The sequence below is a fragment of the Endozoicomonas sp. 8E genome (assembly GCF_032883915.1).
Lineage (GTDB): Bacteria > Pseudomonadota > Gammaproteobacteria > Pseudomonadales > Endozoicomonadaceae > Endozoicomonas_A.
Genome location: NZ_CP120717.1, coordinates 403,528 through 461,198 on the forward strand (window position 1 = coordinate 403,528; position 57,671 = coordinate 461,198).

The window sequence follows — 57,671 nt, forward strand, 5'->3', positions numbered from 1 at the left end:
GCGTCGCACCCAGTGCCAGGGAGCCATAACTCAGATGTTTGGGAACACTGAAAATGGCATCCTCAGCGATAGAAAAAATGGTGGGAATCACTGCAAAGCCCATAGCCAGTCCCACTACCAGCGCATTACGTTGATCGTAAGGAATACCCAGCTCAGAGGTCAGCCAGTTTCTCAGGTCGCCATTAAAGAAGGTCGCTTCAATGCTACCGTTCAGATTCATCGCAATGGCACCACTGATCAGTACCACAGGAATCAGCAGAGCTGCTTGCCAGCCGTCCGGGATGGAGTGACGGATTTTGCCGGGCATGGAGTCCCAGGCAAAAGCAAAGAGCAATATGCCTATTGGAACAATCAACAAGAGTGCAAATATTCCTGCCAGACTGTTTTCGATCAGGGGTGCCAGCCAGAGACCGGCCAGAAAACCCAGAATGACCGTGGGCAGAGCTTCCATCAATTCAATGACAGGCTTTACTTTACGACGCATGGCTGGCGCCATGAAGTAAGCCGTATAGATGGCTCCGGCTATTGCCAGAGGTGTAGCCAGCAACATGGCGTAAAAGGCGGCCTTAAGAGTGCCGAAGGCCAGAGGGGTCAGGCTCAGCTTTGGTTCAAAGTCATTATTCGATGCAGACGATTGCCAGATATATTCAGGCTTCTCGTAGCCCTCATACCAGACTTTACCCCAGAGAGCCGACAAGGATACCTCAGGATGTTCATTTTCAACACGCCAGAATTCGGTAGAGCCATTGCCAGTCACCAGCATATAGTTGCTACGGGGGGCAATAACCAGTTGCTCAACAGGGCCGTCGGTCAGCTTCTCAGTCAGCAAGGTTCTGTTGGCTGTGGTGTAGAAGATGCCAACATTACCCTTGTCATCAGCTGCCAGAAAGCCCTTGCGGCGATGCTCAGGCACTATCTGCATAATAGGTTCACCGGCCAGCTCGAACTCGCGAATTCTTTGCAGGTGCCACTGGTTTTGTTCATCTCTGACCATGAACCACTGGGTGACCATGCCGGTGTCATCGCCTATCAGCAGAGAAGCCCCACCCAGCAGGAATGTCATGGTCGTTACTCTGGCCGAGTCGGCAGTCAGGTCAGTCTCTGACACGATGTGAGACTGATTAATGTTGCTGATATCGATCAGTGTCAGGCCGTCAGCACCGGATTGAACAAAAAGCCAGTGTTGATCCGGAGCAATCAGTACATCGTGAACAGGCCCATCGACTTCAGGCAGAGTGACACTCTCTTCTTCCAGCGTGACCTCTTCCGTCAGGAAGTTTTCTTCCTTGCTAAAAGCGGTCATATGCAGGCGCTTGTCACCATAACCGGTGAGCAACAGCTGATCTTCACTATCACTGATACTCAGGTGTGAAACAGCCTCATTACCTGTTACCAGATTAATCGCTTCCTCACCGTATGGGTAGGTGACCCTGGGCGTAATCAGTCTTTTGTCATCAGGCCAGGTAATTTGATAGCCGTGCTTGAAAATAATGACCTGACCATTGCTCAGACCCGCAGCCAGCAGGTTGCTATCAGATGGATCATTGCTAATTGTGGTAACTGAGGTCCCGGCAGGAAGGGGCAGGGAATAGCGATATTTCTGCTCTCCGGTTCGGGTGGATGCAAAAGTCAGGGCGCCGTCGGCCGTGATGGAAAAAGCCAGTTCAGCCTGTTCTTCCATACTCTGATAGAGAGGGCGCTGCTCCCCCGTGATCGTCTGTGTCCAGGTACTGCTTTGTTCAATTTCTGCACTTTTGAATAAAGGTCCAACTTCGTAAAGAAGATAGATGAAGATCAGCAGAATGGCGGCAATAACACCAAGGCCACCCACGGCCACACCCCACCGGGTCAGGTGATCTTTGAGAAAGCGAAGTGACTGATGACGTTTATGAGCCGGGGTGTTGTAATCGACACCAGGGCTGTCTTCTATTATTGGTTGGTACATGGCACTGGTCGCAGAGATTATTGAGCGTACCTTAAAAGGTCTGTGTTACAGAAATATGACAGAATTGAAAAAATGAGAGGCAAGCCGCAGCTCTCAGCATCTTGAAACAGTGTCCCCGGTAATGAGCGATCGATAGCCGTGACCGGAAAAGCTGACTGAAAAACACCGCAGCCAAACCGTTCCCTATTTAGTCAAGTGCGCACTCACTATGAGCTACAATGTGGCTCCAACTGAAGAAAAGCGAAAACTTTTGTGCGACTAAAATCGTTTTCTTTCATAGGTACACTCCTGATCTCTCTGGCAGCCATTGGATTTGCTGCTGACAACTCTCGGGGACTTCTGCTCGTCGTCGTAAATGGGACGTCTGATCATGAGGCTTATCTGATATCCGATTTTGTCTGCTTTGTGCCTGAAGGCGCTCTGCTCTTGCCCTCACCAGTAAGGTCAACTGATGACATTAAAGGCTCATTTCTCCAGCAGCCCGTTTTCTTCCTGTCATCTCTGTGGCAGTGGCTAATGTCTTCGGAGATTGTTCCTGAGATAAGAGAGAAAAATAGCACAGGTTTTGCACTGCCAGAATGGCCCACATCAACACCTGAATCCACCTTGCGATTATCGGGAGGCGGATTTCCACCTGACCCACCAACACCTCCTCCATTTATGCCGGGCCTTCCTGATAAGGGATTGTTTAATAGGCCTGACTGGCAGCTTGACTGCCTGTCAGCTCTGTTGAGGATCGGGCAGCGTCTGAAACAATGGCTTTGTGATGGATATCACAGCACTTGCGGACCATTCGTCAGTGACACAGATTTATCTGCGGCTTTGGCAGGGATTACACAGAAGAGGGCGTTCAATAGGTCGTTATTCAGTCAGGTGCCCTTAGATGCCCCGGAACTGCTTGCTCAACTATCGGGGAAAGGTTTGTCTGGCCATGGGCAGGTGCATCAGCCAGAAACAGTTTTGTTGTATCCCGTTTTTATGCTGCCTCAATCCGATTCGAATGACTTTGAAGAAGCGCAGGGGGTTGAATATGTTGGGGAAACTTGCAGAGCGTGCCGGAATAACTTTGAAGAATCTGACGATGTGGTGAAAACGTCATGTTTGCATTTGTTCCATATGGACTGCCTGAAACGGTGGCTAACAAAAGAAGTTAACCTGAAAGGCAACCATTTCTGTCCATATTGTCGGCAGGATCAGAGTGCTCTGGGTGACTTTCTGATCCAGAAAGGAATGCAAGAGGTGGCTCATATTGTAACGGAAATGCTTTTAGAGAGAGGGATCTGGCCTGAAAATGACAGGTATATCTATGAAGGGCTGATTCGTGCAGGAGCCAGCAATGATCCGGCCATCGCTGAGCAGATACGGGCCCTCTGGCCATTAGTTAATTTTTACTCTGTGCGGCATCGGGTGTCCCAAGTGCAGTCAGGGAGAGCGACCTGGCCTGACAATGATGGGCATATCTTTTTAGAGTTGAGAATGGCAGAAGGTATCAATGATCCGGACATTGCTGAGCAGGTGCGGGCACTTTGGCCGTCAGTTTGTTTGTACTCCTTGCAACATCTGATGTCACAAATAGAAGCAGGGAGAAGGGCCTGGCCTGACGATGAGCGTGATATCGCTCTGAGGTTGAGAATGGCACAAGATAGCAATGTTCCGGCCATTGTTAAGCAGGCACGGGCACTTAAGCCGACAATTTTTCTTTACTCTGTGCAGCAACTGGTTTCACAAATGCAGGCAGGAAAAGGGGTCTGGCCAGACGATGACCGTGGTGTCTTCGAAATGCTGAATGTTGCCTTATTTGGTACTGATGACCATTTCTTAGTAAGCCTGAGTGTTGGGTTAAATGTTGGGTTATATGGTACTGATGGGACCATCGCTGAAGCATGGAGGGATGGTGATAACGTAGCCACTTTTGAGCAGGCAAGTGCACTTTATCCATTGGTGAATTTGTACTCTGCGCAGCATCTGATGTCACAAGTGCAGGCTGGAAAAAGGAGTTGGCCTGGAGTTCAGAGTGATCTCCTGGGGTCGTTGTGGAGATTAGTAAATAGCCCTGATCCGGCCATTGCTGAGCAGGCACGGGCTATTTATCCATTAGCTAATTTGTACGCTTTACAATATCAGGTGTCACAAATGCGGGCAGGGAGAGAGACTTGGCCCGATGATGACTGGCATATCCATGAAAAGTTGAGGATTGCAAAAGCTAGCAATGATCTGGCTATTGCTGAGCAGGCAGAAGCACTTGAGCCATTGGTTAATTTTTACTCTGTCAGGAATCTGTTGTCACTGAGGCAGGCTTGGGGAGATATCTGGCCTAATGACGACAGTGATATCTATACAAGGTTGAGAAGTGCACAAGGAAGCGATGATCCGGCCATTGCTGAGCAGGCACGGGCACTTGAGCCAGCCGTTAATTTTTACTCCGTGCAGAAACTGGTGTCACGAATGCAGAAAGGATTAAGGACCAGCTGGCCTGAAGATGATAATAATGTCTATGTAAGATTGAGTAGTGCAGGAAAAAGCACTGATCCGACCATTGCTCACCAAGCGCGGGCACTTAAACCATTAGTTGATCATTATAAGATTCAGTCGTCAGGGAATTGATTCCAGGCTGCTTTTTCAGCGAGAACTCTCTGCTTCAATATCTTAGGCAGGTGTGCCCGCACTATGAGCTACACTCAGGCTCCGACTGAAAAAAAGCGAAAGTTTGTGTGCGACTTAAAACCGTTTTCTTTCATAAGTACGTTCTTGTTCTTTCTGGCAGCCAGTGGATTTGCTGCTGACGACAACTCTCAAGGACTTCTGCTCGTCGTAAATGGGACGGCTGATCATGAGGCTGATCTGATATCCGATTTTGTCTGCTTTGTGCCTGAAGGCGCTCTGCTCTTGCCCTCACCAGTAAGGTCAACTGATGACATTAAAGGCTCATTTCTCCAGCAGCCCGTTTTCTTCCTGTTATCTCTGTGGCAATGGCTAATGTCTTCCGAGATTGTTCCTGAGATAAGAGAGAAAAATAGCACAGGTTTTGCACTGCCAGAATGGCCCACATCAACACCTGAATCCACCTTGCGATTATCAGGAGGCGGATTTCCACCCGACCCACCGCCTCCACCATTTATGCTGGGTATTCCTGGTAAGGGATTGTTTAATACGCCTGATTGGCAGCTTGACTACTTGTCAGCTCTGTTGAGGATCGGGCAGTGGTTGAAACAATGGTTTTATAATGGATATCGCAGCACTACCGGTCAATCCGGACAATTCGTCAGTGACACAGATTTATCTGCGGCTTTGGCAGGGATTACACAGAAGAGGGCGTTCAACAGTTCGTTATTCAGTCAGGTGCCCTTAGATGCCTCGGAACTGCTTGCTCAACTATCGGGGAAAGGTTTGTCTGGCCATGGGCAGGTGCATCAGCCAGAAACAGTTTTGTTGTATCCCGTTTTTATGCTGCCTCAATCTGATTCGAATGACTTTGAAGAAGCGCAGGGGGTTGAATATGTCGGAGAAACTTGCAGAGCATGCCGGAATAACTTTGAAGAATCTGACGACGTGGTGAAAACGTCATGTTTGCATTTGTTCCATATGGACTGCCTGAAACGGTGGCTAACAAAAGAAGTTAACCTGAAAGGAAACCATTTCTGTCCATATTGTCGGCAGGATCAGAGTGCTCTGGGTGACTTTCTGATCCAGAAAGGAATGCAAGAGGTGGCTCATATTGTGACGGAAATGCTTTTAGAAAGAGGGACCTGGCCTGACAATGATGAGCATATTTTTTTAGAGTTGAGAATGGCAGAAGGTATCGATGATTTGGACATTGCTGAGCAGGTGCGGGCACTTTCGCCGTTAGTTTGTTTATTCTCCCTGCAACATCTGATGTCACAAATAGGAGCAGGCAGAAGGACCTGGCCTGACGATGACCTTGTTATCTTTCTACGGTTGAGAATGGCACTGGACAGCAATGATCCGGCCATTGTTGAGCAGGCACGGGCACTTAAACCGGCAATTTTTCTGTATTGCGTGCAGCATCTGGTGTCACAAATGCAGGCAGGAACAGGGGTCTGGCCTGAAGATGAAGATAGTGTCTTCGAAATGCTGAATGTTGCCTTATCTGGTACTGATGACCATTTCTTCCTAAAGGCGAATGTTGCGTTATATGGTTCTAATGGAACCATTCGTGAGGCATTTAGGGGATATGGCAATAATGTAGCCATTGCTGAGCAGGCAAGTGCACTTTATCCATTGGTGAGTTTGTACTCTGCGCAGCATCTGATGTCACAAGTGCAGGCTGGGAAAAGGAGTTGGCCTGGAGACCCGAGTGATCTCCTGGGGTCGTTGTGGAGATTAGTAAATAACCCTGACCCGGCCATTGCTGAGCAGGCACGGGCCATTTATCCATTAGCTAATTTGTACGCCATTCAGCATCAGGTGTCACAAATGCGGGCAGGGAGAGAGACCTGGCCTGAAAATGACGGGTATATCCATGAAAGGTTGAGTATTGCAAGAGCTAGCAATGAGCTGGCTGTTGCTGAGCAGGCAGAAGCACTTGAGCCATTGGTTGATTTTTACTCTGTCAGGAATCTGTTGTCACTGAGGCAGGCTTGGGGAGATATCTGGCCTAATGACGACAGTGATATCTATACAAGGTTGAGAAGTGCAAAAGGAAGCGATGATCCGGCCATTGCTGAGCAGGCACGGGCACTTGAGCCAGCCGTTAATTTTTACTCCGTGCAGAACCTGGTGTCACGAATGCAGAAAGGATTAAGGACCAGCTGGCCTGAAGATGATAATAATGTCTATTTAAGGTTGAGTAGCGCAGGAAAATGCACAGATCCGACCATCGCTCAGCAGGCGCGGGCACTTAAACCATTCGTTGATCATCATAAGAGTAAGTCGTCAGGGAATTGATTCCAGGCTGCTTTTTCAGCGAGGCCTCTCTGCTTCAATATTCAGGCAGGTGTGCCCGCACTATGAGCTACACTCAGGCTCCGACTGAAAAAAAGCGAAAGTTTGTGTGCGACTTAAAACCGTTTTCATTCATATGTACACTCCTGATCTTTCTGGCGGCCATTGGAGTCGCTCTTGGGGTGCCAATAGCTGAAGGTTCATTTATCTGTTATTTCCTGAATCGCGATCTTGGTATTCCCGCAACGGAACAAGGAAGCTTTGTGTGTATCAGCCCTGAATGGCAAGTAGACAGAACCGCCAGTGAGGAGAGAGAGAAAAATAGCACAGGCTTTGCATTACCAGAATGGCCCACATCAACACCTGAATCCGCCTTGCGATTATCAGGAGGCGGATTTCCACCTGACCCACCAACCCCCCCTCTATTTGTACCGGGCATTTCCGGCAAGGGATTGTTTAATAGGCCCGACTGGCAGTTTGACTACCTGTCAGTTCTGTTCAGGATCAGTCAGTGGCTGAGACAGTCGCTTTATAATGGATATCCCACCACTTCCGGTCAATCCGGACCATTCGTCAGTGACAAAGATTTATCTGCAGCTTTGGCAGCTATTACACAGAAGAGGGCATTTAACAGGTCGTTACTCAGTCAGGTGCCGTTAGATGCCTCGGAACTGCTTGCTGAACTATCGGGGAAAGGTTTGTCTGGTCATGAGCAGATGCATCAGCCAGAAACCGTTATGTTGTATCCCGTATTTATGTTGCCTCGATCTGATTCGAATGACTTTGAAGAAGCGCAGGGGGTTGAATATGTTGGGGAAACTTGCAGCGTATGCCTGCTTAATTTAGAACAATCTGACGACGTGATGAAAACGTCATGTTTGCATTTGTTCCATCTGGAATGCCTGAAACGCTGGCTGACAGGAGAAGTTAACACGGAAGGGAATCGTTTCTGCCCATATTGTCGGCATGACCAGAGCGCTTTGGGTGATTTTCTGACATGGAAAGAGATCCGGAAAGGACTGCAAGAGGTGATTCATACTGTGATGGGAATGCTGCTAGGTAGAGGGACCTGGCCTGAAGATGACTATAGTATCTTCGTAAGGTTGAATGCTGCGCTATTTTGTAATAATTCAGCCATTGCAGAGCAGGCACGGGCAATTTATCCATTAGTAAAATTGTACTCTGCGCAGCGTCTGGTGTTGCAAGTGCGGGCAGGGAAAAGAACCTGGCCCGGAGATGAGGGTTTTATCCATCTAGGGTCGTTGAGAGTGCTGGTAGACAACCCTGATCCGGCCATTGCAAGGCAGGCGCGGGCAATTTATCCATTAGCTAATTTGTACGCTGTACAGTATCAGGTATCTCAAGTGCAGGCAGGGGATGAGGCCTGGAGTGACAGTTATATCCATACATGGTTGGGTATTGCAAGGGATTGTAATGATCTGGTCATTGCTGAGCAGGCAGAAGCACTTGAGCCATTGGTTAATTATTACTCTGTGCGGCATCTGTTGGCACAAGTGCAGGCGGGGAGTGAGACCTGGCCTGATGATGACAGATATATCTATACAAGGTTGAGTAGTGCACAGCGAAGCAATGATCGGGACCTTGCTGAGCGGGCACGAGCCATTGAGCCAACCGTTCATTTATTCTCTGTGCAGCATCTGGTATTACAAATGCAGACAGGAACAAGAACCTGCTGGCCTGAAGATGACAATAATGTCTATGTAAGGTTGAGCAATGCAGAAGATAGCGGTGATCCGACCATTGCTCAGCAGGCACGGGCACTCAGGCCATTAGTTGATCAATATAAGAGCAACTCGCCAGAGAATTGATTCCAGCCTGCGTTTTCAGGGATATTTCTTCACTTTATAGTTATTTGGCCTGCTAATTCTCTATTTGCGCGAAAAATAAACCAATTAACTACAATCTGGTAATGCCGCTATTGTCCATGCTTCACTATAGATAGCCGCTGGCCGTTATAACGATAAAATACAATTTGGAATTAATATGAACGCAGTGATTCTGGCGGTTGCCGTCATGCTCGCGTTGAGCTTGTTGCGCGTTAATGTGGTTCTGGCACTGTTTGTGGGGGCTCTGGCCGGGGGAATGATCGGTGGTCTGGATATCTTCCAGACTCTGGAGGCATTCTCCAGAGGTTTGGGCGGTGGCGTAGGCATTGCTATCAGTTACGCCATGCTGGGTGCTTTTGCTGTGGCCATTGCCCGCTCTGGCATACCTGAGTGGATGGCTGGAAAGATCATCCGCAAAGTAAAGAGCAGCAGCAACTCGCACAATAATGTGAAGCTAAAATACAGCCTGTTCCTGGCGCTTGTGTTGATGGCTTTTGCTTCCCAGAACCTGATACCTATCCACATAGCCTTTATTCCCATACTGATTCCTCCTTTGTTATCGGTATTCAGTGCTATGGCGATTGATCGTCGTCAGGTGGTCTGTCTTCTTACCTTTGGCCTTACCGCGACTTATATGATTTTTCCTGTAGGCTTTGGCAGTGTGTATCTGAATCAGATTCTTGGTGGCAATCTTCAGGAGAATGGGCTGGATATTGAGCTGAGCCAGATGCCGCTGGCGATGGCGATTCCCGTTTTGGGTATGTTCATGGGGTTATTGCTGGCCGTTTTTTTCAGTTACCGAAAGTCCAGAACCTATCGCGTAGAAGAGACCATCTTGATTCATGAACAAGATGTTCAGTTAAGCAAGCCTGCCATTATTACCTCTGTCATAGCCATTGTTCTGGTGCTGGTGAGTCAGTTGATAACCGGGTCCATGGTTCTCGCTGCTGCACTGGGCTTTATTACTATGGTCATTGGGGGAGTCGTCTGCTGGCGGGAAGCGGATGAGGTATTCAATGAGGGCCTGCGCATGATGGCAGCTTTTGGCTTCATCATGATCTCGGCCGCAGGTTTTGCGGAAGTGCTCCGTTCAACAGGAGATATTCCAGAGCTGGTGAGTCAGGTGCAGATGTTTGTGGGAGGCAGTCAGGCCCTTGCGGCCATTCTTATGCTTCTGGTCGGATTGCTGATCACTATGGGTATTGGTTCTTCGTTCTCTACGGTTCCGATTATTGCCACTCTTTATGTGCCACTGGGCATGGAACTTGGTTTTACGCCACTGGCGATAGCCTGTCTTGTGGGAGTGGCAGGAGCATTAGGTGATGCAGGCTCTCCGGTTTCAGAATCTACCATTGGTCCCACTGCTGGTTTGAATGTGGATGGTCAGCACGACCACATCCGGGATTCGGTGATTCCCACCTTTTTACACTTTAATATTCCGATGATTATTTTTGGCTGGATTGCCGCCATGATACTTTGAGTGCCCTCAATAAAAACGGGGCCAGATGGCCCCGTGTGGATCACTCATGAATCTGTGATTACAGATCGAGTTCAGACAAATACTTTTCAACCACCTTGGCAGGCAGAGGGATGTAACCGTCTTTAACGACGACTTCCTGACCCTGCTGAGACAGTACCATCTTCAGAAATTCACCTTCCAGAGGAGACAACTTCTTGTTGGGCTGCTTGTTAACGTAAACGTACAGGAAACGAGACAGTGGATAAGAGTTGTTGACAGCGTTAGCAGGCGTTGCCTCAACGAATGACTGACCGGCTTTCTTGGCCAGAGGTACAGTACGTACGCTGGAAGTCTGGTAGCCGATACCGGAGTAGCCGATGCCGTTTACAGAAGCGCTGACAGACTGAACCACAGAGGCAGAACCAGGCTGTTCGTTGACGTTGTTACGGAAATCACCTTTACACAGGGCTTTCTTCTTGAAGTAACCGTAGGTGCCGGATACAGAGTTACGGCCGTATAACTGGATTGAGCGGTTTTTCCAGGCTCCGTCCAGACCGGCAGCACCCCAGGTGCTGATGTCTTTGTTGCCACCACACTTGCGAGTGGAGGAGAAAATAGCGTCCACTTGAGCCATGGTCAGACCCTTGATTGGGTTGTCCTTGTTGACGAAAACAGCCAGAGCGTCAATGGCGACCGGAACAGCAGTGGGCTTGTAGCCATGCTTCTTCTCAAAAGCTTCCAGTTCCTTGTCTTTCATCTTGCGGCTCATGGGGCCGATGTTGGACGTTCCTTCGGTCAGAGCGGGCGGAGCAGTAGAAGAACCGGCAGCCTGAATCTGTACGTTCACATTAGGATATTCACGCTTGAAATCTTCTGCCCACAGGGTCATCAGGTTAGCCAGAGTGTCAGAGCCGACACTGGACAGGTTGCCTGATACACCACTGGCTTTTTTATAAGTCGGGATCTCAGCGTCAATCTGACTGGCAGAGACGGCCTGGATTCCGGTCGCAAGGGCAATTGTTGTTATTAGAGCTTTAAGCTTCATTCGTATCTCTCCTAAAGGGATTTTTCAGCCTCTCTTATACAGCTACAGGCATTTGTCTACTGGCAAGAACTATAAGATGAAAATGTGACAGTTATATGAACGACAGTGAGAGCTTTATATTCGCAATAGGCATAATGTAAAATCATCGACTTTAACTCCCACTTGATTGTAGATTACTGACGAAATGCCAAGACAGGGTATAAACGTCTTCGAGTTGTTGATATCGAGTGGGCGTAATACCTCGTACTCTGAGGATTGGTATAAGCTCGGCTTACAAAGCATGCCTTCTGTGCTATTTTGCGTCCGCCGAGTGTTTTTAGCTATTACGCCACCTGAGAAGAGAAGTAAAATACCTTCAGGTGGAAAAGCTTCACGATCAGGAAGATCCTGAGCGCAAGAAACAACCTGATGCTCTGTTTGATATATAAGGATTTTCAGAGTCAGTTGCGCCAAAAAATAAAAACATTAAATGCTAGAGAGCAATATGGAATTGGATAATGATCTTGCTCCCGGACCTCAGGGAGAACTGACACTGAAAGTGCTGGCGGACTACCAATCCGTTAATACGACAGGCGATGTCTTTGGTGGCTGGGTGGCCATGCAGATCGACCAGGCTGGCGCAATCATGGCCAGAAAGATTGCCACAGGACGTGTTGTCACCGTCAGTATCGGCAGTATGAGTTTTATGCGCTCAGTTAAAATGGGCGATATTCTTGCGCTGTTCACCCGGGTGACAGAGGTCGGCAAAACGTCGATTCGAGTGGTCGTGGAAGCCTGGGTTGAAGATAAACATGGTCGCGCCAAGCTCACTGAAACCAATATGGTTTTTGTAGCCATTGATACACAGGGCAGAACGTCTCGAATCCAGAGTGCCAAAAGCCCTTAGGACTTGAGGCAGTTTCAGTCTTGGGTCCAAAGAGCCAGCTTTTCTGATAAGCAGGCAAGTGAAACAGGTTTGTCCAGAAAATCGTCCATACCGGCAGACTTACAGGCAAGCTGATCCGATTCCGAGGTGTTGGCTGTGAAGGCAATAACAGGTATTCCGGCATAGTGTTGACCGGAGGCTCTGATTTTTTCAGTGGCTTCCAGACCATCCATGATGGGCATCATACAATCCATGAGAATCAGGTCGAAGGCCTCTGAAGTTTCAAGAGTGTCCAGTGCTTCCTGACCATTCTCGGCCACCTTGCAGGTGCAGCCCAACTTTTCCAGTAGCTTTTTGACCACCATCTGGTTTACCTGGCTATCTTCCACCACCAGAATATGGAGGTTGTAGGTTTCCCTGACTGACACTGGCTTTCCTTTGCCTGTGGCCTGATTTCTCTACAGTCAATATCTGAAGAAGTGCCGGGTTCTTTAGGATCAAATGCAGGATGTTGCCAGACTAAAGCGGTCACTAATAGCCAATTCCAGCTGGTCCCCCTGTTTCAGAGGACCAACACCGGCCGGAGTGCCTGTGAGGACAATATCACCGGGTTCCAGCGTGAAATGACGGCTTATGTAGCTGATCAGCCCCGGAATCGAGGTCAGCATATGGGCTGAAGTGTCTTCCTGACGTGTTTGGCCATTGATTTTGAGGCTGAAGTGAATGTTATCAAGATCGGGCAGGTGTTCTTTGGCAATAAACCCTGAAACGGGGCAGCTGCCGTCAAAGGCTTTAGCCACTTCCCATGGCAGTCCTTTTTCTTTTAGTCGGGACTGAACATCCCGGAGTGTCAGATCCAGTGCCAGCCCTATTGCCTTAATGGCATCAATGCTCTCATTCTCGCTGGCGTTCTGGAGTCGGGTGTCCATCAGAATGGCTATTTCTGTTTCGTGGTGAACTTCACCGCGATCGACGGGAATGACAAAGGGCATTTCCAGAGCGGCCAGTGATGTTGAAGGTTTGATAAACAACACGGGATCGTCGGGCAGCGGATTGTTCAGCTCCCGAATGTGCTCGGCATAATTTCGGCCGACACACACCACTTTGCCGGTCGGCAGATCAATGCGGTCGCCACTTAGCCAGTGATGCCTGTACTTCATAAGGCGTCCTTCTTGCTTGTTTGTTCTTGTATTTTTATTTTGCTCATGGCCTGGCACATCGCTAGTATTTATCAGCCGGGTACGACTGCTGAAGCTATCATTCACAGTACAAAGATTGTGTTTTCCAGATTAACCTGATCACAGGAGCACGTCATGTCTGAAGAACTCCACCTGAATATCCAGAATCTGCATGACCTGCTTGAAGGACAGCCTGTGGACGAATGTACTGCAGGGGCTCTCAAGCAAATTACCGATGAGCTGCAGCTGGCTCTGGCCCAGGCTGAGGGCGATATTCCTCTGCAGGACTACAACGAACAGCTCGAGCAGGAAGCGATCAAGTTTTCCGAACAACATCCTGCATTGTCTCAGGCCATCAGGCAGATTCTGACTACGTTATCAAGCATAGGTGTCTAAAACAGAAAACACATAATAACTCCTCTGCACCCGAGGTTTAAGCTCTGTAGTGGTGATTGGACAAGGAATATAGGATTCATACACTCAGGGTAAGGGTTTTTCTCTTTTTTATGCTATTATCCTCACCCCGGACGGTTCTGAAACCAGATGATTCCGGTTGTATTCAGCCATTGACAGTATTTCACGCTCAATTTGGCTGAAGTACTTTTCAAGGTAGATTAAAAGACATCCGAGCTATTGTTATGCCCTCTATTTCCCTGGACAAGAGTAAGATTCGATTCCTTCTTCTGGAGGGGGTTCACCAGTCTGCTGTGGAAGTGCTTGAAGCTTCCGGCTACACCAATATTGATTATGTTTCCAAGTCCTTACCAGACGATGAGCTGAAGCGACGGATCTCCGAAGCGCACTTTGTAGGCATTCGATCCCGAACCCAGCTGAGTGAAGACGTCTTTGCTACAGCCCAGAAGCTGATCGCTGTCGGTTGTTTCTGCATCGGTACCAACCAGGTTGAGCTGGATGCTGCTACGTCACGGGGAATCCCGGTCTTTAATGCACCCTATTCCAACACTCGCTCTGTTGCTGAGCTGGTTCTGGCTGAGGCCATTCTTCTGTTGCGGGGTGTGCCTGAAAAGAATGCTGTTGCTCACCGGGGTGGCTGGCAGAAGAGTGCGGTCAATTCCTATGAAATTCGCGGCAAAAAGCTGGGTATTATTGGTTATGGCAGTATCGGAAGCCAGCTGAGTGTTTTGGCTGAATCTATGGGTATGGACGTTTATTACTACGATGTGGTGACCAAGCTCTCCATCGGTAATGCCACTCAGGTCGGCAGTCTCAATGATCTGTTGTCCATGTCTGATGTTGTCAGCTTGCACGTTCCTGAAACACCCGCCACTCAATGGATGTTTGGCGAAGAGCAGTTTGCGGCTATGAAAGAAGGCAGTATTCTGATCAATGCTTCTCGCGGAACTGTTGTAGACATTCAATCCCTGGCTTCGGCGATTGAAACGGGCAAGTTGCTGGGTGCTGCAATTGATGTTTTCCCTGAAGAACCACGCTCTAACAGTGATGAGTTTGTCAGCCCTCTGCGTGGACTGGATAACGTGATTTTGACACCTCACGTGGGTGGCAGTACCCAGGAAGCGCAGGAAAATATCGGTCGTGAAGTCTCCGAGAAGTTTGTTATGTACAGTGATAATGGTACAACGTTGTCGTCTGTTAACTTCCCTGAAGTTTCATTGCCTGGACATCCGGACAAGCACCGTATCCTGCATATTCACAAGAATATCCCCGGAGTTCTGGTAGCTATCAACAAGGTTTTCTCCCAGAACAATATCAACATCAGCGGTCAGTTCCTGCAAACCAATGAATCCGTGGGTTATGTGGTCATTGACGTAGATGCCGATCACAGTGAGATTGCGCTGGAGAAACTGAAAGAAATCGACGGCACCATTCGTTGCCGGGTTCTTTACTGAGTTTGATGCAGGCCGGGCCGCTGGCCCGGTTTACAGGGTCAGTCATCGTCAACTCTCATGCAATCCAGATCGCCTTCCCAGTTAAGCTTTCCTCGATATTGTCTGATCAATTCTTGCCTGCTCAGCTCGATCAAGAGCCTGAGCCCTTTTTCAATAACCTCACGTTTCGTTTTTAACCCGGTTATTTCAGGGGCATCACGCATGAGCGTTTCGTCAATGACCGTATGGATTCTCATAACAGCGTCTCGTATAGAGCACATATTGAGTTGATTCTCTGGATATGCTTTAGCAAAATCGTCGTAAACCCTCGCCCAATCGAGGGTGTCGCAAAAGCCCGACAACTCGTTACCATGCTCTGAGGTCGTCATTCCCGCGAAGGCGAGAATCCAGCGCCAACGGTGGATCTCTGCCTTCTCGGGGATGACAAGGCCAGGGGGGCACCGGGCAGTATGGTTCTGGTGGTGAGTCAGTGTGGATTCCCGCTTTCGCGGGAATGACGAGAATGAAGCCGGGAATGACGGGAGTCAACTCGTTCCCTCGCTGGAGAGGGTTTTGCGACACCCGCCTTCGCGGGAATGACGAGAATGAAGAGTTTTGCGACATCCTCGACAAGGCGGGGAGTGTCACACTGTAAATCAGAAGTCGGGAGAGTATTTCTTAATTGCTTTGAAGTCTTCTGAAAATGTCGATAAACAGCTTCCTATGGAAACAATTGATCCCGTCAGTTTCTTGTAATGTGTCTTACACTCAACAGGGACATGCAGTATCTTTAGCTGTTTTGGGTCTCCAACCTACTCAGAACAATATACAGGCTTTTGGAGAAGCGCTGTTTTGACGAAACTCTCTCATCTCTGGACTGATTTCAGAACGGATCCTCTTGGGGCTATTCGTGACTGGCAGAATGCCAGAACTACCTGGCTGATCATGCTGCTGACGGCTGTTTTTCTGGAGTCTGTAGCCCTTTATTTTCAGTACGTCATGTATCTGGACCCCTGTGAACTTTGTGTTTATCAGCGTCTGGCTGTATTGCTGATCGGCCTTTCAGCTCTGGTCATGCTGGTGGCGCCACGAAACAAACTGGCAAGATGTCTCGGATACATCATCTGGATTGCCGGTGCCGCCTATGGGTTGGATGCTTCGATCAAAATGCTGGGCTACTACACATCTGCAGACCTGTTCATGACCTGCAAGGCTCTGCCTACCTTCCCATTTGATCTGCCGCTTTATGATTGGTGGCCTCAAATGTTCCTGCCGTCCGGTTTCTGCGGGCAGGATGGCTGGGTATTCCTGGGAATGAATATGGCTCACTGGATGACGTTTATCTTTGGCCTCTATATTCTGGCCTACATGCTTTGTTTGATCAGTCTGTTCAGGAAATCAAAATAATCGAGTAAGCACACCTTCGGGCGCCCTGGAGTATATGTTCCAGGCGCTCAACCCTTGCTATCCCCTCAAAAAGTTCTGCAAACACTTCTAATTCTGACTGGCAGAACCCCTGACAGGCCTTGGCTGCTGAGCAGATCGGGCAATGGTTTTCATAGAAGATAAACCCGATATCGGTGGCTTCGTAATCTGCCATGTATCCTTCCCTGGAGCGGACCTTCGCCAGCGCTTTTATTTTGCCTTCCAGATCTTTATGGCTATCGAGTGCCTCATGGTATTGCCGGGCTGTTTCTTTCGAGCGATGTTCTATCAGTTCATCCAAGCCCTGTTCACCAAATACATTCTTGATGGAAATCAGCATGTCTACCGTAAGCTGATCATGACGATCAGGAAAGTGTGACTGCGACTTTTCCGTCAGCTGCCAGAGCTTCTTGGGGCGACCGACCCCTTTACTAACTTCCTCACTGGATACCAGGCCTTCTTTCTCCATTCTTTCGAGATGTTGTCTGGCACCCATGCTGGTGATGTCGAGTGTCTTGCCCAGTTCCACGGCAGTTTTTGCGCCTTCCTTCTTCAGGAGCTGGAGGATTTTGTTTTGGGCTTTTTCACTTTTCATGGCCTCAGTATATGAGGGGGGACTTAGTTAGTAAATAAAAAACTTTACAAATTAAAACCATTGCCATAGCCTTAATATGTAAATAAAAAACTTTACATATCTGGAGAAGGTTATGAACGCCTATCTTGAACATGCCAATATCACCGTCCCCTCAATTGATGAAGCCACTCGTATTTTGGGGGCGGCTTTTCCTGATTTTCGGATAAGAGGCGGAGGAGAGTTCCGTGGCCGTCGCTGGGTACATTTTGGCAATGACACAACTTATATGGCCCTGAATGAATACCCTGAAGGTAAAGCGAGTAAACCAGACTACAGTCACTTTGGCGTTAACCATATTGGCTTTGTGGTTGAACAGCTTGACGAGCTGGATCAAAGACTCAAGGAAGAAGGTTATAAATTGATTCCGGACTTTCAGGAGGAAGGCGATTTCCGCAGACGTCATTACTATTGCGACAGTAATGGCATGGAGTGGGAGTTTATTGAGTATGCAACCGAAGACGTATCAAAAAGAAATCATTACTAAATTAAAACTAAAGTACTAAAATAATAAACCCTGTGCCGTTTATTATTCTGCTTCACTGAGGATTACCTTCGTTTATTTTGGTTGCCGGTGCTTCTAACTTAAACGGGTAAGCCTCCGTATTGAAGAAGGCAGTGTCAGATTCTGTCTATCTCCAGCTAACTGGCCGTTTTGAGCTTCGTTTGTCTTTTATTGCCCTTTTTGCTCAAGCCAGTTCTCAACCCGTAGCCCTTTTACACGCTCAAACTCTCTTACATTATTGGTTACAGCAATCAACCCTTCACTGCGTGCATGAGCGGCTATATGCGCATCATTAACACCTATCACCAATCCCTCTCTTTCAAGGTTTGCACGTATATCGCCGTAATGAGCAGATGCCTTCGGGGTATATTCCAGGACCTCCAGCCTGCTGACAAAGCTCTCGACGTTATCCCTGTTTTTTTTCGGATTGGCGCTTTTTTCTACACCGTGAAGTAACTCTGACAATGTGATGGAGCTTATAGCAATCTGTCCATCGTAAGCATTGAAAACAGATTGCAGTTCCGCTGGCCTGCGTTTTATCACGTAAATCGAGATATCAGTGTCAAGTAAGAACTTCAACATCAGAATTCCTCTCGATCTCTCTGATCCTGGGAGGCTCGTTCTGACATAAAATCATCGGTTACGCCATCCGCAGGGTCTGCATTAAAGAATGAATCCCAGGTCTTTCCCAGAGGAGAGAGAATTCGATCATTGCCACGAACCCTGACGCTGACTTTTTTGACGTCATCAGGAAATCGGGTTTCTGCGGGGAGTCGAACAGCCTGTGTCCGGTTGTTAACAAAGACAGTGCCTTGAGCCATCGTTGCCACCTTTGGGTTGATGATATACGCAAAATTTTTATATCAGTGACTATATGGCAAGTTTTAAAACTTTGGGACTGACAGAAAAACTGACTTCAGGCTGACTGAGCATTCAGTTTGCTGGTCAACCAGCTGAGGTAATCATCGATGGTTTCGTCCAGCTCATTGGGTAAGTGGTGTCGGGCATCTTCAAGATAATAGACACTGGGCTGGGTATAGAGCTTCTCAAGGACAGCAATATTGTGTTTGGCATCGACCGTACGGTCGAATGTACCCTGCAGGATGAGTGGGCTGACTGGTGATTTTATTTTGCTGGACTCAATGCGCCTGATCCAGCGATCCATCGCCAGCACCCATTGTATAGGTAGAATGGTGGCGGACAGAGGATCGTTATGGGACAGCTCCAGAAACGATTTTTTTCTGGAATTCCGGGTGTAAGTTCGGGGTAACTGGGTAATGAACAGTTTCGCCAGTTGCAGCTGTAATCGTCCCAGTGTCCACTTCCAGGGCCTGACCAGGGGAGCGGATAAAATGACCTGTTGGAAGGGACTGGCCTTGCCATGAGCCTCCCGGTTGATCAGGCAGTCTGTCAAGATCGCACACCCTGTACTCTGGCCAAAAGCATGCCAGGGTTTGGGCAGGTGACCTTCACAATGTGTCAGTATGTCTTCGAGAATCAGGGTGTAGACAGAAAAATCCGGGATAGTGGCGGGCTTGCCGCTGGAGAGCCCGTGACCGGGCAGGTCATAGGCCAGAACATTGAAATCCTGTTCCAGCAGGAAGCGGATGATTCGGGCGAAGAGTCCAACATGGTCGTAGTAACCATGAAGAAGAAAAAAAGTGCCTCTGGCATCGGACTTCTCAAACAGATGGCAGGCCACCTTGTAGTTGCAGCTGTCGATTGACCCAATAGAGTGACGAACATCCGTTGATCCGGTTTCAAAATTGATACCATAGAAATCAAGGTATGCTTTGATGTCCGGATTCTGGCCAGCGATCGAACCCCGGGCTCCCAGAGGAAACACCAGAGGCTTGATCTGTTCCTTAAGGTTTTCAGGATTCAGCATAGGGTGCTCTGTTCCTAAGTTGGGCTCAAGGCTATCGTTAATCCTGAACGGGTTGCACCTTTCTTCAGGCTTTTTCAAGATCCTCGAGCCTGACTTCCATTTCCTTCTCGGAAACGACTTCGCAGACGGTCTCGCCTTGTGTATTTCGCTGCATTTTGATGTATTGCACCAGAATCATACCCCGGGCAGAACCGACGTTATTTATAAACGTCATCTCCAGTTTTTGATAGAGAGGGTGGTTCATGATGACCTTGTCACCCTTGTTGAAGCTGACCGCTCTGTCTGAGCCCGTGCCTTCGGTTTCTGCATGATTATTGAGCGTTTCGACAATTAACCGGATATCCTTAATGACTTCATGACCATTGGGGATCGGCTTTGGCAGCAGGGCTTGCGTGTCCTGCTCCTGACTTTTGCTCAGACGACCATCTTTATGGAGCTGACGGGTGATCCGGTTAAAAGAGACGATCTCGCTGACGCCACGGGTGGAACGTATCTTGTGGAAACGATCCAGATCCTTGAGGTCCAGGTAAAGAAATACATAGCCGGGAAAGAGAATTTCTTCCTTCAAAAGGCCCCTGATTCGAACCTTAACTATCGGGCAGTATGCATCAAATCCCTGGGTTTCGAGGTTTTCCTGAGCTCTCTGCTCTTGGCGAGGTCTGGTTTTAAGCAGGTACCATCCCTCTTGCAAGCACTCTTGATTCTGCATACATATTCCCTGAATGCTTTCTGCTGTGTAGAACGAAAGTGCAAATAACCTGATGCGCGAAGCCATTACAGTGACTTCTAGCAGCCACACTCCAACTGTCACATCAGTAACGGCTATTGAACTGATTGCACTTCGATCTGAGCAGCCACATCTCAATGTCTATTAAAAGTGCCTCATTATAATTCCCATGGTCGAACTATGCACCGCTTAACATCCACAATGCTGTATTTAACCAGACGATAACCAATACGGCTTTGGGGAAGCGTGACTCGTGTTTGTGGAGAGACACTGCGGGACTGAGCGTGCGGCTTGAACCTTCTCTTTCAACAGGTGCTCTCTTGTAACCATTGGCGGCAATAAACTCTTGAGTTTCATCGGACAGCAGGAAATCCACCAGAGTTCTGGCGGCAGCTTCATGCTCTGTGGCCTTGAGAATGACCAGTTCCTGAAGCAATGGCGTGTATAGTCTTTGCGGGACCAGTGTTACACCTACAGGTAAGTCAATTTTATTGCCATTGCTGTCTGTTTTTGTTACCAGGGAAGCAGCCACAAAACCTGCACGGGTAGAATCTTTTATAAGCTTCCATACTGTTTTGACAAAGCGACGGATAACCAATTTATTCTGGTCTTTGAGCGTTTGATAAAGACCATATTTCTCAAGGACTGATTTAGCTGCATGCCCGTATGGGGCATAAACCGGCTCTGCGATGTAGATGGCTGGTGGGTTGGTTTCTCTGATGTAGGTTTTTATATCGTCAGGTTCTACCACGACATTCTGGCCGTGCCAGAATGCCAACAACCCCTGTGCATAAATCTTTCTGGAATTTTCTAAAACCTTACCCTGTTGCTCCAGTTCTGCCGTATTTATGTTGTCAGCAGATAGAAACAGATCAATCTTCTCAGAGTCATCACTGACCAGCGTCTTCAGGCCCCCTGAAGATCCATAAAAAGTTAGCTCCAGGGTATGCCCGAACCGTGACTGGAACTGATCTTTCAAGATCTCCAAAACATGATAAAAATTCGATGCGACAGCCACCCTGATGGTATCAGCGTTTGATGGGGGGCTGATAGAAAGCAGGCACCCAACAATGAAAGCGTGAATAGGTAAGCCAGAAATAGCTTTGTATTCAAAGGAAGTTTTAAGGTATTTAACAAAGCAGAAATAAAACAAGATTTTTCTCCACAACTCGTTGAGCGAGCTACAGAGCTTAGTTCAGATTCTGGAAAAAGCAGTCAGAAGGTGTCTGACTGCCTAAAATTCAGAGAGCATTATTTACTGACAGGCTTCTTCCAGCATTGCCACAGCCGGGAGCTTCTTGCCTTCTACAAACTCCAGGAAGGCACCGCCGCCCGTAGAAATATAGGATACCCGGTCTTTAATTCCGTACTTGTCGATTGCGGCCAGAGTATCACCGCCACCGGCGATAGAGAAAGCGTCAGACTCAGCTATGGCCAGAGACATGGAACGGGTGCCTTCACCAAACTGGTCAAATTCAAAGACACCCACAGGGCCGTTCCAAAGAATGGTTTTAGAGGACTTCAGAACTTCATTGAACAGTTTCTGTGTTTGGGGGCCTACGTCAAAGATCATGTCGTCGTCTTCTACTTCTGATACCCGTTTAACGACAGCGGTTTCATTTTCATCAAATTTCTTACCGCAGATCACATCTACGGGCATAGGTACATTAACCTTTTCCATCAGTGCCCTGGCATTAGGGATCAGATCTTCTTCGTAAAGGGATTTACCGACATTGTGACCGGCAGCGGCGAGAAAGGTGTTGGCGATACCGCCACCCACGATCAGCTGGTCGCAGACGTCAGACAGGGATTCCAGTACCGTCAGTTTGGTGGAAACTTTGGAGCCACCCACGATGGCACACATAGGGCGCTCAGGATTTCCCAGGGCTTTACCCAGAGCATCCAGTTCACCCGCCAGCAGAGGGCCTGCACAGGCAATTTCAGCAAACTTACCCACGCCGTGAGTGGATGCCTGAGCACGGTGTGCGGTACCGAATGCATCCATTACATAGACATCGCACAGGGCTGCCATTTTTTTAGACAGTGCTTCGTCATCGTTCTTTTCACCCCTGTTGAAACGAACGTTCTCAAGAATGACCAGTTCACCCTCGGCAACGTCAAAACCACCGTCGACCCAGTCTTTGATCAGGCGAGCCTCTTTGCCCAGCAGGTTGCCAATGTAATCTGCAACAGGCTTCAGGGAGAACTGTTCGTCGTACTCACCTTCTGTCGGGCGGCCCAGATGAGAAGTCACCATGACTTTGGCACCGGATTCCATAGCGCGCTGAATGGTGGGCAGAGAAGCAAGGATTCGTGCATCGCTGGTGACTTTGCCATCTTTGACCGGAACGTTGAGGTCTTCGCGGATCAGGACTCGTTTGCCAGCCAGATCCAGGTCGGTCATTTTCAATACGTTCATCAGGGTCTCTCCCTATGCACGGGGTCAATGAAGATCGACTGCTGTCTGGATGAGACAACAGTACTGAAGGGTAGAATTGGCATGGACAATAGCACAAAAATATGGCGCCCGGTACGGGCCTTTAGCCTGACATGAACTAAATCAACGGGGTTTTCAGGAGTTAACGCGGGACAATAAAAATTCCATTGGAGAATCGACGCTCAACAGAGTCGGAAGGAAGGCATAACAGAATTGGACAGAATGTTTGATCAGTTGCTGAACCGGCATTTATACAAAACTGAAAGGGCTGCACAAAGCAGCCCTTTTATTAGAGGGCTGTATCGATTACAGACCTGCTGCAGCTCTCAGGGCGTCAGCCTTGTCAGTGCGCTCCCAGGAAAATTCTTCCTCTTCACGACCAAAGTGACCGTATGCCGCAGTAGCCTGATAAATTGGACGCTTCAGGTCCAGCATGTCGATCAGTCCTTTAGGACGCAGATCGAAGTGTTCACGAACCAGCTCTTCAATTTTGGTATCAGCAATCTTGCCAGTACCGAAAGTATCAATAGAGATAGACGTGGGCTCCGCAACACCTATCGCATAAGACACCTGGATCTCGCACTTGTCAGCCAGGCCAGCAGCCACAACGTTCTTGGCCACGTAACGACCTGCATAAGCAGCAGAACGGTCAACCTTTGAAGGGTCCTTGCCAGAGAAGGCACCGCCACCGTGACGAGCCATACCACCATAGGTGTCTACAATGATTTTGCGCCCTGTCAGACCACAATCACCTACCGGGCCTCCAATCACGAAAATACCGGTTGGATTAATGTGATAACGGGTCTCTTCATGGAGCCATTGCGCAGGCAGAACCGGCTTGATGACTTTTTCCAGAATTTCTTTCTGCAGCTCTTCCTGAGAGATGTCAGGATGGTGCTGTGTCGACAGCACCACAGCGTCGACACTCTGTACTTTGCCTTCGCTGTCGTAACGCATGGTGACCTGGCTCTTGGCATCCGGGCGCAACCAGGGCAGAGTCCCGTTTTTACGCAGCTCGGCCTGACGCTTAACCAACTCGTGAGAGTAGTAGACAGGAGCAGGCATCAGTACCGGGGTTTCATTGGTCGCGTAACCAAACATCAGACCCTGGTCACCCGCACCCTGCTCGTGCTCATCTGTTTCATCAACACCGACAGCGATGTCCGGAGACTGTTTGCCAATCGCATTCAGAACGGCCACACAATCACCGTCAAAGCCAAGGTCACCATGGTTATAACCAATGTCGGTGACCACTTTGCGAACCAGTTCTTCGATATCAACATAAGTGTCGGTACGCACTTCACCCGCTACAATCACCATGCCGGTTTTTACCATGGTTTCAACCGCGACACGGGCTTCCGGATCATCCTTGAGGATGGCGTCCAGAATAGCGTCGGAAATCTGGTCGGCAATCTTGTCCGGATGACCTTCGGAAACCGACTCGGAAGTGAATAGCGTGTAATCTGCCATAGTCGTCTTTCGCCTCTTGAAACTATTCAGTCCAGGGTTCAAAAAACCGCCTGACCTGAATCTGAAAACCATTACGCAGCCCCAGATACTGGGACTCACCTATTTCCAGACCTGCATCCTGTGCCCAACCGTCAAGGTCTTCAACACTGAATCCAAGCCACAAATCGCCACAGGATTCCCGTACCCAATCCTGATTGTGACTGCTAAGCTCACTGACCAGCATACTGCCACCGGGCTTCAAAAGTTTTGAAACACGGGTGAAGATACCAGAAGGACTGGCCACATGATGTAACACCATGTTAGCCACTATGCAGTCAAACTGACCTTGCTGAGCATTCAGGGCTTCTATTTCCCCATGAATGAACTCGACGTTTTTCAGGCCCCGCTCTTTTACCCTCTGTTGACTGATGGCAAGCATTTCTGCGGAATTGTCCACAGCATAGACCCGCTGAAAATTTTCACTCAGCGTTGCCAGGAAATCGCCCTCTCCCGGTCCCAGCTCCAACACCCGCTGATGGTCAGGCAGTTCAGTTTTTTCCAGAACGTCGGCCACACATCGGGCATAGAGATCATGGTCAGCAATGAGCTCCTGATGCTGGCGAAACTGATCCACATTGCGGGCAAAGAATGCCATGGATTGCTCTGCCCTCTGACCTCTGACCTTTAATAGACGACCGGTCAGGGAAGGCGACAACGACAGAGTGTCGACCGCTGAAAAAAGGGAACGCATGACATCGCTACTGATTCCTTCCGGAGGGGGCAGCGCCCGACGGTAAAAAATGGTATTGCCTTCCTTGCGGGTGCTCACAAGTCCGGCCTGAGAGAGAACCTTGAGATGGTGGCTCATGGCAGGCTGGCGCATATCGAAGAGGCTGCTGAGTTCAAGCACTCCGAAAGAGTCTGTGCTCAGAACTCTCAGGATTTCAAGCCTTAATACATCGCCATAGGCTTTTCCCAGAGCGGCAAGCTGTTCGACTGATCCTGATTCCGACACGCAAGGCTCCTCACCGCTGCACCGTTGACTTCTGGCAGACGGCCAGAAGGGTTCCACTCCGTCTATCCAAGGCGGAATTCTAGCAAGCAGCACATGGTATATCAAAACTTTTTGATATAGATATTCATACGGGACGGGGTGATTCAACCTGTGTGGACCTGTTGTGTGGATTTATCACCGCCGCAATGAAATTGAGTGTGCTAATTGAGTGCAAGAAATAACCTTAGTTGAGTCTGGTGAATTTGTTTTGATTTTCCGTTGACCCGTCTATTAGTGTAGGGCTGAGAATTGACCGCGTATTCACCGGAGAGGCCAGATGCTTACAGTGACCCAATTGGCCAGAAAGTTCGAAATATCACGCACTACCATTCTCTACTATGAGCGTGAAGGTCTGCTAATGCCTCACACTCGATCCGAGAATGGCTACCGATGGTACGGGCAGAATGAAGTCAAGCGCCTTGAAGCGATTATGGCTTACCGTGCTTTCGGAATACCGGTCAGCAATATTGCACGGCTTCTCGACGGTGAAGACGAAATGGAGCAGGAACGTATTTTGCGTGGCCAGCTGATGGCTCTTGAGCACGAGATCCAGAAGTTGCGTCACCAGCAAAAGGCTATCGTATTGCTTCTTAAACAACCTTCATTACTGGAGCAAAATATGGTCAACAAAGATCGTTGGGTAGAGATTATGAAAGCGGCCGGGTTCAGCGAAGAGGATATGAAAAGTTGGCATCAGCAGTTTGAAAAAATGGAGCCGCAGGCACATCAGGAATTCCTGGAGTCCCTGAGCATTGATAAAGAGGAAATAGATAAAATCCGCGTCTGGTCCAGGCAACCCTGAAAACCGATAGACTTTCCACCCAGTCCACCGATAATAGCGTTTGCCGCGACATCTGGCGATTTAAGAATATGAGGCCAGCTATGGGTATTTTTGAACGCTATCTCAGCCTCTGGGTTGCTTTGGGTATTTTTGCAGGGCTTTTTGGTGGACTGCAATTTCCAGAATTTTTTGAGGTTCTGGGTCGATGGCAGTACGCCAGCATTAATCTGGTCATCGCTGTACTGATCTGGCTGATGATCTATCCAATGATGATGCAGGTGGATTTTTCTGCCATTAAAGACGTTCGTCGTCGTTCAAAAGGGTTGATCGTTACCGTCACTGTTAACTGGCTGATCAAGCCTTTCACCATGGCACTGCTGGCCGTATTGTTTATTCGCTATGTTTTTGGCGACTGGATCAATCCTGAACTGGGTAAAGAGTATATTGCCGGTATGATTCTACTGGGTGTCGCACCCTGTACTGCCATGGTTTTTGTCTGGAGTCAGTTGACCAGGGGAGACCCTAACTACACTCTGGTTCAGGTCGCCATCAATGATCTGATTATGCTTATTGCGTTTGCTCCTCTTGCCGCCTTTTTGCTGGGAGTAACAGAGGTATTTGTACCCTGGAATACCCTGTTTCTGTCCGTAGGATTTTTTGTGGTGATTCCAGTGCTTGCAGGCTGGTTGACCCGTAAAGCTGTTTGCAGCGAACAAACACTGAGTCGATTTTTGACAGGCACCAAGCCCTTTTCGATCATTGGATTAATTGGCACGGTCATTCTTCTGTTTGGGATCCAGGCCAACACGATTATTGCCCATCCCCTGAATATCTTCCTGATTGCCATACCCCTGATCATCCAGACCTATCTGATTTTTGCCATCACTTATTTATGGATGAAGAAGTGGAAGCAACCCCATAACATTGCCTCACCCGGAGCAATGATTGGAGCCTCCAACTTTTTTGAACTGGCTGTTGCCGTGGCCATCAGTCTCTTTGGACTGAACTCCGGGGCCGCTCTGGCAACGGTTGTGGGTGTGTTGGTGGAAGTGCCAGTGATGTTATCACTGGTCGCCTATGCCAATCGTACACGGCAGTCATTCACCGAACGGGAGTCTTAATGATCACTGACTTTCGAATTGCCGACACCCCATATTTTTCAAAGGCAATGGCTATAAATAAAATGTTCAAGAGATTCAGGATAGTCATATATAGCGATTTCAGTTTCTGACTGAAGGCATTAGAATAGCGCCAATTTCAAAACAGACTGGATCTTCGGAGCCCTGATTCCTATGTCCTCACGTCGTGAGCTAGCCAATGCCATCCGCGCCCTGAGTATGGACGCTGTACAGAAAGCCAAATCCGGACACCCCGGTGCCCCAATGGGTATGGCTGATATTGCTGAAGTATTATGGCGTGATTATCTGAATCACAACCCGGCTAACCCCCAGTGGGCTGATCGTGACCGTTTTGTTCTCTCCAACGGTCATGGTTCCATGCTGCTTTACTCTCTGCTGCACCTGAGCGGTTACGATGTCTCTGTTGAAGACCTCAAGAGCTTCCGCCAGTTGCACTCCAAAACCGCAGGTCACCCTGAATACGGCTACGCTCCGGGCATCGAGACCACTACCGGTCCTCTGGGGCAGGGTGTTGCCAATGCCGTGGGTATGGCTGTTGCTGAAAAGACCCTGGCGGCACAGTTCAACCGGGAAGGTCACGAAATTGTTGATCATAACACCTATGTCTTCATGGGTGACGGCTGCATGATGGAAGGTATCTCTCACGAGGTGTGCTCGCTGGCAGGGACTCTGGAGCTGGGCAAACTGATCGTTTTCTACGACGACAACGGCATCTCCATTGATGGCGAAGTAGAAGGCTGGTTCACCGACGACACCGTTCAGCGTTTCGAATCTTACAACTGGCACGTTGTTCCAAATGTTGACGGTCACGATCCGGAAGCAATCCGTGCTGCTATTGAGGCCGGTCGTGCTGAAAAAACCAAACCTACCCTGATCTGCTGCAAGACTGTCATCGGTTTTGGTTCTCCCAACAAGGAAGGCAAGGAAGAGTGCCATGGTGCACCTCTGGGTGACGAAGAGATCAAACTGACCCGCGAGCGTCTGGGTTGGGAACACCCTGCTTTCGAAATCCCGTCCGACATCTACAGCCAATGGGATGCCAAAGAAGCCGGTGCTGCCAAAGAAACTGCATGGAACGAAAAGTTTGCTGCTTACCAGGCTGCTCACCCGGAACTGGCTGCTGAATACCTTCGTCGTCAAAAAGGCGAACTGCCTGCCGACTTCTCTGCAAAAGCGGATGATTTCATCAAGTCCTGTCAGGCAGAGGGCGAGAAAGTGGCCAGTCGTAAAGCTTCTCAGAACACTCTGAATGCTTTTGGCCCGCTGTTGCCTGAACTGCTGGGTGGTTCTGCTGACCTGGCAGGCTCAAACCTGACCCTGTGGAGTGGTTCCAAAGGTCTTAAACCCGCTGATGCCAGCGGCAACTATGTGTTCTATGGTGTGCGCGAATTCGGCATGACCGCGATGATGAACGGTATTGCCCTGCATGGTGGTTTTATACCTTACGGTGCCACCTTCCTGGTCTTTATGGAATACGCCTGTAATGCTGTGCGAATGGCCGCTCTGATGAAGCAGCGCTCTATTCTGGTTTACACACACGACTCGATTGGTCTGGGAGAAGACGGCCCTACTCACCAGCCAGTAGAACAGATTGCCAGCCTGCGTCTGACGCCGGGCGTGGATGCCTGGCGTCCCTGTGACACCGTTGAGTCGGCAGTGGCCTGGAAACATGCGATCAAGCGTGAAGATGGCCCCACTGCACTGATCTTCTCCCGTCAGGGTCTGCCCTGTATGCACCGTGAAGCTGATCAGGTGGCAAACATTGCCCGTGGTGGTTATGTACTGAAGGATTGCGAAGGCACTCCCGAACTGATCTTGATCGCTACCGGTTCTGAAGTGGAACTGGCCATGAACGCCGAAGCTACCCTGACTGCAGAGGGGCGCAAGGTTCGCGTGGTATCCATGCCATCTACTGACGTCTTCGATGCTCAGGATGCGCAATACAAGCAGAGTGTTCTGCCTCTGGAAGTCCCTGCCCGTATCGCGATTGAAGCCGCTGCAGCTGACTTCTGGTACAAGTACGTCGGTCTGGACGGACGGATAATCGGCATGACCACTTATGGTGAGTCTGCACCGGCCGGTGACCTCTTTCCATACTTCGGGTTTACTGTAGAAAATATTGTTGCTGCGGCTGAAGAGATTCTGGACTGATGGCAATAGCAGGGAACTCATTGCTCTGAATGGCTTTTAAAAGCCTTTGAAAAAACGGCAGATGATTGATATGAACTGCCGTTTTTTCATTCTACCTATAAGAAGAAATTTCTTCTTTTAACTGTGGGACTTCAATCCAAGTTTGTTTTCCATTGAAAATTGTACCTGTCAAATGCTTTTTCAATTCTTCAATATTTTTAGACGTTAATTTATCCATAAAAGCTTTTTTTGCTGGTCCGGTTTTCCCTGGAAATAAATGTGAAGCCAGATCTTTTAAAATTGAGGATTTGTCAGAAAAAATGATGTTGAGAAGAATCTTCTGAGAGGGAGCTAATTCTGTCTTTATGTCATCAGGAGTTGCGGGTGCACCATTCGCTCTGTGAATTTCGTGCAGTGTTTGTATGATCTCATCAATTTCCTCAGCAAGTTCTTTTGGCAGTATTATCTCTTTGTTCATTGTTCTTGCCGATCTTTTTTCCCCAGTGTGAAAATCTTTTAGATTCAGCTTTTTAACCCTGTCGATTATCTTATTTCTTTGTTTTTCGGTTGTTTTTTCTACATCTGACTTGCTGAAGTCTATTTCAGAGTCTTTCTTGTTTTTATCGTAATCGAATAAAAGTTCCTCGCCCGGTTTAATATCTTTTGTAGCGACAACGGTCAGCTGTAGGCTGTCCTGATCGCCCCATTTTACCGTGACACTGCCTGAATAGCGGATAAAGACATTGGGGTCCTTGGAGTGATTAAGGAATCGAATATCCTTCTTACCGTCACGGCCAATTTCAATGGCCGGTCTGCCAGCTCTTGCAATAGATGCGCCCGACCATGCGACATAGGAGTCGTTTTCCGGGAATTCGATCGTACTGTTCATAGTGTTTATCGTAAAGACATGATATTTGCCAGTATAAGAATTACGGATTCTGTACACCAATGGTCCTTCGTAGTCACATACTTCCTCATCCTTTTTAAAGCTCCGGGTAGCGATCACACCGGTACCGTGTACCACGCCTGCCGTTGAACTTTTGATACCGGGAGTGTATTCAATGCCTGGAGATGATGTTGCTGCTGAATCCGGAGATTCAGGGGAATACATCGCTTCTTGTCCATTAGCAAAAGGGTTCTCATTATTCTGAGCAAAACGGAGAAGTTCAGAGGATATCAAGTCGCTGAAAGATGACAGGCTTTTTATGATTTTTGAATAATTTTCTCCAGGAACTACCTTGGTCTTTCTGGCTTTTAAAAGAACCATTGCATGGTTAAATATCGTCTCCGTATCATCAAAACAACCACTATTGCAACTGGATGGCAGAGATTTCTCGGCTGCTGCGTTTCCTTCAACGTGCCGCAGGCATGATTTCTTTGCCGGGGGAGCAGTCGTGTCTACTTCGTCAAACCGAAGTAAAGCTGGCATTTGGCGAAGATCTTCAGATCCAGTGGGTTGCATTGATATATTCTCCATGGCTTTCTTGATATTCCACTGTTATTGACCGTAATAATCGTTTTAAGTTCAAAGGCGTGTCAGGTGCTACCTCAAAAATAGTGATCTACCCAATTCATAATTATTTGTATCGCTGCTTCTTTACAAAAGTGGTCAGCCACGTATTCAGCTATTACCCCGTGGCTATGTGCTGCATCTACCCATGTTCGGATGAGCACAACGGTCGATTGGTCTGAAAAAAACAGCCACCCCAAAAGTGCTTCTAACGCTGGAAACTCTGTTCCCATACAACTATTTCCCATCTGTTGGAAAGGGTATAAGTACTCATCCGTACGGAATTGAATATTTCTGGCTTATTGGGCAGATGCTCTGCAAGGCGCAACGACGGGAACATAGCAAGCTATGTGACCAGAGTTGCAACGCAGCAGGACTGCATGGATGCAGGAGCTAGAGCAATCCAGGATCAGTTGCCGGGAGTGCCTGAACAATGAGTCAGAAAATATGATTTCGTATGATTGAGTACCCAAGTTTGGCTCAGTGCCATGCATCTAACCGCAGAGCTGACGGGCAGCATAGCTGTCCTCGTCAGGTGATTCGTTAGGTGGCGTGTTACTTTATGGCCAGGTGGTTTACGATTGTTATGAGCAGTTCTTCAGACTTGTCGAAGCGCTTGTTGACATCTTGTTTGAAGATATATAAATCTTTTTTGTAACCCATCTGTTCTTCAAGTATTAGCGACATTGTGCCTTCCATACCAAGCAAAAGCTTGTCATATTGCCCAATGCGGTCTTGGAGGGAATGTACTTTGTCTTTTAACCCGGCTATCTCTGCCTTTTCTACGGTCATCGGGCAAACCTCATTATTATTGACTGTGAGCAATCATAGCAGAGATTAACGAGAAGACACCTAACAAACTAAAACCTGACTGTGATTTGAGGCTCTCTTGATTTGGCAGATCAATGGATTTGACTAAAGGTGTTAATCTTTTCATAGCAAGGGCTGTTAAATTCAAGCATTTAAGGAGTTTGCCGGAATAGATGCAAGAAAAGTCATGGGTTATACACCCATGACTATCTCTCTAACAAAGCTCTGATAATAGCCTCGATATGAGAAGGAGGTATAACATTATTTATCTCAATATTTGTTACTCCAAAGTCAGGAACGTTAAGAATGCTAACATCGGGTTCTCTAAAATGTGGTAGATTCCTTTCATTACGATAGTCTGAGAGCAATTGTTTGATTGCAGAGAATGAAGCGCCATTATCTTTGTAACAAAACGCACTATTAAGAATGTCAACACAATGGCCCGCTCCATCAAGAATTTGAGTGTTGGCTTCCCAAGTTAATAATTGCTCCACAACATTTGGATGCCTACCAATAACTGCAAGCATGAGTGCTGTTCGTCCATTAGTTCCATTGACTACTTCAAATGTCTGTTCTAATTGTTCCTGATTCACAAACAGAGCCTTCACTAAATCCAGTTTTCCGAATCGGCAGGCAAGAGCAAAAGGAGTAATTGCAGAGTAGTAAAGATTATTAATAATAGGAAATGATCTTGTGCACCTGGAAATTTCATCGGCCCCATACTCGGATATCAACCTTTTAGCTTCTGCAATATCAGTGTCGGTACTATCAGTGTTTGTAATGATCGATACGAGTCTATCCACAAACTCTTCGAGCTTGTGACGGCCTGCAGAGGTAGCCATGGCACCATTTTGCAGCGTTTTGCATGGTTGAGATTCGCTATCCGGGTCATCAGGGGATGTACTTTTCTGTGTTTTGAAATTATTCCCACAGTCGCTTCGATCAGCGTCATATGCCTGAGAAGACAGATCAATGTTTCGATCCGCTAAGGGAGTAGCAGATGCCTGATTATATTCTTGTGAAATCATTTGTGACTGTGGTTCAGTGATTTTCACACCGACACCTAAAAAAATCGCACCACTCTCATCTAGTGTAATTGAAACCTTCACTTCAACATTTAGTGGTTGCTGAATGCCAGTCATTGGGATATCCATATTTAAAAAACTCCTTAAGTAATTGTGTTTGAAAACGACTGTGAGCTTTGATATCACAATTAGATTGACAATACTAATTAACTAAAGTTCCTTCTTACATTTCGAAAACGCAAATTTCTCAAAAAAGACGGGTCATTCAGAACAACACACCATGTCCTGACGCTAAGATATTCCTGGTAGCATTAATGTTAAAACTCTCTGCATGATCGCAAACAAGGCATTTAAAACCTGCCTGAGATTTGAGACTCTCTTGATTTGGCAGATCAATGGATTTGACTTAAGGTGTTAATCTTTTCATAGCAAGGGCTGTTACATTCAAGCATTTAAGGAGTTAACCGGAGTAGATGCAAGAAAAGTCATGGATTATTCATCCATGACTATCTATATCCATGGTTGAATGTTCTGATAATAGCCTGGATATGATGAGAAGGTGTGTTGTTATTATTGTGGCTTTGAATATCACTCGTTCCAGTGTCATTAGGGTTACGAATGGTACTAAACCAAATACCGGGTTCTATATAAGGTGGTAGGTTCCTTTCTTGACGATAATCTGTGAGCAATTGTTTGATTGCAGGGAATGAAACGCCATTATCTCTGTGACTAAACCCGCGATTAATAACGTCAACACAATTGCCCTCTCCATCAACAATTTCAGTGTTGGCTCCCCACGTTAATAATTGCTCCACAACATTTACATGTCTGCCAACCACTGCAAGCATGAGTGCTGTTCGTCCACAAGCTCCATTGACTACATCAAATGTCTGGTCTAATTGTTCCTGATTCACATACAGAGCCTTCACTAAATCCAGTTTTCCGAATCTGCAGGCAAGTGCAAAAGGAGTAATTGCAGAGTAGTAAAGATTATTAATAACAGGAAATGATCTTGTGCACTTGGAAATTTCATCGGCCCCATACTCGGATATCAACCTTTTAGCTTCTGCAATATCAGCGTCGGTACTTTCAGCGTTTGTAATGACCTTTACCAGTCTATCCACAAACTCTTCGAGCCTGTCACGGTCTCTGGAGGTAGCCATGGCAGCACTTTTCATCGTTTTGCACGGTTGAGATTCGGTATCCGGGTCATCATGGGATGGCCTTCTTTGTGCTTCGAAATTATTCCCACCGTCGCTTCGATGAGCGTCATATGCCAGAGAGGGCGCATCAATGATGCGATCCGCGATGGGAGTAGCAGATGCCTGGTTATATTCTTGTGAAATCATTTGTGACGGTGGGTCAATGATTGCGACAGTGACATCTAAAAAAATCGCACCACTCTCATCTAGTGTAATTGAAACATTCACATCAACCAGACGTGGTTGCTGTATGTCAGTCATTGGGATATTCATATTTAAACAAGTCCGTAAGTTACTGTGTTTGAAAACGACTATGAGCTTTAATATCTCAATGGCTCCGACAATACTAATTCACTTAAGTTCCTTCTTGCATTTCAAAAAACGCAAATTTCTCAAAAAAGAATGGTCATTCGAGATAAAACGCCATGTCTTGACGCCAGGGTATTCTTGGCAGCGTTAATTTTGGAATGCTCGGCACGACTACAGGCAAGACATTTAAAACCTGCTTTTGACTGGCGGTTGTCTTCATTTTGTAGATCAATCTCACTGACTTAAGCTGTTAAGCTCTTCCCAGCAAGGGACAGCTATATTCAAGCATTTAAGAAATTGGCCGGAATAGATGCAAGGTAGGGTAGGTCATGGGTTATACACCCATGACTACTGACCGTTTTCAGATTCGAGGAATTCCACCAATTTAGCAATAAATTCGCTATGATTTACATCAGGGGCTACATGAATATTTACGTTGCCAGTATCTGCAATTTGATACATCGAGACTTTAGGTTCTTTATAAGGTGGTAGGTTCTTATCTTTACGATAGTTTGTTAATAATTCTTCAATTTTAATTAATACGTCTGGATTGTCTATGTTAAAAGCATAATTAAGAGTATCAACACAATGGTTATATTCATCAAGAATCAGAGGGTCAGCTCCCCAGTCTAATAATTGCGCAACTACATTAACATGTCCATGAATAACCGAAAGCATGAGCGCTGTTCTTCCATTAGTCCCATTTTCAATATTAAATGTCTGGTTTAATTGTTGCTGATTCACATACAGAGCCTTAACTAAATCCAGCTTACCGAATCTGCAGGCAAGAGCAAAAGGCGTAATAGCAGGGTAAGATTTGGTGGTATTTGTATGAAAAGAAAACCGACAGGTATACTTGGCGAGTTCATCGGCCCCGTATACGGATATCAACCTTACGGCTTCCGAAGTATCAGCGTCAGTGCTACCAGGGTCTGTAATCACTTTTACAAGGCTTTCTGCAAAACTCTCCAGATCGTGACGTCCGTTAGAGATAGCTATAGCCTCACTTGCCATAAATTTGCATGGTTGAGATTCGGTGTCAGAGTCATCATCGAATCGCCTTTTCTGTGCTTTGAAACTATCCCTGCTTTCGCTTTGACCAGCTCCATCTGAACTTGTAGCCTGAGCATCGACGTCAATATTACGATCCACGATAGAAGTAGCAGAGTTTTGAGCATAACTTTCTTGTGAAGTTATTTGTGGTTGTAGCCAGATGGTTGTGACCATGTGGCCTGAAAAGCCCTCACTCTTCTCATCTTGAATAACACTAGTAGTCACATCTTTTATAACTGCATTTCTCATCTCATCAAAATTAAATGGGGGAATGCCAGCCTTCGGTATATCCATATTTAAACACCTCCATAAGTAATTGTGTTTGAAAACTATTGTTGTTTTATTATCACAATAACTTTGACAATACTGATTAACTAAAGTTCCTTCCTAAGTACCTGGCCAGTTGGGCAACGACGGGAACATAGCAGGCTATGTGACCAGAGTTGCAACGCAGCACGACTGCATGGATGCAGGAGCTAGGAGCCTGACCGAGAATAGACTGCCCTACTGCGGCGGCAGCAAATTGGTCTGAAAATCCGCTTTTGTTCGTCAAATAGCTCGCTATTCTCCTTACAAAACCGAATTTTCATCCTCAATTTTCTGCCGTCCTCGCTACGGGCGCTATTCTCGGTCAGGCTCCTAGCAGCCTGTCGGACTTAAGCGTCCGTAGCGAGGATTGCAAGAAATTGAGGATAAAAATCTCTGTTTCTGAGGAGAATAGCGAGCTATTTGACGAAGAAACAGGGGTTTTTAGACCAATTTATTGCAACCGCACGACTGCATGGATGCAGGAGCTAGAGCAACGCAGGAGCAGTTGCCGCGAGTGCCTGAACAATGAGTCAGAAAATATGAGTTCGTATGGTTGAGTACTTACACCCATGACTATTCCTTCGGTAAAGATTCGAGAAGATCCTGGTTTTCAGAAAAGAGGAGTTCCAGTAGCTCCGTTCTTTCACGACGGACATGACTGACAAAATCCGGATTTTCAGAAAAGAATTTTTCAAGTGCTTTCGGCTGTGTAGTAAGGAGATGTACCAGAAAATCCGGGCTTTCAAGACCGATCTGTATGAGACAACCCGGGTTTTCAGAAAGGTATTTCTCAAGAAATTCCGGATGTTCAGAAAGGAATGCTCGAAAGTTAATAGTACCACCTATTTCCCCAGTATCTTCAATGTAATAACCATGAATAGCGGGTTCTTTAAAAGGTGGTAGATTGTTTTCTTTGCGATAGTCTATTAATAGTTCTCTGATTTTAATGTATGTATCTTGCCTGCGTCCGTTAAAAACTGAATTAAGCTCCTCAAGACACTTGTTATTTTCATCAAGAATTTGAGGGTCAGCCCCCAGGTCTAATAATTGCTTCACTACATCTGCATGGCCATGAACAACCGCAAGCATGAGGGCTGTATTTCCATTAGTCCCATTTTTCATATCAAATGTCTGGTTTAATTGTTGCTGATTCACGTACAGAGCCTTCACTAAATCCAGCTTACCAAATCTGCATGCAAGAGCAAAAAGAGTAATAGCAGGGTAACGTCTGGTGGTATTTGTATGAAAAGAAAACGGGACTGTTAACTTGGCAAGTTCATCGGCACCGAACTCGGATATCAACCTTGCGGCTTCCGAAGTATCAGCGTCAGTGCTATCAGGGTCTGTAATCAATTTAGCAAGGCAATCTGCAAAACGCTTCAGATTGGGACACCCGGTAGAGATAGCCATAGCCTCACTTTTCATAAATTTGCAAGGTTGAGATTCGGCGTCCGGGTCATCGGTGAATAGCTTTTTATGTTCTTTGAAACTATCACTACTATCACTTTGAGTCGCTTCATTTGAAGTTGAAGCTTGTGCATAGGCTTCAATATTACGATCCACGATGGGTGTAGCAGAGTTTTGGGTATCACTTTTTGGTAAATTTACTTGTGGTGGTAGCTCCAAAGTTGAGAAAACGTGAAACGTAGAAACCTTATCATTCTCATCTCGTGTAGCTTTAATAGTCACTTCTTTAGTAGTCGCACCATCATAATTTAATGTTAATGGACCAATGCCAGCTTTTGAAATATCCATGTTCAAACATCTCCGTAAGTAAGACCAATCGAACTTTCTAACTCCCTATTGCGCTGAAGATTTGAGCCTTAATCCTGCGTTGGCGATCGTCGCCATAGCTAAGGCTATGACTCCTCACGCCACCTTGTCTCAAGGCTCGAATCTCCATGCTCATCACGGGAGTTAGAAAACACGATTGATATGATTTTATGTAAATACGCTTGGGAATTTCATCCCGTAAGTACCTGGCCAGTTGGTTTCGCATATTCTGGCGAGTGGATTTTTTCATCCTTCAAGGCACAACGACGGGCGCGTAGCCATAGCTACGCAACCAGAGTTGGAACGCAGAAGGATGGAAAAAGCCGCCGTCCAGAATATGCGAAACCAACTGGTTAGGTACTTATTATGTAGACAGCGATAATCAACCAAGGTTCCCTCTTAGTTTTGAAAAAAAAGCAAATTGCTCAAAAAAGACCGGGAGGCTGAGAACTTAATGCGAGTTTGTAGACTACTTCAATCAGCTCGTTGACGCCCTTCTCTCTCAGGTTGGTTGAAGCCGGTGCGCTGTGCGTGTCCAGCTTAATTACCTCAAACCGCGGTGAATAAAGTGCTCTGACTTCCTGCTCCTCGACTGAGAAAGGAGGGCCGGACACCAGGTCCTGATCATACTCGACAGTGATCAATAAGCCTTCTTGTATATGGGGAGCAGCGTTTGCCAGATGCTTGACATACTGCTGCCTCATCTCCCGGGGCAATGCAACCAGAGCAGCACGGTCGTAAAAAACGGTGCTTTGGATGGAACCTTCCGGCAAAGCAAAAAAATCACCTTCGAGGATATGGATGTCATCGGCTTGCCAATGTCGGTAACCCTGAACCTCTTTCACTGCCGGTTGCAGTGACTGTTCCTGATAGAAGGACTCAACCGCTGTTTTTACCAGCTCGGTGCCGATCACTTCCAGTCCCTGCTGCCTGAGCCAGACCATATCCAGGCTTTTGCCACACAATGGCACCAGCACTGACCGGGCTTCTGACAGCTTCAGTTGGGGCCAGTATTTCAATAATGTCGGGTTGAACTCAGATCTGTGGAAACCAATCCGTCCTTGTTTCCAGCGATTAATCCAGTCAGGATTGCTCATTTTGTCCTCTCATGCATTTAAGTCGTGTGTGGTCTGCCTGGCGATCAGCAGTGGCAGAAGACTGATAACGACGAAGCTCGCGAGCCTTTACCAGAGTGCATCTCTGATATTATAAATTTGCCTATCAAATATATTTTTTTATGTCGATAAGATTTAAGATAGCGATTTAAAACTGCCATCTCTTCTGTATACGACAGCGAACTTATTTTTATTCCTCAATCCTGCGACGGCAGTGTTGCAACCTTTCATCTGTGCAGCTCAAACAGAAGGAATACAGCACAAACATTTAATGATTTCAGCGACTCATTCGCTTGATCCAAGGAAGTACATGACCATCAATATCGAAAGCAGTCCTGAGCCAAAAGCGACCAGGCAAGAAGATAAAAAGCAGGGCCTTTCAATGAGCCATAGCCGCGACAGGCTATTTTTCATATTGACTCTGGGCGCCTTAACCGCACTTGGCCCTATGGCAGTGGATCTCTATCTTCCGGCAATCCCCGCGATAGCAGAAGATATGGGAGAACCCCTGAGCATTATCCAGTATACACTCAGCGCCTACACCCTTGGCTTTGCCTTGGGACAGCTGTTGTACGGACCTCTCTCAGACCGCTTTGGTCGCAGAAAAATCATGTTTCCGGGCCTGGTTGCTTTTCTTGTTACCAGTGTCTTGGCTGCACTCTGTGAAAACGGCCTGCAACTGATTATTGTCCGAATTCTGCAGGCTATGGCCGCTGCTGCCGTTATGGTTACCATTCCCGCCATGGTTCGGGATCTGTTCTCACGGCAGCAAAGTGCAAAGATTATGTCGTCTATTTTAATGGTCATGACAATAGCTCCTCTGATTGCTCCCCTGTTGGGTGGTCAGATGCTCAAATTTATGGGTTGGGAAAGTCTGTTTATCTTTCTGGCTGTCATGTCTGCACTTGCCATGGTGCTGGCTGCTTCAAAAGTTCCGGAAACCCTCCCGGAGGAGAAAAGGCTGGTGATTCCTGCCAGTCAGCTGTTCCTGATCTACCTGTCCGTCCTGAAAAACCGGGAGGCTATGGGCTGTATCCTCTGTCACGGATTTTTCTTTGGCGGTATGTTTGCCTTTATTGCCGGCTCACCCTACGTGTATATCGAGCTGTATGGGGTCAAGCCAGAGCATTACGGCCTGCTGTTTGCTGTCAATATTCTGGCCATGATGGTCATGAATATGATCAATATCCGTCTGATAGATCGCCTGCCACTGTTTACGATCCTGAAAATCGGGAGCATTCTTGCCAGTATCAGCGCAGTAGTGATGGTGATTAATGCAAAGTTTGAGATCGGCGGGCTGGTTGGGTTGATGATCCCTGTCGTAATTTACGTCAGCTGCATTGGTCTGACAGGCCCTAACTCCAATGCTCTGGCCCTGTCTCACTTTCCAAGGTCTGCGGGCACAGCCAATGCTATGTCCGGTGCACTTCGCTTTACCATCGGCGGTGCTTCTTCTGCGGTGGTAGGTCTTTTTCATAATGGAACTGATGTACCTATGACAGCGGTGGTAGCCGTCTGTGGTTTGCTCTCCTTCGTATCCTTGCTACTGGTCAGGAATGAGGGTGTGCCATTGGATGAAGTGATGCCGGAAGGCACATCCAATTCTGAAGTCCGGACTTCCGCCTGATCGTCACAAAGAAGAGCCCTGCCCTGGCAACAGGGTAGGGCAAATATTTTTTATCCCTCCACAAGTTGCGCTTATAATACCGCCTCAATTCAGCAGTAATGAGCCTGACAGCAGACTATGTTTCGAATAGCCATCAACGGGTACGGTCGTATCGGCCAGTGTGTTCTTCGTGCTCTTTACGAGAATGGTTATCGCAAAGACTTGCAGGTTGTCGCCATTAACGAGTTATCCGATGAGGACACCCTGACCTATCTGACTCGCTATGACACCACTCACGGTCGCTTTCCCGCCAAAGTCGAGTCGGAGGAAAATCAGCTCATAGTGGCAGGCGACCGGATCCAGCTTATTCACGAAGCCCGGCCTGAAAATATTGACTGGAAAAGTCTCGATATTGATCTGTTGCTGGAGTGCTCAGGGTCTTTCAATGACAGGGCAATAGCAGAGCAACACGTAGAGAGTGGAGCCAGAAAGCTGCTTTTTTCACAGCCCGCTCAACCGGATGTAGACGCCACTATTGTTTACGGTATCAATGAGCAGGATCTCAGTCGTGATCAGCGCATTGTGTCCAGTGCTTCATGCACCACCAATTGCATTGTTCCTGTTATCAAGACACTGAATGACGCCCTTGGTATTGAGTACGGTAGTATTACAACTATTCATTCAGCTATGAATGATCAACCGGTGATCGATGCTTATCATCACAGTGATCTCAGGCTGACCCGAAGTGCGTTGCAGTCCATCATCCCTGTAGATACTGGCCTGGCAAAGGGCATCGACAGACTGCTTCCTGACCTTGGGGGGTGCTTCAAAGCCAATTCAATCAGGGTGCCCACCATCAATGTTTCCTGCATGGATCTCTGCGTTCATGTCAATCAGGAAACAACAGGTGAGGAAGTTAACCGAATTCTGGAACAGGCTAGCTATGGACGTCTGGAGGGGATTCTGGGCTTCTCCAATGAACCTCACGCATCCGTAGACTTCAATCATGATGCCCGCTCATGCGTGGTCGATGGCACCCAGACCAAGGTGACTTCCGGCAAGCTGATCAAGCTGCTTTGCTGGTTTGATAACGAGTGGGGCTTCTCCAACCGTATGCTGGATGTGGCCAATCACTGGTTAAAGCAATAAGCAAAAGCTGGACGATCGATTGAATTTCCTGTGTATTGGTTATTCAAAATCTATATCAAAAAAAATTGATATAGGTTAAGGCGGCTGTTAGACTTCACCTGTTTTCGGTAATTACGCATAACAGGATCATACCCATGAGCGCTACTCCTGCAGTTGTTCAGAGCTTTACTGACTATCGGGTTGCCGACATTTCCCTGGCCGAGTGGGGTCGCCGCGAAATTCAGATCGCAGAAGGTGAAATGCCTGCACTGATGACTATCCGTCAGAAGTACCATGATCAGCAGCCTCTGAAAGGCGCGAAGATCATGGGCTGCATTCACATGACCATTCAGACCGCTGTACTGATTGAAACGCTCGTCGATCTGGGGGCTGATGTCCGCTGGTCTTCCTGCAACATTTTTTCCACCCAGGATCACGCTGCTGCGGCAATAGCTGCTGCGGGTATTCCTGTATTCGCCTGGAAGGGGGAGACAGAAGAAGAATTCTGGTGGTGTATTGAGCAGACCATTCTGACAGAAGAAGGCCAACCCTGGGATGCCAATATGATTCTGGACGACGGTGGTGACCTGACTCTGATGCTGCACGATAAGTATCCTGAAATCCTGGATAACATCCACGGTATTTCCGAAGAGACCACCACCGGGGTACATCGCCTGCTGGAAATGCTGGAAAAAGGCACTCTGAAAGTACCGGCGATTAACGTTAACGACGCGGTTACCAAGAGCAAGAACGACAATAAATACGGCTGCCGTCACTCATTGAATGATGCTATCAAGCGGGGTACAGATCACCTGCTTGCAGGCAAAAAAGCCCTGGTTATCGGTTACGGTGATGTTGGTAAAGGTTCTGCGGCCTCCCTGCGTCAGGAAGGCATGATCGTTAAGGTCACCGAGATTGATCCTATCTGTGCCATGCAGGCTTGCATGGACGGCTTTGAAGTGGTTTCTCCTTACATTAACGGTGTCAACGATGGCACTGCTGCCAGCATCGACAAAGACTTGCTGGGTACTACCGATATGCTGGTCACCACCACCGGCAACTTGCATGTTTGTGACCGTGAAATGCTGAAAGCGCTGAAGAGCAGCTGTGTTGTCTGCAACATTGGTCACTTTGATACCGAAATTGATACGGCTTTCATGAGAGAGACATGGCAGTGGGAAGAAGTTAAGCCCCAGGTCCACAAGATCTGGCGTGACAAGGGCAGCAATGATCATCTGATTCTGCTGTCTGAAGGTCGCCTGGTCAATCTGGGTAATGCCACAGGTCATCCATCCCGTATCATGGATGGTTCATTTGCCAACCAGGTTCTGGCCCAGATTCATCTGTATGAAGAAGGCTTTGCCAACCTGCCTGCTGCCGAGAAGGCTGAGAACCTGTATGTGAAGGTTCTGCCCAAAAAGCTGGACGAAGAGGTGGCAAGCTATATGGTTCAGGGCTTTGGCGGGGTAATCACCCAGCTGACCCAACAGCAGGCAGACTATATTAGTGTCGCTGTTGAAGGTCCATTCAAAGCGGATGAGTACAAGTACTGATCTGCATTGGGCCTGCGCCACTGCGCAGGCTCCTGGCGCTTATAAAGAACCGTAAGCGACAGAACAGTGATAAAGGTTTTAATTAACGATGACAACTAATGATAAAGAGCTGACAATCAGCTTTGAATTTTTTCCGACCAAAACGGAAGAGGGTGCTAAAAAGCTCGATCTGACAGCGATTGAGCTCTCCAAATGTCAGCCAGAATTCTTCTCTGTGACCTATGGCGCTGGCGGTTCCACCCGTGACAGAACCCTTGATACCGTCATAAGCGTTCGCAACTGCACTGATATTCCTACCGCGCCTCACCTCTCTTGTGTGGGCGATAGCAAAGCTCAATTGAAAAGTTTACTTGAGCAATACCAGAGTCTGGGGATTAATCGAATTGTTGCTTTACGCGGCGATCTGCCATCGGGTATGGGGCGCTCAAACGGTGAGCTGCAGTATGCCAATGAACTGGTGGAATTTATCCGGGCCGAAACCGGCGATCATTTTCATCTGGAAGTTGCTGCTTATCCGGAAGCTCACCCCCAGGCGCAAAACTTTGAAGCGGATCTGACTCACTTCAAACGCAAGGTTGATGCCGGTGCCAGTTCAGCCATTACCCAGTACTTCTTTAACGCTGACAGCTATTTTAACTTTGTTGATCGTGCCAGAGGTCTGGGGATTGATCTGCCGATTATCCCGGGTATTATGCCTATCACCAACTACACCCGTCTGGCTCGTTTCTCCGATGCCTGCGGTGCAGAAATTCCACGCTGGATTCGCAAGCAGCTGGAAGCCTATGGTGATGATATCGACAGCATCAAACAGTTTGGTGAAGAGGTAGTCACCCGGATGTGTGAAAGACTCATTGAGCAAGGGGTTCCGGGGCTGCATTTCTATGCCCTGAACCAGGCTGCACCCTCCAGAGTCATCTGTCAAAACCTCAATCTGGTTTGATCCTGCGGCCGGAACGCTTCTGGCCGCACTCCATTGCCTTTTTGCACCCCTGATTAATCGCGGCCTTGCCATGAGAACGTCATGAGAAACCCTCGAATCTATACCGATCAGCCTCTGGTAAAAGATCAGGTCGTTGAGCTGACCGACAGTGCTGCCAATCATGTCGGTAAAGTCCTGCGCATGAGGCCTGAAGAGCCTCTTATCCTGTTTAATGGGCAGGGCGCTTCATGGCAGGGCAGGATCAAGTTTGTGGCAAAAAAAACCGTCGCAGTTGCCCTGGAGGCAGAAATGAGCCTGGTCACGGAATCCCCCTTGAAAGTCCACGTCGGGCAGAGTCTTAGTAGGGGTGAACGAATGGATTACGCTATCCAGAAGGCGACCGAGATGGGCGTGACCGAAATAACGCCGCTCTTTTCTGAGCGCTGTGAAGTCAGGTTGAATGCAGAGCGTCAGGAAAAGCGAGTCAGACACTGGCAACAGATAGCCATCAGTGCCTGTGAGCAGTGTGGCTTGAACAGAGTTCCGGTGATTCACTCGCCCGAGCCTGTTGCGGATTGGATTGCGAAGCAAAAAGCTGGCCTGAAATTTGTGCTTCACCATCGAACCGATAAAAAACTGGAGGGATTCATTCCGCCAGAAACGGTTTCTCTTTTGATCGGTCCCGAGGGTGGGTTGACTCAGGAAGAAATTACCAGGGCCGAGTCGTCAGGCTTTCATGCCCTGGCACTGGGCCCGAGAGTCCTGAGAACGGAAACAGCCCCGGTCACTGCACTCAGTGTGATGCAGTATCTCTGGGGCGATCTGTAAACATTGCCCAGAGCTGTTGTTCCACTTTTTCAAGGTCAGGAATGGCAGCAGGAATTTCCTTGATAATGACCCTGAATGTTTCTGCTGAACCTGTATCTGCTTCGATAGCGGGTTGAACGTCACCCACTGTCAGATCCAATGCCTTGGGGATACCCTGTATCACCATGCCATAAAAAGGCAGCTGCTCGTTCCCGGTAATGCTGTGCATTACTGCAATCCTTGCCGTTGCAGAGAACTCTGCAAAACGGCCACCATTGATTCGTTCAAAGGAAATCAGGGGGAGCTTTTGTCCCCGCCAGTCAATTTCACCGAGAAACCATGAGCTTTCCTCTTTGCTACCCGATGGACGACTGTAGTCCATAACATCGGCAATACAGGAGGCAGGCAGCAGAAGTGGCTTCTGCTGCATTGGGATCAAACGGGACTTCAGGCTTCTGCTTTCCAAAGGTTCAGGACTGCCCGTCATGACGCTACTCCTTTATTCATTGTTGTGAGCTTTGGCACTGATCAATTGCTTGATGGAGGCCAGCATCTCGTGTTCCTGGAAAGGTTTGCCCAGATATTCATTAACCCCCAGGCTGAAGGCTCTGGCTTTATGCTTTTCGCCGGTTCTGGAGGTGATCATGATGATCGGCAGAGATTTCAGACTGCCATCATTACGCACGGCACTGGCCACCTCATAGCCGTCCATCTTCGGCATTTCGATATCCAGAAGCATGATGTCGTAGCGGTTTTCAGTCAGTTTGGCCAGGGCTTCGACACCATCCCTCGCACTTTCGACCAAATAGCCATTACGTTCTAACAGACGGGTGGTCACTTTACGTACAGTAACCGAGTCGTCCACTACCAGAACACGTTGGATGGTTTCTGCTTCTTCATCCACGTGGCTGGCCAGCTCTACAGAGTGCTGTTCAATTCGATGTCTGCGAAGGAGTGTGACAGGGTCAATAATGATGGCAACACGACCATCACCAAGAATGGTGGCACCGTTGACACCAACCAGACCTGCGAACTGCGGACCCAGACTTTTAGCAAAGATTTCGGTACCGCCAATAATTTCATCCACATGCAGAGCCAGATTCTTGCCGCCCCGCTCGATGATCACAACCGGGCACTGCTCGGACTGAATCCTGGGAGTTGCATCGCCCAGAATTTCACCCAGGAACATGAGCTGGTGTTCGATACCCCCATAATGCAGTGGGGTATTGTTCTGATAGCAGTCGATCAGGACTTTGGGGTCCACTACCGTAATACCATCAATGGACTGCATGGGCAGGGCATAAAGGTTGTCTGTAACCTGGACCATCAGGGCACGGTTTACCGACAGCGTGAAGGGTAGACGGAGCTTGAAAGAGGTTCCCTTGCCGGGCTCGCTGTCAATCTGAATACTACCACCCATCTGACGTATTTCTGTATTGACCACATCCAGACCTACACCTCGACCGGAAATCTGGGTGACAGATTCCGCTGTACTGAAGCCCGGTTCCAGGATCAGTTGGGCAATTTCCAGGTCGCTCAGCTCATCTTCCGGAGTGATCAGATGTTTTTCCAGCGCTTTGGCATGCACAGCCCGAAGATTGATGCCCCGGCCATCGTCGCCCAGTTCAATCACAATATCGGCACCATCCCGAGCAATAGCAAGCGTTAGATTGCCGGTTTCCGGTTTGCCCAGTGTCAGACGGTCCTTAACGGAGGGTTCAATGCCATGATCAATGGCATTTCGCAGCAGGTGTTCCAGTGGTGCGAGGATCCGCTCCAGCATGGTACGGTCCATCTCACCTTCAGCGTTGCTGACATTCAGGTTGATCGGCTTGTCGAGCTCAGTCGACAACTGACGGGTAATCTTGCGCAGGCGTGGCAGCAGACGACTGAATGAAACCATTCGGGCCTGCATCAACTTTTCCTGAAGTTCTATCAGCGTTCTGGACTGTTGAAGCAGCAGGGTTTCTGCATCACGATTTTTTTCCTGGATGCCCTCCTTCAGGTCCTGGAGGTCAGTCGCGGACTCAACCAGAGAGCGGGACAGCTGGGTCAGTTCTGAATACTGGTCCATTTCCAGCGGATCAAACTCAGGATTGCTGCTGAACTCTTCTTCAAAGGTGGAAATAATCTGGGCCTGAGTTTCGGTATCCAGACGACGCAGCTGTTCTTTTACCCGGTCGATGGTACTGTTCATCTCCTCGAGGATGTTACCTATGTCCTGAATCTGCTGCTCGATTCGGCCACGATGAATACTCGACTCACCGGAAAGGTTGATCAGCGACTCCACAAGCTGCGCAGGGACACGAATCATCTCAACACCCTTGGACAGGGTATTGGCTGCGCTGCTGGTAACCGGTGTGTCTATTCGTGTTGTTGCGGGGGCAGTCTCTTCTGCGATCGTTTCAGGCGCACAGGAAGTACTCGCCTCGGATTCAGACACTCTGGTAACGCCTGTGTTCCGATTTTCTTCATCAATAACCAGAGCATCGTCTGTTACTTTTTCTTCAGGCTGCTCGCAGGTCGTGTCAGACTCTTTTTTGACCTGACCCAGGTAGTCTGGGAGAGCTTCTACGGGCGCTTCAGCCGTTGCAAGAGAAGCTAATTCTGCTTCATAGTCATGATTGAGAGCCCACTGCTCCAGTTGTTCTACCATCGGGATAACAGAATCGGGTGACTGCTGGTTTTTCAGGGCAAGCAACATCTGGTCAACCTGATCATGAGCAGCCTGTAGCAGGTGTATCGGTGCTTTATCCGCAGAACTTCTGCCCATGGCAATTGCACTGTAGATAGCTTCGATGGCATGACTGAGGTCGCCCAGTTCGGGCTGGTCTGCCATTCGGGCACTGCCCTTGAGGGTATGCAGAGAGCGCTGCAGATCGGTCAGGGATGTCAGGTTTTGACTGTTATTCAGCCAGTCATCCAGAGCATGGTGGCAATCTTCTGCCAGATCAGTGGCTTCTTCCAGGAACAGTTCCAGCAGTTCAAGGTCATGCTCTTCCACTTCTGTTTCAATGTTGAGAGTCGATGCCATCCCGGAAACTGAGGGCTTCAGAAGCAGTTCTTCGGCATCTTCAACAACAATAGCAACTTCAGCCTCGGGCTTAACAGCAGATTGCTCTAAAATGGCAGGTTCTTCTGTCAGAGACTCCGGGATGATTTCTTCAACTTCAGGGTTCTCAACCACTGGCTCTGGAGACGATGCCTCCTGAACCATCTCGTCAATTTCAATATTTTCAGGGACGGCTCCTGCCTGAGCTGGTTCAGCGATGAGCAGAGCTTCCAGAGACTCCCTGAGCTCTGTGAATACTGATTGCGGTGGAACCGGAGTTTGCTGGGCCGCAATCATATTCATCATATCGACCATGGCTTCAAAGCCGTTGGACAGTGGTGCCGCAAGAACTCCGGGTAGATTGTCTTCGTGCTTATCCAGATAGTTCATAACATCCAGAAGCACGTCACATAGCTCAGTCAGAGAGGTGAGTCGTGCTTCGGTTGCCCGTTCAGCGAGTGTTGTCAGTTCTCTCTGGAACAGTAGCAGCTCATCTCTGGACAGAGCGATGCGCCAGGTAGAAAGGTACTCATCGGCATCCAGCAACAGGCCCAGATCGCTGTGAGCAAACAGCTGGGTGTCCTGACCGCCAGTGTATTTTCTGCTGGTGGACTGTGCCTTATGCTGTTCGGTGATCAGCTGGGCATGAAGTGCTTCCAGCCAGGACAGGTAATTTTCAGAATCCAACACCGGTTGTCTGGGTGACAGGGCCAGCTGTTCGAGGCCATCTTGAATGAGCTCAAGACCCTTTTCCAGCATACTGATCACCCGATCATTGGCCGGAATCAGGTGAGCCCTGAAATCCTTGATGTTCTTTTCAAGGGCAACAATGATCCTGGCCAGCGGCGCTATTTCTGCCATCAGGGCTATGCCCTTCATGGTATGTAGAGAACGTTGCACCTGATCACTGATCTGGCGCTTTCCACCCTGAACTTTCACCTGCTCAACAAAGGACTGAACCACTTCCAGGTGAGCTCTGGACTCGCCGAGGAATACGTTAAGCAGCTGGACGTCGTAAGCTTCCTGTCCGGCAGATTCCGGGATGTCTGTCTCAACATCTATGTCTGTTTCTGGCCCAGACGCTGGCCTGGATAACGCTTCCACAATGGCCATCTCTGCTGCCAGTGGAACAGGTTCTTCTGCCCGTTCAAAATCGATATCCGAGTCGTTGGCGAGGGCGTCATCAATGGAATCTTCCTCGTCTTCAATGGTGTATGATTCACCTCTGGACAAGGCGTCAGCCTGTTCCATGCAAACCAGAACTTCATGGGTCAGAACCTGGCTCTGCTCAGCAAAGTCGGAAATTAATCCTGGCAGCATATGAGTAACGCGGCTGACCAGATTGCTCAATTCAGGGCTGTTGTGAACGGTTCCCTCGATCAGGCGGTTTAACATATTCTCGATGGACCAGGCCAGTTCACCCACAACGCTGGCACCCACCATACGACCACTGCCTTTCAGGGTATGGAAAGCTCTGCGGACATCTTTCAGGGTGTTGAGATCATCCTCATGATTGATCCAGGTAGCTACGCCTTCGGTCAGCTGCTTCTGAACTTCGCCAGCTTCTTCAATGAAGACGGTCAGCAGTTCATCGTCGATGATGCTCTCTTGTTCAACAGGGTCCTCTTTGACTTCAACTACCGGAGCGGGGACTTGCCCCTGCTCAGGTCCAGCCAGTCGTGAAGCCTCACACTGAGCTTCTGCCTCAACGCTGCTGGAGCTGGTGAACTGGAACTGGACTACATCGTATGGACTGACTTCGACGGGTCTGTTTCTGTTGGTCAGGGTCAAAGAAGCCTGAAATTCCAGATCAGCGGTTTCTTCAGAAGGTTGTTTTTCTTCCGCCGTGGGCTCTTGTGCTTTATTTTCGTCGAGAGTGACGGGGACTGAGCCGTCGAGAAAGCTCTGCTCATCAATCAGCAGTTCCAGGGAGCTTTCAGCTTGTGTGTCAGAGCCCTCAGCTTCTTGAGAAGGGCCTTTTGCTTCTTGAGAAAAGCCTTCAGGCTGTTTGTAGGGGCTTTCAAGCAGTTCAAGATCTGCCAAACGCAGGGCAGACAAGCTTGATTCTGCGACATCCAGAATAGCGTCATGTTCTTCCTGATTTCTGTCACTCAGCCTTTCAAGGTAGTATTCAATACTGGTCAATGCATCGGCCAGATGTTCCAGTTCCATCTTTTCAGGGGTTTTACCGTTTTCTATCCACTCTTTCCTGATGTGCTCTGAACAGGCTCTGACCAGATCAGCGGCCCGGGTCAGAGGAGTCATGGACAAACCGCCCTGCACTTTATGGAGCAGTTCGGGTATCGGGCTCAGGAAATCCGGATGATGATGACTGTCCACAAAATCGACGATGGCATCTTTGCTCTGCTCAAGATAATGGCGAGCCTCTTTGACAACCGCCTGATAGACCTCTTCCAGCAGGGGAGCGCCTTCGCGTGCCTCCAGACTTTCGCCTGCAGCATACCTGGATAGCGCAGCCTCAAGATCAAGAATAGTGCCTGCTACGTCCATCAGATGCTCTTCAACATTCTGACCGGTATTGATCACACTCTGGATCAATGCTTTTTTCTGTTTCAGGCGATTTTTAAGATCTTCCATGCCCAGGATGGTCAGGGTATCAGCCACCTGCTGAATGATCGGTAGCTGGTTTTCCAGAACCAGTGGATCAGGATCAGTTGAGAGAAGGTAAAGGTCCAGTGCTTCCTTGATACCTGTCAGCTCGTAGTTCAAAGCTTCCACAACAGGTTTTGTAGCATTCACGCCCGTCAGAACATCGGAAATACCTGCCTGAGCCCGCTCCAGTTCTTCTTTCAGGTTATAGCGTGATTTCAGTACTCCGGTGAAACCCCCACGACCTTCGGAAGTGGCGATGTTGTACAGCAACCCCCGGAACAGTGCATCATTTGGATGAGTATTGATAAAGGGAGCGCCCTGTCTGATGAACAGACGGATCTGGCCATCCAGTTCCCTGAGCAGGTTAGCGACATGGATGTTCTGTTGTATCGACTCATTATCCAGCCCTTCAGTCAGGGCAATACTGGCTTCCCAGAGAGGAGAAAGGGGAGTCCCCCAGGAAAGGTCCTGAAGTTTGGCAAACAATTTGGCCAGAATTTTAATCTGCTGAGGCCTGTTCTGATCTCGCAGATAGCCTGCCAGTGTTAGCTGATACTTCTGTCTTATTCTTCTCAGTAACGGTGTCAGTCCGCTCTTTTCAAGACTTTCCAGTTGTGTTGGCTCAATGGGATCGATCAGTGAGCGGGTATCCGGAAAGAAAAAAGTGGCTTCCGGAAGAGGATCTTCGCCCCGCAGATGCCTCAGCTCATTGATCAGTGGCAAAAGTGCTAATGGACGATCAACGCCACTGTTCAGAGTTTGTTGAATGTAACCTGTCAGCTGCAGAGTGGCCTGCATCAGGACTTCCAGAGCCATTCTGACATCAGGCACTCGCTCACTGAACAGGGCCTCGAACACTTTGTTCATTTCCTGACTCAAGTGGGTTGCGCCTACATGCTGCAACATTTTGAGTGTGCCATGAACCTGACTGAATGCGCTCTGCCCGGCATGGATGTGGGCTGGGTTGCTTGGCTCTTGCTGGTAATTTTCCAATGCCTGGCGAGCTTCAACGAGCGTCTGCTCAATCTCTTCCTTAACCCAGTCCAGGCCTGCATAATCCTGTTGTTCAGCCATTGCCGGCCCCCGCTATTTCGTGCCAGCAACCTATGCTGCTGGAATAAAAATACTCATCAAACGGTGATTTCGTCTTCTTGCGCTGTAGTCACTGCTTCATTTTCTGCTGCCGCAGGCAGGCGGAAGCCGGATACAGACTGACGCATTTCCAGAGCCATTTCTGCCAGGTTACCTACCGAACCGGCTGTTGCTGTGGTACTGGAGGCCGTATGGGTGGTGATGTCCCGGATGGTGGTCATACGCTGAGCTATCTGTTCTGCAGAGCCCGTCTGCTTCTTCGCTGTGTCGGAAATGTTCCGGATCAGGTCGGCGAGGTTACTGGATACTTTCTCAATTTCTTCCAGAGCAACCCCCGCATCCTGTGCCAGTCTGGCACCGTTTACCACCTCGGAAGTGGTTTGTTCCATGGAGATAACGGCTTCGTTGGTATCGGTCTGGATGGCGGACACCAGTGTTTCAATCTGTCTGGTCGCGCCGGATACTCGTTCCGCAAGACGCTGTACTTCATCCGCTACCACCGCGAAGCCTCGACCGGCTTCACCCGCCATGGAGGCCTGGATGGCGGCGTTCAGGGACAGAATGTTGGTCTGGTCTGCGATATCGTTGATCAGGGCAATGATGTCACCGATTTCCTGGGAAGACTCACCCAGCCGCTTGATACGTTTGGAGGTGTCCTGAATCTGTTCGCGGATAGTATCCATGCCCTCGATGGTATTACGGACCACCTGACCACCGCTGGTGGCAATTTCCACTGATCTTTCTGCGACATTTGCCGACTCGGAAGCGTTCTCTGACACCATGGTCATTGATTTGGTCATGTCATTGACCGCCTGGCTGGCATAGTTGATTTCCTCTGCCTGATGCCCTGCTGCTTCAGCCAGTTGTTTCGCGGTACTCTGTGTTTCCTGAGCTGAGGTATCCACTTCCACCGCCGTTTCGTTGATGGTTTTAACCAGTGCCCGGAGCTGTTCAATAGAGACGTTGATAGAGTCGGCGATGATACCGGTAAAGTCTTCGGATACTGTCGCCTGTACCGTCAGGTCACCGTCCGCAAGGCCATCCATTTCATCGAGCAGTCGCTGGATTGCAGCCTGATTGGCTTCGTTCCGGGCTGCAGTTTCAGCCAGACGCCTGCGGGTGTCTCTTACGATGGCCACGGCGATTATCATTACAGAGAGCAGGGCAATGACACCGGCAATACTGATGACCGTGTTGTTGATCAGACGCTGGTCAGTCAGACTCTCGAAAGTGTCCACGAGAATAGAAGTCTGTTGCAGCAGTTGCTGGGAGTCTGTGAAAATCTGGTCAGAAGCGGCACGCACCTGGAAAAGTTCCGGGGAAGTCTCCAGAATCTCGTCAACACTGCCTTCTACAAATCCGAACAGGTCGGAGATTTCGGCCAGACGATCAGTGGCTTCTTCGTCGGTGACCTGACTGATACGCATGGCCAGGTTGCCTTCCAGCATACCGTTCAGTACCCGACCAAACAGCTTGGCATCACGACCAAAGCTGTCTGCAGCCATGATGGAGTCTTCACCTCCTTCCAGTACTTTCGAGACACTTCGAATAATCCGTTCTGCGAGCCATGGCTGACGCTGTGCCAGTGCGATCTGCTCATTGGGAGCACTGCTCTCAAGGAGGATCTCTACCACCTCGTCGTACTCAACCTGCAGCTGGGGAATGGTTTCACCCAGTGTTTGTGCCACATCGTGCAGGGCCAAAACAGTTTCTTCTGCAGCCAGAATGTTATCTGCCTCTATTTTCAGTTCAGACCAGGCAGCATCGAGTGTTTCGATCTGTGCTTTAGCGATATTGTCACCAGGGCTGAGAAATGGAGCAACAGAAAGCCTGGTGTCTTTCAGGGAGGAAAAACGTGTATCGAACTCATTACGTGCTTCACGCAACAGGACGAAAGCTTCTTCTTTACCAGCCGATGCCTCGGTGGCACTGGTCGCAATACGCTGAGAGAGTACCCGGAGCTCACCGGCGTCAGTCAGGTGCTGTTGATCAAGTTCACTCTGCTGGCTGAGATAAATAAATGAGCCTGTGATTACGGTAAGAGAGACTATTAACAGGATAATCGAGGCCAGAATGGCTCGGCTTGCCCCTGCTCCCTGGGCTTTGGTTGCGGTATTGCCTTTCATTATTATGGTCCCCGGTGACTTCTTCGGAATGCTCGCTTTTTAGATTGTTTTTATTCGAATACTTTTTATCGTTTGACCTCTTTCGCCACCTGTGGTGATGAAAGATGGTTCCCGTCACTTACCCAGCATGAAGCTGATTACGCTATGGCTGCTTTCAGAAAGCGAGGATCATTAACTAACAGCTGTGTGTTGAATACCATGTAATCTTTTTCTTGCTGGTAATGACCAACGGTAAACGGTTTAACTTCATCAAACAGATGGTCAGGTACTGCATCAGTGAACTGGCTGGTGGAAAAATGCACCATACCCTGCACCTCATCAACGATGAGACCAACAGACACTTCTCCCTGCTCGACAATCATAATTCGGTTGGCCGATTTACCACTGTCTCTGGCCTGACCCAGAAACTCTCCCAGATCTATGATCGGAAGTAAACGTCCACGTACGTTTGAGATACCCTTTGCCCAGGGTTGAACACCCGGCAGGGGAGTAGTGGATGGAACGGGTAGAATGGCCGTTACCTCACCAACCTGCAGGGCAAATTGCTGGTTATTCAGTGTGAAGCCAAGACCACTCCAGGACTCAACCTGTGTTTGCTTTTCAGGAAGCCCAAAAGCATACCGGCTAATCCTGGCATCCAGTTCTACCAATGCCTCAAAGGGGCTTGTTTGGGAGGTATTCATGCAAGTTTGGCTTCCAGAACATTACCCAGTGTTTTGAGCAGTGTCGCTTCACGGATAGGCTTGGTCAGATAATCTTTTGCGCCTTGCCTGATTCCCCAGACCCTGTCGGTTTCCTGATCTTTGGTGGTGACAATCACTACCGGAATATGGGAAGTATTATTATCTTTAGACAGCTGACGTGTAGCCTGAAAACCATTCAGACCAGGCATGACAATGTCCATTAATACAGCATCGGGATGTTCGGCCCGGCAGAGTGCTACACCGTCGGCACCGTTTTCCGCTGTCAACACACTGTGTCCGTGTTTTTCAAGCATGGCTTTCAATTGGAACAACTCAGTGGGTGAGTCATCAACAATGAGAATGTTTGCCATTATTTTCCCCTGTTACCGTTTTTGCCCAAATCCTCAGGGCCAAGCTTTTTTCATTGTTATTAGCCGTTCTTTTTTACCGTGGAAATACCGAATGTTCTTCGTTGGAATGTGGGTATTTTCCTGTGCTGGCTGCAGACTGTTTCTGTTTCGAAATAATCAGGTTCCTGCCAGAACCAATGGTTAGAAGGCACAGTACACGTTTATAACAGATTTTTTTAATATTTTTTACTACGAAAATGCAGCTCACCAGAACTTTGTTGTCTTACTTGATTTTCTGCATGGAGCTGCATTAAGGCTCAGGGCTGTTTTTATCAATCGTTGACTGGACAAAAATGTCTGATAGTACCCAGTAGTTCATCTTTGCTGAAAGGTTTGGTCAGGTAATGATCGGACCCAGCCACACGGCCTTTCGCCCGGTCAAACAGTCCATCCTTGCTTGATAGCATGATGACAGGGGTTTCCCGGTATGAGTGATTGTTCTTGATCAGTGTGCAGGTTTGGTAGCCATCCAGGCGCGGCATCATGATATCAACGAAAATAATGTTGGGCTGGTTTTCAGCAATTTTTGCCAGAGCATCAAAACCATCAGTGGCTGTTACCACTTCACAGCCTTCTTTTTTCAGCAGGGTTTCTGCTGTTCTGCGAATGGTTTTACTGTCGTCGATCACCATGACTTTCAGTTGATCAAGACTTATAAGCCCCTTTTGATGACTCACCGGTGATGCAGTGCTTGACTCATAGCTGTTCATGCTTTTGTCCATATACACTCTGATCACCTGAAACCTGATCCTTTGGCTTCAGATGCTTTTTATTTTTATTTGCCATGAAAATGCTGATCTGATTTTACATCCCGGATGTCAGTCTTTTCCGCTCATGGCAGTTTGTTTGTACCCTTCTCAATACTGATTGAGAAGAAGAGCATTGATGACTCAAAATTTTTGAACTTTTTGTGTCCATTCTGAAAGGGTTTTATTCCAGTCAGACTTTCACATCTTTTAACACAATTTGCCGGTAAATAGCCAGACGTTGAGAGGGTTAATAGACTGACAAGCGGGGGAGGGGGGACTAAAGCCAACTCCTTACGAGCCGATGTATTGGGACATCATCGAATTGAACTATTTGGCAGATGGGGGGGTTATGAAATTCAGTCCGATATCGCCTTTAAGGCGAGCGCACATGCTTCGCCTTCCCCGTTTATGCCTGTCGGGCGTGTTTCTGGCTGGTAGTGTTTTATTCAGCAGTGTCTCAATGGCAGAGACCCTGAGTGAGGTGATCAATAAGGCTCTGACCAGCCACCCTCAGACTCAGGCCGGCTTGAGTCGGTACCGGGCTGCCAGTGAAAATATTGATGTGGCTTGGGGAGACTGGTGGCCTTCCGTCGATGTCACAACAGGAATTGGTGGTCAGAAAAAGGATTACCCTGATGATCAGAACAACGGTAACAGTGGCGTCAATTTTACCCGCAAGGAAGCTTCTTTCTCCATCAGCCAGAATCTGTTTTCCGGATTTAATACCAGCAGCAGTGTTGACCAGGCTCGCCATAGTGCTGCTGCCGAATACCTGCGTCTGAGGAATACTCTACAGGATCTGACTCTGGAGATCACCGATGTCTACCTGAAGGTTCTGGAAAGAAGGGATATGGTGCAGCTGGCCGAAGAGAATCTGGAACTCCACAATTCCATTCTCAAGCAGATCGCCCAGCGCAGCCGTCAGGGCGTTGCCAGAAGTTCAGACCTGAACCAGGTCGAAGGACGGGTGGCCAGAGCGACAGTGAATGTGATCAACGCCCGCAATAATCTCATGGATGCCGAGAGCGAGTATTACAGTCTGGTGGGCGCCATGCCAGGAGATCTGAAACAACCAGACACCTATGAGCTGGCTGTTTATGAAAGTTTTGATGAGGCTCTTCAGGCCAGTGTCAAGAGGCATCCGGGCATCCTGGCGGCGGAGAAGGACATCAAGGCCTCCGAGTCAGAGGAATCTGCCACTGACAGTAGCTTTTATCCATCACTGGATATCAATATTGATAAGAGCTGGAAACACAATGCAGATGGTCAGCTGGGCAGCTATGAAGATACAACGGCTGTACTGAAACTCAGTTATAACCTTTTTCGTGGCGGTTCTGACAGGGCCCGCTCCAAAGAAAGCGCCTACAGGACACAAGAGAGCAGGGCCCAACGGGACAGGATGCTGAGGAATGTCGAAGAAACCTTGAGGCTGGCCTGGTCTGCTCATGAGTTTATTGGTGAGCAGATGGAACACCTTCGTCTCCATGAAGCATCCAGCAAAAAAACCGTTAAGGCTTACCAGGAGCAGTTCAATATCGGTAAACGAACTCTTTTGGATCTATTGGACAGCGAAAATGAGCTTTTCCAGTCCAGCCGCAGTCTGACCAGCGCAGTCTATCAGGAAGTTTTTGCACGATTCCGGATTGTTGCCGCTACCGGTGAGCTTCTCGACAATCTGGAGATTATCCTCCCTGCAGACTGGCAAGAGCAGGAGTAATCCTTTCAGTTTGTTGCACCGCAGCAATCCATTGCTCTGGTGCTGATTTGATCTGACCTCTTTAAGTCGTGATTATACCTTTCGAACTTTCTAATTCCCTCTAAAGAGCGTTTCGCAAAACTCTGGTTCCCATGCTCCAGCGTGGGAACGAGTTGACTCCCGTCATTCCCGACTTCATTCTCGTCATTCCCGACTTCATTCTCGTCATTCCCGACTTCATTCTCGTCATTCCCGCGAAGGTGGGAATCCACACTGACTCTCCGCCAAAACCATACTGCCCGGTGCCCCCCTGGCCTTGTCATCCCCGAGAAGGCAGAGACCAACTGTTGGCCCTGGATTCCCGCCTTCGCGGGAATGACGACCTCAGAGCATGGGAACGAGCTGTTGGAGTTTTGCGACAGCCTCAGAGCTTGGGAACGAGTTGTAAGCATGGGAACCAGAGGTTTTGCGACACCCTCTGCAGGGAGTTAGAAAGTTCGATGGGTATTAATACTTTCCCACTCCTGAAATCTTCTACTAGCCTTACTGGGGAGAATAAACAGGTCTGCTCAACTGGTAAAAGTGGTTCCAGAGGATCATTCAATGAAAATACTTGCTGTAACGGCCTGCCCAACCGGTATTGCTCATACCTACATGGCTGCCGAAAAACTCACCGAAGCTGCACTCAATCAGGGACATGACATCAAGGTAGAAACCCAGGGGGCTATGGGCATTGAGAACGAAATCACGCCTCAGGATGTAGAAGAGGCAGACGTTGCACTTCTGGCAGTGGATATTACGGTGGATGGTGAGGATCGTTTCAGGGATCTCAGGATCATCAAGGTGCCTGTATCAGAAGCGATCAGGAACCCGGAAG

Annotated in this window: 48 protein-coding genes (2 of these 48 only partly in view); 20 read left to right on the forward strand and 28 right to left on the reverse strand. The window is 48.4% G+C overall.

The window, feature by feature from the left end:
• Positions 1–1,945, reverse strand: the 5' portion of a protein-coding gene (locus P6910_RS01555) for an ABC transporter permease subunit (protein WP_317144534.1). It extends 329 nt beyond the left edge of the window; 1,945 of the gene's 2,274 nt are visible here — the first part of the coding sequence; it begins with the start codon at positions 1,943–1,945; the stop codon falls past the left edge of the window.
• Positions 1,946–2,461: 516 nt separating this feature from the next.
• Between P6910_RS01555 and P6910_RS01560 the strand changes: the two genes are divergently transcribed.
• From P6910_RS01560 to P6910_RS01575, 4 genes are all read left to right on the forward strand, one after another.
• On the forward strand, positions 2,462–4,549 hold the full coding sequence (locus P6910_RS01560; protein WP_317144535.1) for an RING-H2 finger protein: 2,088 nt from the start codon (positions 2,462–2,464) through the stop codon (positions 4,547–4,549).
• A 144-nt stretch (positions 4,550–4,693) separates the two neighbouring features.
• Positions 4,694–6,850, forward strand: coding sequence for an RING-H2 finger protein (locus tag P6910_RS01565; RefSeq protein ID WP_317144536.1), 2,157 nt, complete (start codon positions 4,694–4,696; stop codon positions 6,848–6,850).
• A 62-nt stretch (positions 6,851–6,912) separates the two neighbouring features.
• Positions 6,913–8,676 (forward strand): RING finger domain-containing protein, encoded by a 1,764-nt coding sequence (locus P6910_RS01570; RefSeq protein WP_317144537.1) that lies wholly within the window; start codon positions 6,913–6,915, stop codon positions 8,674–8,676.
• A gap of 175 nt (positions 8,677–8,851) precedes the next feature.
• Positions 8,852–10,174 (forward strand): Na+/H+ antiporter family protein, encoded by a 1,323-nt coding sequence (locus P6910_RS01575; protein WP_317144538.1) that lies wholly within the window; start codon positions 8,852–8,854, stop codon positions 10,172–10,174.
• Between the two features lie 58 nt (positions 10,175–10,232).
• Here the strand turns inward: P6910_RS01575 and P6910_RS01580 are convergent, their stop codons facing one another.
• Complete coding sequence (locus P6910_RS01580; RefSeq protein WP_317144539.1) at positions 10,233–11,198, reverse strand: phosphate ABC transporter substrate-binding protein PstS family protein; 966 nt, start codon at positions 11,196–11,198, stop codon at positions 10,233–10,235.
• 484 nt (positions 11,199–11,682) lie between these two features.
• Between P6910_RS01580 and P6910_RS01585 the strand changes: the two genes are divergently transcribed.
• Positions 11,683–12,084 carry an acyl-CoA thioesterase gene (locus P6910_RS01585; protein ID WP_317144540.1) on the forward strand — a complete coding sequence of 134 codons (402 nt, stop codon included), beginning with the start codon at positions 11,683–11,685 and terminating at the stop codon, positions 12,082–12,084.
• Between the two features lie 14 nt (positions 12,085–12,098).
• Here P6910_RS01585 and P6910_RS01590 read toward each other — a convergent pair whose 3' ends face one another.
• Both P6910_RS01590 and P6910_RS01595 read right to left on the reverse strand, forming a co-directional pair.
• Positions 12,099–12,491 carry a response regulator gene (locus tag P6910_RS01590; RefSeq protein ID WP_317144541.1) on the reverse strand — a complete coding sequence of 131 codons (393 nt, stop codon included), beginning with the start codon at positions 12,489–12,491 and terminating at the stop codon, positions 12,099–12,101.
• Positions 12,492–12,560: 69 nt separating this feature from the next.
• Positions 12,561–13,223 (reverse strand): fumarylacetoacetate hydrolase family protein, encoded by a 663-nt coding sequence (locus P6910_RS01595; protein ID WP_317144542.1) that lies wholly within the window; start codon positions 13,221–13,223, stop codon positions 12,561–12,563.
• A gap of 153 nt (positions 13,224–13,376) precedes the next feature.
• Between P6910_RS01595 and P6910_RS01600 the strand changes: the two genes are divergently transcribed.
• Both P6910_RS01600 and serA read left to right on the forward strand, forming a co-directional pair.
• Entirely contained in the window at positions 13,377–13,637 is a 261-nt protein-coding gene (locus tag P6910_RS01600) for a DUF4404 family protein (protein WP_317144543.1), read from the forward strand.
• 242 nt (positions 13,638–13,879) lie between these two features.
• A complete protein-coding gene (gene serA / locus P6910_RS01605; protein WP_317144544.1) occupies positions 13,880–15,109 on the forward strand; it encodes a phosphoglycerate dehydrogenase in 1,230 nt (409 codons plus the stop codon).
• A gap of 38 nt (positions 15,110–15,147) precedes the next feature.
• Here the strand turns inward: serA and P6910_RS01610 are convergent, their stop codons facing one another.
• Positions 15,148–15,477 carry a type II toxin-antitoxin system VapB family antitoxin gene (locus P6910_RS01610; protein WP_317144545.1) on the reverse strand — a complete coding sequence of 110 codons (330 nt, stop codon included), beginning with the start codon at positions 15,475–15,477 and terminating at the stop codon, positions 15,148–15,150.
• Positions 15,455–15,712 carry a hypothetical protein gene (locus P6910_RS01615; protein WP_317144546.1) on the reverse strand — a complete coding sequence of 86 codons (258 nt, stop codon included), beginning with the start codon at positions 15,710–15,712 and terminating at the stop codon, positions 15,455–15,457. Before P6910_RS01615 ends, P6910_RS01610 begins: the two co-directional genes overlap by 23 nt.
• A gap of 228 nt (positions 15,713–15,940) precedes the next feature.
• On the opposite strand from P6910_RS01615, the gene dsbB reads away from it, so the two are divergent.
• Complete coding sequence (gene dsbB, locus P6910_RS01620) at positions 15,941–16,495, forward strand: disulfide bond formation protein DsbB (protein ID WP_317144547.1); 555 nt, start codon at positions 15,941–15,943, stop codon at positions 16,493–16,495.
• On the opposite strand, the gene P6910_RS01625 is transcribed toward dsbB, so the two are convergent.
• On the reverse strand, positions 16,479–17,108 hold the full coding sequence (locus P6910_RS01625; protein ID WP_317144548.1) for a metalloregulator ArsR/SmtB family transcription factor: 630 nt from the start codon (positions 17,106–17,108) through the stop codon (positions 16,479–16,481). The two genes, dsbB and P6910_RS01625, sit on opposite strands and share 17 nt — an antisense overlap.
• Positions 17,109–17,220: 112 nt before the next feature.
• On the opposite strand from P6910_RS01625, the gene P6910_RS01630 reads away from it, so the two are divergent.
• Entirely contained in the window at positions 17,221–17,631 is a 411-nt protein-coding gene (locus tag P6910_RS01630; RefSeq protein WP_317144549.1) for a VOC family protein, read from the forward strand.
• Between the two features lie 186 nt (positions 17,632–17,817).
• On the opposite strand, the gene vapC is transcribed toward P6910_RS01630, so the two are convergent.
• From vapC to P6910_RS01670, 8 genes are all read right to left on the reverse strand, one after another.
• Positions 17,818–18,231, reverse strand: a complete 414-nt coding sequence (gene vapC, locus P6910_RS01635; RefSeq protein ID WP_317144550.1) for a type II toxin-antitoxin system tRNA(fMet)-specific endonuclease VapC — start codon at positions 18,229–18,231, stop codon at positions 17,818–17,820.
• Positions 18,231–18,470, reverse strand: coding sequence for a type II toxin-antitoxin system VapB family antitoxin (vapB, locus tag P6910_RS01640; RefSeq protein WP_317144551.1), 240 nt, complete (start codon positions 18,468–18,470; stop codon positions 18,231–18,233). The genes vapC and vapB overlap by 1 nt, the downstream gene beginning before the upstream one ends.
• A gap of 95 nt (positions 18,471–18,565) precedes the next feature.
• Positions 18,566–19,537, reverse strand: a complete 972-nt coding sequence (locus tag P6910_RS01645; RefSeq protein WP_317144552.1) for an alpha/beta hydrolase — start codon at positions 19,535–19,537, stop codon at positions 18,566–18,568.
• Between the two features lie 64 nt (positions 19,538–19,601).
• Complete coding sequence (locus P6910_RS01650; protein WP_317144553.1) at positions 19,602–20,246, reverse strand: transcription termination/antitermination NusG family protein; 645 nt, start codon at positions 20,244–20,246, stop codon at positions 19,602–19,604.
• A gap of 196 nt (positions 20,247–20,442) precedes the next feature.
• Positions 20,443–21,282 carry a molybdate ABC transporter substrate-binding protein gene (modA, locus tag P6910_RS01655; RefSeq protein WP_317146494.1) on the reverse strand — a complete coding sequence of 280 codons (840 nt, stop codon included), beginning with the start codon at positions 21,280–21,282 and terminating at the stop codon, positions 20,443–20,445.
• A 237-nt stretch (positions 21,283–21,519) separates the two neighbouring features.
• Entirely contained in the window at positions 21,520–22,683 is a 1,164-nt protein-coding gene (locus P6910_RS01660) for a phosphoglycerate kinase (RefSeq protein WP_317144554.1), read from the reverse strand.
• A 324-nt stretch (positions 22,684–23,007) separates the two neighbouring features.
• Positions 23,008–24,171, reverse strand: coding sequence for a methionine adenosyltransferase (gene metK / locus P6910_RS01665; RefSeq protein WP_317146495.1), 1,164 nt, complete (start codon positions 24,169–24,171; stop codon positions 23,008–23,010).
• A 22-nt stretch (positions 24,172–24,193) separates the two neighbouring features.
• Entirely contained in the window at positions 24,194–25,165 is a 972-nt protein-coding gene (locus tag P6910_RS01670; RefSeq protein WP_317144555.1) for a metalloregulator ArsR/SmtB family transcription factor, read from the reverse strand.
• A gap of 316 nt (positions 25,166–25,481) precedes the next feature.
• Here P6910_RS01670 and P6910_RS01675 point away from each other — a divergent pair, with 316 nt between their 5' ends.
• The 3 genes from P6910_RS01675 to tkt all read left to right on the forward strand — a co-directional run bounded on the left by P6910_RS01675 (position 25,482) and on the right by tkt (position 29,275).
• Positions 25,482–26,006: a MerR family transcriptional regulator gene (locus tag P6910_RS01675; protein WP_317144556.1), complete on the forward strand. Its 525-nt coding sequence runs from the start codon at positions 25,482–25,484 to the stop codon at positions 26,004–26,006.
• An 80-nt stretch (positions 26,007–26,086) separates the two neighbouring features.
• Entirely contained in the window at positions 26,087–27,106 is a 1,020-nt protein-coding gene (gene arsB / locus P6910_RS01680) for an ACR3 family arsenite efflux transporter (RefSeq protein ID WP_317144557.1), read from the forward strand.
• A gap of 171 nt (positions 27,107–27,277) precedes the next feature.
• Positions 27,278–29,275: a transketolase gene (tkt, locus tag P6910_RS01685; protein WP_317144558.1), complete on the forward strand. Its 1,998-nt coding sequence runs from the start codon at positions 27,278–27,280 to the stop codon at positions 29,273–29,275.
• 91 nt (positions 29,276–29,366) lie between these two features.
• On the opposite strand, the gene P6910_RS01690 is transcribed toward tkt, so the two are convergent.
• The 7 genes from P6910_RS01690 to P6910_RS01720 form a co-directional block, all read right to left on the reverse strand.
• Positions 29,367–30,716 carry an SET domain-containing protein gene (locus P6910_RS01690; protein WP_317144559.1) on the reverse strand — a complete coding sequence of 450 codons (1,350 nt, stop codon included), beginning with the start codon at positions 30,714–30,716 and terminating at the stop codon, positions 29,367–29,369.
• A gap of 603 nt (positions 30,717–31,319) precedes the next feature.
• Positions 31,320–31,556 (reverse strand): hypothetical protein, encoded by a 237-nt coding sequence (locus P6910_RS01695; protein WP_317144560.1) that lies wholly within the window; start codon positions 31,554–31,556, stop codon positions 31,320–31,322.
• Positions 31,557–31,780: 224 nt separating this feature from the next.
• Positions 31,781–32,728 carry an ankyrin repeat domain-containing protein gene (locus tag P6910_RS01700; RefSeq protein WP_317144561.1) on the reverse strand — a complete coding sequence of 316 codons (948 nt, stop codon included), beginning with the start codon at positions 32,726–32,728 and terminating at the stop codon, positions 31,781–31,783.
• 377 nt (positions 32,729–33,105) lie between these two features.
• Positions 33,106–34,062, reverse strand: a complete 957-nt coding sequence (locus P6910_RS01705) for an ankyrin repeat domain-containing protein (protein ID WP_317144562.1) — start codon at positions 34,060–34,062, stop codon at positions 33,106–33,108.
• A gap of 396 nt (positions 34,063–34,458) precedes the next feature.
• On the reverse strand, positions 34,459–35,457 hold the full coding sequence (locus P6910_RS01710; protein ID WP_317144563.1) for an ankyrin repeat domain-containing protein: 999 nt from the start codon (positions 35,455–35,457) through the stop codon (positions 34,459–34,461).
• A gap of 588 nt (positions 35,458–36,045) precedes the next feature.
• A complete protein-coding gene (locus tag P6910_RS01715; RefSeq protein ID WP_317144564.1) occupies positions 36,046–37,227 on the reverse strand; it encodes an ankyrin repeat domain-containing protein in 1,182 nt (393 codons plus the stop codon).
• A 443-nt stretch (positions 37,228–37,670) separates the two neighbouring features.
• Positions 37,671–38,342, reverse strand: coding sequence for a thiopurine S-methyltransferase (locus P6910_RS01720; RefSeq protein ID WP_317144565.1), 672 nt, complete (start codon positions 38,340–38,342; stop codon positions 37,671–37,673).
• Positions 38,343–38,670: 328 nt separating this feature from the next.
• Between P6910_RS01720 and P6910_RS01725 the strand changes: the two genes are divergently transcribed.
• The 5 genes from P6910_RS01725 to P6910_RS01745 all read left to right on the forward strand — a co-directional run bounded on the left by P6910_RS01725 (position 38,671) and on the right by P6910_RS01745 (position 44,394).
• The gene (locus P6910_RS01725; protein ID WP_317144566.1) at positions 38,671–39,987 is read left to right on the forward strand and encodes a Bcr/CflA family multidrug efflux MFS transporter; all 1,317 of its coding nucleotides are present in this window, start codon (positions 38,671–38,673) and stop codon (positions 39,985–39,987) included.
• 117 nt (positions 39,988–40,104) lie between these two features.
• Positions 40,105–41,115: a type I glyceraldehyde-3-phosphate dehydrogenase gene (locus tag P6910_RS01730; protein WP_317144567.1), complete on the forward strand. Its 1,011-nt coding sequence runs from the start codon at positions 40,105–40,107 to the stop codon at positions 41,113–41,115.
• Positions 41,116–41,249: 134 nt separating this feature from the next.
• Positions 41,250–42,647: an adenosylhomocysteinase gene (ahcY, locus tag P6910_RS01735; RefSeq protein ID WP_317144568.1), complete on the forward strand. Its 1,398-nt coding sequence runs from the start codon at positions 41,250–41,252 to the stop codon at positions 42,645–42,647.
• Between the two features lie 88 nt (positions 42,648–42,735).
• Complete coding sequence (gene metF, locus P6910_RS01740) at positions 42,736–43,587, forward strand: methylenetetrahydrofolate reductase [NAD(P)H] (RefSeq protein WP_317144569.1); 852 nt, start codon at positions 42,736–42,738, stop codon at positions 43,585–43,587.
• Between the two features lie 81 nt (positions 43,588–43,668).
• Positions 43,669–44,394, forward strand: a complete 726-nt coding sequence (locus P6910_RS01745; RefSeq protein WP_317144570.1) for a 16S rRNA (uracil(1498)-N(3))-methyltransferase — start codon at positions 43,669–43,671, stop codon at positions 44,392–44,394.
• Here the strand turns inward: P6910_RS01745 and P6910_RS01750 are convergent.
• The 6 genes from P6910_RS01750 to P6910_RS01775 all read right to left on the reverse strand — a co-directional run bounded on the left by P6910_RS01750 (position 44,360) and on the right by P6910_RS01775 (position 54,981).
• Positions 44,360–44,860 (reverse strand): chemotaxis protein CheW, encoded by a 501-nt coding sequence (locus P6910_RS01750; RefSeq protein ID WP_317144571.1) that lies wholly within the window; start codon positions 44,858–44,860, stop codon positions 44,360–44,362. The two genes, P6910_RS01745 and P6910_RS01750, sit on opposite strands and share 35 nt — an antisense overlap.
• Positions 44,861–44,872: 12 nt before the next feature.
• Positions 44,873–51,112, reverse strand: a complete 6,240-nt coding sequence (locus P6910_RS01755; RefSeq protein ID WP_317144572.1) for an Hpt domain-containing protein — start codon at positions 51,110–51,112, stop codon at positions 44,873–44,875.
• 56 nt (positions 51,113–51,168) lie between these two features.
• Entirely contained in the window at positions 51,169–53,256 is a 2,088-nt protein-coding gene (locus P6910_RS01760; protein WP_317144573.1) for a methyl-accepting chemotaxis protein, read from the reverse strand.
• Positions 53,257–53,393: 137 nt separating this feature from the next.
• Positions 53,394–53,939, reverse strand: coding sequence for a chemotaxis protein CheW (locus tag P6910_RS01765; RefSeq protein WP_317144574.1), 546 nt, complete (start codon positions 53,937–53,939; stop codon positions 53,394–53,396).
• A complete protein-coding gene (gene pilH / locus P6910_RS01770; protein ID WP_317144575.1) occupies positions 53,936–54,310 on the reverse strand; it encodes a twitching motility response regulator PilH in 375 nt (124 codons plus the stop codon). The genes P6910_RS01765 and pilH overlap by 4 nt, the downstream gene beginning before the upstream one ends.
• Positions 54,311–54,621: 311 nt before the next feature.
• A complete protein-coding gene (locus P6910_RS01775; RefSeq protein ID WP_317146496.1) occupies positions 54,622–54,981 on the reverse strand; it encodes a PleD family two-component system response regulator in 360 nt (119 codons plus the stop codon).
• A gap of 505 nt (positions 54,982–55,486) precedes the next feature.
• Here P6910_RS01775 and P6910_RS01780 point away from each other — a divergent pair.
• From P6910_RS01780 to P6910_RS01790, 3 genes are all read left to right on the forward strand, one after another.
• Positions 55,487–56,815 (forward strand): TolC family outer membrane protein, encoded by a 1,329-nt coding sequence (locus P6910_RS01780; RefSeq protein ID WP_317144576.1) that lies wholly within the window; start codon positions 55,487–55,489, stop codon positions 56,813–56,815.
• Positions 56,816–56,946: 131 nt separating this feature from the next.
• Complete coding sequence (locus P6910_RS01785) at positions 56,947–57,495, forward strand: hypothetical protein (RefSeq protein ID WP_317144577.1); 549 nt, start codon at positions 56,947–56,949, stop codon at positions 57,493–57,495.
• Positions 57,449–57,671: the 5' portion of a PTS fructose transporter subunit IIB gene (locus P6910_RS01790; RefSeq protein WP_410493870.1), read on the forward strand. It continues 29 nt past the right edge of the window; the window shows 223 of its 252 coding nt (coding positions 1–223); the start codon lies at positions 57,449–57,451; the stop codon falls past the right edge of the window. The genes P6910_RS01785 and P6910_RS01790 overlap by 47 nt, the downstream gene beginning before the upstream one ends.

Excerpts from the sequence above, each read along its gene's own strand:
- P6910_RS01560 (WP_317144535.1), top strand. The coding sequence starts at position 2,462 with ATGTCTTCGGAGATTGTTCCTGAGATAAGAGAGAAAAATAGCACAGGT.
- P6910_RS01570 (WP_317144537.1), top strand. The coding sequence starts at position 6,913 with ATGAGCTACACTCAGGCTCCGACTGAAAAAAAGCGAAAGTTTGTGTGC.
- P6910_RS01575 (WP_317144538.1), top strand. The coding sequence starts at position 8,852 with ATGAACGCAGTGATTCTGGCGGTTGCCGTCATGCTCGCGTTGAGCTTG.
- P6910_RS01580 (WP_317144539.1), bottom strand. The coding sequence starts at position 11,198 with ATGAAGCTTAAAGCTCTAATAACAACAATTGCCCTTGCGACCGGAATC.
- P6910_RS01585 (WP_317144540.1), top strand. The coding sequence starts at position 11,683 with ATGGAATTGGATAATGATCTTGCTCCCGGACCTCAGGGAGAACTGACA.
- P6910_RS01595 (WP_317144542.1), bottom strand. The coding sequence starts at position 13,223 with ATGAAGTACAGGCATCACTGGCTAAGTGGCGACCGCATTGATCTGCCG.
- P6910_RS01600 (WP_317144543.1), top strand. The coding sequence starts at position 13,377 with ATGTCTGAAGAACTCCACCTGAATATCCAGAATCTGCATGACCTGCTT.
- serA (WP_317144544.1), top strand. The coding sequence starts at position 13,880 with ATGCCCTCTATTTCCCTGGACAAGAGTAAGATTCGATTCCTTCTTCTG.
- P6910_RS01610 (WP_317144545.1), bottom strand. The coding sequence starts at position 15,477 with ATGACGACCTCAGAGCATGGTAACGAGTTGTCGGGCTTTTGCGACACC.
- P6910_RS01615 (WP_317144546.1), bottom strand. The coding sequence starts at position 15,712 with ATGTCGCAAAACTCTTCATTCTCGTCATTCCCGCGAAGGCGGGTGTCG.
- P6910_RS01625 (WP_317144548.1), bottom strand. The coding sequence starts at position 17,108 with ATGAAAAGTGAAAAAGCCCAAAACAAAATCCTCCAGCTCCTGAAGAAG.
- P6910_RS01630 (WP_317144549.1), top strand. The coding sequence starts at position 17,221 with ATGAACGCCTATCTTGAACATGCCAATATCACCGTCCCCTCAATTGAT.
- vapC (WP_317144550.1), bottom strand. The coding sequence starts at position 18,231 with ATGTTGAAGTTCTTACTTGACACTGATATCTCGATTTACGTGATAAAA.
- vapB (WP_317144551.1), bottom strand. The coding sequence starts at position 18,470 with ATGGCTCAAGGCACTGTCTTTGTTAACAACCGGACACAGGCTGTTCGA.
- P6910_RS01645 (WP_317144552.1), bottom strand. The coding sequence starts at position 19,537 with ATGCTGAATCCTGAAAACCTTAAGGAACAGATCAAGCCTCTGGTGTTT.
- P6910_RS01650 (WP_317144553.1), bottom strand. The coding sequence starts at position 20,246 with ATGCAGAATCAAGAGTGCTTGCAAGAGGGATGGTACCTGCTTAAAACC.
- P6910_RS01660 (WP_317144554.1), bottom strand. The coding sequence starts at position 22,683 with ATGAACGTATTGAAAATGACCGACCTGGATCTGGCTGGCAAACGAGTC.
- metK (WP_317146495.1), bottom strand. The coding sequence starts at position 24,171 with ATGGCAGATTACACGCTATTCACTTCCGAGTCGGTTTCCGAAGGTCAT.
- P6910_RS01675 (WP_317144556.1), top strand. The coding sequence starts at position 25,482 with ATGCTTACAGTGACCCAATTGGCCAGAAAGTTCGAAATATCACGCACT.
- arsB (WP_317144557.1), top strand. The coding sequence starts at position 26,087 with ATGGGTATTTTTGAACGCTATCTCAGCCTCTGGGTTGCTTTGGGTATT.
- tkt (WP_317144558.1), top strand. The coding sequence starts at position 27,278 with ATGTCCTCACGTCGTGAGCTAGCCAATGCCATCCGCGCCCTGAGTATG.
- P6910_RS01690 (WP_317144559.1), bottom strand. The coding sequence starts at position 30,716 with ATGCAACCCACTGGATCTGAAGATCTTCGCCAAATGCCAGCTTTACTT.
- P6910_RS01695 (WP_317144560.1), bottom strand. The coding sequence starts at position 31,556 with ATGACCGTAGAAAAGGCAGAGATAGCCGGGTTAAAAGACAAAGTACAT.
- P6910_RS01700 (WP_317144561.1), bottom strand. The coding sequence starts at position 32,728 with ATGGATATCCCAATGACTGGCATTCAGCAACCACTAAATGTTGAAGTG.
- P6910_RS01705 (WP_317144562.1), bottom strand. The coding sequence starts at position 34,062 with ATGACTGACATACAGCAACCACGTCTGGTTGATGTGAATGTTTCAATT.
- P6910_RS01710 (WP_317144563.1), bottom strand. The coding sequence starts at position 35,457 with ATGGATATACCGAAGGCTGGCATTCCCCCATTTAATTTTGATGAGATG.
- P6910_RS01715 (WP_317144564.1), bottom strand. The coding sequence starts at position 37,227 with ATGGATATTTCAAAAGCTGGCATTGGTCCATTAACATTAAATTATGAT.
- P6910_RS01720 (WP_317144565.1), bottom strand. The coding sequence starts at position 38,342 with ATGAGCAATCCTGACTGGATTAATCGCTGGAAACAAGGACGGATTGGT.
- P6910_RS01725 (WP_317144566.1), top strand. The coding sequence starts at position 38,671 with ATGACCATCAATATCGAAAGCAGTCCTGAGCCAAAAGCGACCAGGCAA.
- P6910_RS01730 (WP_317144567.1), top strand. The coding sequence starts at position 40,105 with ATGTTTCGAATAGCCATCAACGGGTACGGTCGTATCGGCCAGTGTGTT.
- ahcY (WP_317144568.1), top strand. The coding sequence starts at position 41,250 with ATGAGCGCTACTCCTGCAGTTGTTCAGAGCTTTACTGACTATCGGGTT.
- metF (WP_317144569.1), top strand. The coding sequence starts at position 42,736 with ATGACAACTAATGATAAAGAGCTGACAATCAGCTTTGAATTTTTTCCG.
- P6910_RS01745 (WP_317144570.1), top strand. The coding sequence starts at position 43,669 with ATGAGAAACCCTCGAATCTATACCGATCAGCCTCTGGTAAAAGATCAG.
- P6910_RS01750 (WP_317144571.1), bottom strand. The coding sequence starts at position 44,860 with ATGACGGGCAGTCCTGAACCTTTGGAAAGCAGAAGCCTGAAGTCCCGT.
- P6910_RS01755 (WP_317144572.1), bottom strand. The coding sequence starts at position 51,112 with ATGGCTGAACAACAGGATTATGCAGGCCTGGACTGGGTTAAGGAAGAG.
- P6910_RS01760 (WP_317144573.1), bottom strand. The coding sequence starts at position 53,256 with ATGAAAGGCAATACCGCAACCAAAGCCCAGGGAGCAGGGGCAAGCCGA.
- P6910_RS01765 (WP_317144574.1), bottom strand. The coding sequence starts at position 53,939 with ATGAATACCTCCCAAACAAGCCCCTTTGAGGCATTGGTAGAACTGGAT.
- pilH (WP_317144575.1), bottom strand. The coding sequence starts at position 54,310 with ATGGCAAACATTCTCATTGTTGATGACTCACCCACTGAGTTGTTCCAA.
- P6910_RS01775 (WP_317146496.1), bottom strand. The coding sequence starts at position 54,981 with ATGGTGATCGACGACAGTAAAACCATTCGCAGAACAGCAGAAACCCTG.
- P6910_RS01780 (WP_317144576.1), top strand. The coding sequence starts at position 55,487 with ATGCTTCGCCTTCCCCGTTTATGCCTGTCGGGCGTGTTTCTGGCTGGT.
- P6910_RS01785 (WP_317144577.1), top strand. The coding sequence starts at position 56,947 with ATGCTCCAGCGTGGGAACGAGTTGACTCCCGTCATTCCCGACTTCATT.